The sequence below is a fragment of the Nocardiopsis nanhaiensis genome, from assembly GCF_054778635.1.
Genome location: NZ_BAAGZJ010000069.1, coordinates 1 through 41,632 on the forward strand (window position 1 = coordinate 1; position 41,632 = coordinate 41,632).

Here is a 41,632-nt window from a genome sequence, read left to right on the forward strand (position 1 = left end):
CCTCCCCTGGCCGACGGCGCGGACGCTCCCCGTCTTCGGGGCGCCGCCGCTGCCCGCCCTCGGCGCGACGGCGTCCGCCCTCGGGGCGCGGACGCCCTTCGGAGCGCGCCGCCTCACCTTCGGGACGGGCTCTGCGGGATCGCGGAGGAGGCTGGTCATCGCCCCAGAAACCGCCCTCGGAATCAGGTCGGCGCCGTCCGCCCGCACGCTCTTCCCGGGGAGGGCCAGAGGCCCTACGCCCTCCGCCGTCGCCGCGCGGACCGTCGTCCGGGCCCTCAGCCCGGCGACGGCCGCCTTCGGCACTCCGTCGTCGTTCGGTACTCACGTGGTCCTCGATTGCCTCTCACGGCCGGTCGGCCTGACGATTCCTTGGTGGAAACGGGGGACGGTCCCCCTGGGGGATCGGTGATTCGCGACCTGTGGCGGGGGCACCGGCTCGATGCCGGGCCGGGCTGGCGTGTTTCCACCGCTGTTGCCTGTCGTTCAAGGCTTGATAAAGGGACGCCCAGCTGCGGGGGAAGGTTTTCAACAGGTCGCGAAGACGTTAGCCGCTACTTCCTCCTGATCGTTGGCCTGCGGGAGCACTGCCCCGTGCCGTCGGTGCTCTGTTCCGACGTGAACGCCGCCGCGGCGGTGGCTTCGTTCGGGGTCTCTACCGGCTGCGCACGCAAATCAAGGGTCACGTTAGAGCGAGCAAACGGTATAGCACAACCCACGCGCGAGGGTATCGCGCACTTCCGAACTTCTCGTCACCCTGTGCCAGGAGCTGCTTGTCCGCGCAGTTCAGGACACCCGTGTCCGGCGATTCGCGACTGTGTGAGCACGGTCACCGGCAAGGGGCCGGGGGCGTTTGCCCAGTTGGTGGACGCCCATGTGACATTGCGCGCCAGCGGGCCCGCGGAAGCCGCCGCATCACCCTCACACGCGGTCACTCTGCCCTCCCGCCTGACACCTGTGACATGCAGCCCCACGGCAGAGCAAGGATAGAGTCATAGCCGAACAAACCAGCCAGACATGCACAGTTCTCCCTCGTAGTCGACGGCCGTGAAGGGGAACAGAACCGTCGTGCGCGCTGCTGACCACATACGGGATACGAACGCAGGATGACGAGCCCCGGACCGCCGTCGGCGCGGGCCCGTCGCCGTGCGCTGTGGAATCCATGTTCGCGAAAAAGAAGGAGCAAGGACCAATGGGTTCGGTACGTGTAGCCGTCGTGGGTGTCGGCAACTGTGCGGCGTCGCTCGTCCAGGGTGTGCACTACTACAAGGACGCCAACCCGGAGTCCCGGGTCCCCGGCCTGATGCATGTCCAGTTCGGCCCGTACCACGTGAGCGACATCGAGTTCGTCGCCGCCTTCGACGTGGACGACAAGAAGGTCGGTCACGACCTGGCCGAGGCCATCGTCGCGAGTGAGAACAACACCGTCAAGATCTGCGACGTCCCGCCGACCGGCGTGACCGTCATGCGCGGCCCGACCTACGACGGCCTCGGCATGTACTACCGCGAGATGATCCAGGAGTCCCCCGAGGACGCGGTGGACGTCGTGGCGGCGCTGAAGGCCAGCAAGGCCGACGTCCTCGTCTCCTATCTCCCGGTGGGCTCCGAGGAGGCCGACAAGTTCTACGCGCAGTGCGCGATCGACGCGGGTGTGGCCTTCGTCAACGCCCTCCCCGTGTTCATCGCCTCCGACCCCGAGTGGGCCGAGAAGTTCACCAAGGCGGGCGTGCCGATCATCGGCGACGACATCAAGTCTCAGATCGGCGCCACCATCACCCACCGGGTGATGTCCAAGCTGTTCGAGGACCGGGGTGTGGTCGTGGACCGCACCTACCAGCTGAACTTCGGCGGCAACATGGACTTCAAGAACATGTTGGAGCGCGAACGCCTGGAGTCCAAGAAGGTCTCCAAGACCCAGTCGGTCACCTCGCAGATCCCGCACGAGCTCAACGCCGGTGCGGTGCACATCGGCCCCTCGGACCACGTGCCGTGGTTGGACGACCGCAAGTGGGCCTACATCCGACTCGAGGGCCGTGCCTTCGGCGACGTCCCGCTGAACCTGGAGTACAAGCTCGAGGTCTGGGACTCCCCGAACTCCGCGGGCATCATCATCGACGCGGTCCGCGCCGCGAAGATCGCCAAGGACCGCGGCATCGGCGGCCCGATCCTGGAGCCCTCCTCCTACTTCATGAAGTCGCCGCCCGAGCAGTACAGCGACGTCGACGCGCACGAGCGGGTCGAGCAGTTCATTACTGGCTAGCACAGGATTACCGGCTAGCACAGGATCTGCGGCCGACGCGACAGCCGCGTCGGCCCACCGGGTCACTCCGGGTCGCCCGGGGCCCTCGCGGCCCCGGGCACGTTCTACTCTGAGGGCGTGTCCTTCTTCGGTGATCTGCGCGTGGTCCTCAAGGGACCCCGGTTCCGTCGGCTGTTCGGCACCCGGTTGGTCTCGCAGTTCTCCGATGGGATCTACCAGGCCGGGCTGGCCGGTTTCGTCTTCTTCAACCCCGAACAGCACACGGGTGCCGGGGAGGTGGCCGCGGCCTTCGCGGTCCTGCTCCTCCCCTTCTCCCTGGTCGCTCCGTTCGCGGGTGTGCTCATCGACCGCTGGCCCCGTCGCCAGGTGCTCCTGCTGTCATCGCTGTTCAAGGCGGCACTCGCCACGGTGACGGCCCTCCTCGTCGCCAACGGCGAAGGGCCCGCGTTCTTCGTCGCTGCACTCCTCGTGCTGAGCGTCAACCGCTTCTTCCTGTCCGGGCTCTCCGCAGGCCTGCCCTACGTGGTGCCCAGGGACAAGCTGATGATGGCAAACGCGGTCACCCCGACCTGTGGAACGGTCGCGAGCTCGCTCGGGACCGGTGTGGGGCTCGGGATCGGCATGGTCGGCGGTGAGGAGGCTCTGGGCACCGGCATGATCCTCTTCGTGGCCGCGCTCGGTTTCGCGGGCGCCGCCCTGGTCTCCCTCACCCTGAGGTACCGCGAGCTCGGTCCGCACCTGGAGCAGGAGCCGGAGGAGGTTCGGGCGGCACTGCGCAACGTCGTCTGGGGCATGGTCACCGGGGTCCGGCACATCTGGGAGCGGGTGCCCGCGCGGGACGGGCTGCTGACCATCGGGGGCCACCGTGTCCTCTTCGGCATCTCCACGCTCCTGACGCTCTTGCTGTACAACAACACGTTCACGGGCGGCGGGGTCGCCGGGATCGCCGGCTTCTCGGTGGCGGCGGGGCTGCTCGCCCTCGGGTTCTTCCTCGGGGCCGTGGCCACCCCGTGGGCCACCGCCCGGATGAGTGCGAGCGCGTGGATCGCGGGCCTGCTCGCCGGCGCCGCCGTCGCCCTGGTGCTGTTCGGCCTGCCCTTCTCACCCGCGCTCTTCCCGGTGGCCGCCTTCGTCCTGGGCTTCGTGTCCCAGGCGGTGAAGGTCACTGTCGACACGTTGGTTCAGCGACATGTCGACGACGCGTTCCGGGGTCGGGTGTTCTCGGTCTACGACGTGCTCTTCAACGCCACGTTCGTGTTGGGCGCCGCGCTTACCGCAGGCCTGGTTCCGCAGTCCGGGGTGAGCGTGCCGGTGGTCTCCGCGATGGTTCTCGCCTTCTTGCTGATGAGCGCGGCCTGGACGATCCGCGCCCGGCGCCTCGCCCGCGAGGGTGTGGCGCACGAGACGGTCTGAGCGGCGGATCATCCGGGGTGTCGACATGTCGCTCCATCAATCAGTAACTAAAGCGTCACTTAATGTAGTCTCCCGGAAAGGATTCGTCACGAGCAGGGGATGGTGCCATGAGCGGCGGTTTCGGACTCGGTAACCCTTCGAGTGCCGTCAAGGCGACCGGGGTGGCAAGGCGGGTCGGGGCGGTGCGCCGCCAGCTTCCGACCCGCGGCGACCGGCTACTCGACCTCGGGTGCGGCAACGGCAGCCACACCGTCGAGCTGGCCGAAGGATACGTACGGGTGGACGCGGTCGACGTCGAACCCGCGCCGCTCGAGGCCCTGAGCGAGCGCGTCGCCGGGACCGCCTTGGAGAACCGCATCAGTGTGCACAAGATGGCCGCGGACTCGCTTGCCTTCGAAGGCAACACCTTCGACAGGGTCACCGCATTCGGGGTGGTCGAACACCTCGACGACCTGGAGGGTTCCCTCTCCGAGGTCCACCGGGTACTCAAGCCAGGCGGCGCGGTCTCGCTGACCACGTCCAACCGCTGGTTCCCCCTCGAGCCGCACGGTGTGCTCTGGGGGGAACGGCGCCGCTCAGCGCTGACCGCTCCGTTCCTGCCGTGGGTGCGGCCCCTGCACGACAGGCTCTCGGACGCCCGGTCCTTCACCAGCCAGGAGATGGGGCGGCTGCTCCGCGGATCCGGGCTGCGGGTGCGCGCGATCGACTACCTCATGCCCGCCTTCGGCGGGTGTCCATCGGCGCTGCGGGACGCCTCGGAGAGCCTGGAGGGCACACCCCTGCGGGTGTTCGGTGCGGCGATGGCCGTGACCGCGGTCAAACCGGGGCTCTGAGGCCCCGTGTCCGACTGGCTCCGGTAGCTCCCGCCCGCCCCGGCCAACTCCTGCCCTAGGCCTGCCTGCCGTCCTGTTCCAGGTGGTCGGCGGCCCAGGACTTCAGTTCCTCCGTGACCGCGTCCCTTTCCATGGGCCCGTTCTCCAGGCGCAGCTCCAGCAGGTACCGGTAGGCCTTGCCCACCAAGGGGCCGGGCTTGACACCCAGGATCTCCTGGATCTCGTTGCCGTTCAGGTCCGGGCGGATCCGGTCCAGTTCCTCCTGCTCGGCGAGCTTGCCGATGCGGCGCTCGATGTCGTCGTAGGAACGCGCGAGAGCGGCGGCCTTCCGCCGGTTCCGGGTGGTGCAGTCGGCCCTGGTCAGAATGTGCAGGCGCTCCAGCTGGTCCCCTGCGTCACGGGCGTACCGGCGCACCGCCGAGTCCGTCCACTCACCCTTGCCGTAGCCGTGGAAGCGCAGGTGCAGCGCGACCAAGAGGCTGACGTCGGAGATGACGTCCTTGGGGAAGCGCAGCGCGGTGAGCCTCTTACGGCTCATAGAGGCACCGACGACCTCGTGGTGGTGGAACGTCACCCGGTTGCCGCCCTCGAAGGCACGGGTCTTGGGTTTGCCGACGTCGTGCAGCAGTGCGGACAGGCGCAACACCAGATCGGGCTCGTGACCGCGTTCGCGCTCCAGGTCCATGGCCTGGTCGAGGACGGTGAGCGAGTGCTCGTAGACGTCCTTGTGCCGGTGGTGCTCGTCGATCTCCAACTGCATCTTGGGGATCTCGGGCAGGACGTGCTGGGCGATCCCCAGGTCCACCATCAGCTCGACGCCCCGGCGCGGGTCCGGGCTGAGCATGAGCTTGGTCAGCTCGTCGCGGACGCGCTCGGCGGAGACGATGGTGAGCCGGTCGGCCATGTCCCGGGCGGCCTCGGCCACCTCAGGGGCCAGGTCGAAGCCGAGTTGGGCGGCGAAGCGAACCGCGCGCATGATGCGCAGCGGGTCGTCGCTGAAGGAATCCTCGGGACGGCCCGGGGTCCGCAGCACTTTGTCCCGCAGGTCGGCAAGACCGCCGAAGGGGTCCACGAACTCCTGGCTGGGCAGGCGTACCGCCATCGCGTTGACGGTGAAGTCCCGGCGCAGCAGGTCGTCGTGGATGTCGGTGCCGTAGGCGACCTCGGGTTTACGCGACCTGGGCGAGTAGGCCTCGCTCCGGTAGGTGGTGATCTCCAGCTGCAGGCCGCGCTTGCGCAGGCCCACGGTGCCGAACTCGATACCGACGGTCCACACAGAGTCCGCCCAGCCGTCGACCAGCTCGAGGATCCGCTGGGGAACCGCGTCGGTCGTGAGGTCCACGTCGTTGGAAACGCGCCCGAGGAGCGCGTCGCGGACCGGTCCGCCCACGAGGGCGAGCTGCTGGTCGTGCGCGGAGAACCGGTCACCGAGCTCACCGGAAACCAGCTGGACGGTATCGAGCAACGCGGTGATCGCCGCCCGCTGCTCACCGGTCAGCGTGCCCTCGCGCGGGCCCGCCTCGGCGGACCGGGCCTGGGCGGTGTCGTTCTGACTCGGAAACTCTGTGTTCGGCACACCACGCAGGTTAGGCGGACGCACGGGGTAACCGCGAATCGTTTGTGCCCGCGGAGCACCTGTGGCGGCTCTGGCGCGCGGCCCCCGGCGGATGAAAGGCTGGGACCGCCACGCCGCCGAACTACGGTCCGCTCCATAACCGGGATTCGGGAAACGCGGTATCTTCGGGTTGAGTGGTGGCCTGCAACGGTCGAACCGGGGCCGCCAACCCCGCTTCCGCCGAACGCCGTGCGGGCATCCCGACCGTTCCCGCCCCACCTTCCACATCGCTGGCGGGACGGACACCTGGACCCGAATCAGGAAACCAAGCGTTGCGTCGAACTGCTTCCGCGGCCGCGGTCATGGCCATGACCGCCGCGCTGCTCCCGATACCGGCCACGCTCTCGCCCGCGTCGGCGGAACCCGAGAACGATGAGTCGGTGGAGCCGATCATCGTGGATCGGATCACTCCGGACTCCGCAGACGAGGACAGTACTCTGCGGGTCTCCGGCGAAGTGACCAACACCACCGAGTCCGCCGTCGAGGACGTGACCGTCCAGCTGCGGTACTCACGGCACCCGTTCACCTCGCGCGAGGAGCTCGACGAGTTCTCGTCCGGTGACGGCTGGCAGCCGGACGCTTCGGGGCCGGACGAGGAGTTCGAGGGCGAGCTGGATCCGGAAGGCACCCTCGAATACTCCTTGAGCACCCCGGTCGACGACCTGGGGCTGGACTCCCCCGGCGTGTACCCCATGGTTGTCGAGGCGCTCCACGGTGACGGCAACAGCCTCGGTGCGCAGTACACCTTCCTTCCCTACACGGAAGACGACGACATTCCCTCCCTGGACGTCGCCTGGGTGTGGCCGCTGATGGACGACCCCCAGCGCGCGGACGACGACACCTTCCTCAGCGACGAGCTGCACGACTCCGTCGGCGCCGAGGGCCGCCTGGGCCGCCTCCTCCAGGCCGGCGCGCAGGTCCCTCTTTCCTTCGAGGCGGGCGACGACGACCTCGTCGAACTGCTGGGACTGGAGGACGAAGAGGAAGCGGACCCGTTGTCGCCGACCGCCGGCGAGGACGTCACCGCGGAGGACACCGCCGACACGCTTCCCGCGGACGAGACCGCCGAAGCGGAGGACGAGGACGCCGATTCGGAGAGCGGCTCCGACGATCCTGAGGCCGATGACGAGGCCGACGAGGAGGCCGACGAGGAGGCCGAGGCGGAGGACGAGGACGTGGAGCTCCCGGTGCGCACCGAGGGCATCCCCGTGACCTGGTCCGTCGATCCCGGAACCCTCGACGATGTCCTCCGGATCGCCGCCACCGACCACGAGATCCTCGAGGAGGTGCTGGCTGACCCGGCCGAGAACCCGGTCCGGCACGACCGCGCCGCGGACGAGGCGGCCCAGGTCTGGCTGCGTGAGGCCCGGGAGGTCCTGGCCGCCGACAACGTGGTGGCCTCCCCCTACGCCAACTCCGACCTGGTCTCGCTGCTCCGCAACGGCATGGACGCGGACGCCGAGGCTTCCCTGCGGATCGGCGAGGAGGCGGTGCTGGAGTCCCTCGACCTCGAGGCCGACGAGACCTTCGCGGTGCCGCCCGAAGGCCTGATGGAGGAGAACGTCCAGGAACTGTTCGCCGAGCAGGGCGCCCACCGCTTCCTCCTCGACGAGGAGGCCGTACCGCCCGCCTCCTGGATCTCCACGACACCCACGGCCCAGGCCCCGCTCGCCCCCGGCGACGCGGAGGGGGACGAGGAGCCGTACGCGTTGGTCGCCGACTCCGGTCTGGCCGACGTGTTGTCGATGCCTTCCCACGGCCCCGGGGAGTCCGCCCTCGCCCTGCAGCGCTTCGCCGCGGAGACGGCCATGATCGCCGGGGAGAACGTCGGCGGTGACCGGACGGTCGTCGCTTACCCCGAGCCGGGGTGGGATCCGAGCCCCGAGTTCGCCGAGGGGGTTCTGGAAGCCACCGACGAGCTTCCCTGGCTGTCCGCCGAGCGCCTGGAGTCGGTGGAGCTGTCCGACTCCGACGAGCGGGAGGACACCCGCCAGGACCTGAACTACCCGGACCACGCCTACGGCGAGGAGCTCAGTTCCATCTACCTCGGCCAGATCGAGGACGTGAGCCGGGACGTGCGCCTCTTCAACAGCATCCTGGTCGGGGACAGCGACCCCTTCCGGCCCTCGATGGTGCGCCTCGAGTCCGTGTACTGGCGGGAGCGCGAAGCCATGGCCGGCGCCACCAGGGTCCTCGTGGGGCAGGCGGTCCAGGACCGCATGGAGGACGTGCGCGTCATCCCCGGCGAGCCGGTCACCATGGCGAGCAGCACGGGTATCACGGGTGTGCTCGTCGCCAACGACCTGGAAGACGAGGCGGTCTTCGTCCACCTGTCGGTGTTCTCCGAGAACGCCGAGCGGCTGGCCATCGGCAACTACACCTCCTCCTTCGAGATCGCCCCCGGCGCGAGGACCACGGTGTACGTACCGCTCTCCGCCCGGATCAACGGAAGCACCACCGTCCACGTCAGCCTGCAGAACGCCGACGGTGAGCCGATCAGCGCCCAAGACACCCGGATCCAAGTGAACGCCACAGGCCTGGGCACCCAGGCGCTGCTCATCAGCGGTATCGGACTGCTCATCCTCATCGCCGCGCTCGCGCCCCGCGCCTTCCGCAAGTGGGCCCGGCGCCAGTCCGCCAAGGCCAACGCCGCGGCGGCGGGCAAGGGGCCCGGGAAGCCCGGCACCGAGGAGGGCGAAGGCGGGGCGCCCCAGGAGACGGAAGGGACCGAGAACCGGTCCGAGGCCGAAGAGCCCGCCGAAGCCGGAAAGTCCGAGACCGGGCCGACCGAAACCGGTGAGCCCGTCGAGACCGAAGAGCCCGCCCCAGGCGGATCGGCTGAGGCTGAGGCCGAAGTATCCGCTGAGGCCGGGGGCTCAGCCGAGCACGACGCCTCCGCCGGGGACGAAGCTCCCGCCGAGGACGGTGCGGCCTCCGAGGTCGACACGCAGGACACCCCCGACACCGACCTTCCGGACGGCGAGAGCCGCCCCGGCGACAGCGGCACCGGGAAGTGACCCCCACCGCTTGACCCGGGCGCCGTCCTGCGGCGCCCGGCACGAACCTCCCAGTCGGACGAAAGGAACCCTGATCCACGGTGGTCACCGACTCCCCGAACGGCGATGAGCGCTCCCCCCGCCACACGCCCAGGCACCGCAAGCAGTCACCCGAGGGGCCGCTGCCAGGTGAGGGCACGAGCCGCCCCTACGGTGGCCCGACCCCTTCCTTCGAGGAAGGCGAACTGCCCGACACCGGGGCAGCCCCCGGAGGCCCCGGCCTCGGCGGGATCGACGGCCCCGGGCACTCGGGAGGCTCACCCGACCTAGGAGGCGGGGAAGCCGATCCGGAACCCGCGAAGGAGGGTTCGGAAGGCATGTCGGGCGGCATGATGCGGTCCAGCATGGTCATGGCCGTAGGCACCATGGCCTCCCGCATCACCGGTTTCGCCCGCACCATGGTGCTGGCCGCCGCCATCGGCACCCACCTGCTCGGTGACGCCTATCACACGGCGCACACGATCCCCTTCATCCTGAACGACCTGCTGATCGGCGGCCTCATGGCCTCCGTGGTCATTCCGTTCTTGGTCAAGCGGCGCAAGCGAGACGCGGACGGCGGCAAGGCCACCGAGGACCGCCTGTTCACCTCTATGGTGCTGGCGCTGCTGCTGGTGACCGCGGCCGCGATCGCGGCCGCGGAAGTCCTGATCTGGCTGTACGGATCACGGTTCACACCGATCCAGTTCGAGACGTCGGTCTACCTGGCGCGCTTCCTGCTGTCGCAGATCTTCTTCGTCGGCCTGAGCGGACTGCTCAGCGCCATGCTCAACACGCGCGGCAAGTTCGGCGCCGCCGTCTGGGCCCCGGTGCTCAACAACTTCGTCATCATGGGCGTGGCCGCGATGTTCCTGGTCGTGGCGGGCCCGGGTCGCACCCCGGAGAACGTCACCACCGCCGAACTCACGCTCCTCGGCGCGGGCACCGCCGCGGGTATGGCGCTCCAGGCGTTCGTTCTGTTCATCGCCCTGACCCGGACCGGCTACCGCTGGCGGCCCCGCCTGGACCTGCGCGGGTCCGGCCTCGGCGTGGCCCTGCGCTCCGCGGGGTGGATGATGCTCTACACCCTGCTCACGCAGGCGGGCCTGTGGATCACCACCAACATCGCCAACGCCGCGAACGTCGCCAGTATCGAGCAGGGTCTGGATATCGGCGCCGGGATCAGCGCCTACAACCTGGCGTACCAGCTCTTCCAGCTTCCCTACGCGATCATCGCGGTCTCCCTGATCACCGTGCTGCTCCCGCGCATGAGCGCCCATGCGGAAGACCGCAACTGGGAGGCGGTCCGCTCCGACTTCTCCCGCACCATGCGCATCTCCGCGTTCGTGCTGGTCCCGACGGCCTTCGCGGTGGCGCTGTTCGCCGAGCCGCTGTCGATCCTGGCCTTCGCACGCGGATCGGTCTCCGTCGCCGACGCGGCCGCCATCGGCCAGATTCTCGCCGTGATGTCCCTCGGCCTGGTGCCGTTCACCGTGTTCCAGCTGATGCTGCGCGTGTTCTTCGCCCTCGGGGACACCAAGACCCCCGCGCTGATCGGCGTGGCCAACCTCGCTGTACACAGCGCTCTGGCCCTTGCCGCCTACCTGGTCCTGCCCCCGAACGTGGTGGTCGTCGGCGTCGCCGCCGGCTTCATGGTCTCTTTCCTCTCGGGTCTGACCATCGCCGGCCAGGTGCTCAGCCGACGAATCGGTGGACTTGACGGAAAGCACATCATTGGCACATTGTTGCGCCTGCACCTCGCGGCTGTTCCCAGCATCGCGGCCGGCTTCGGGGTGCTCTGGTTCTTCGACACCCAGGTCGGCCCCGGTCTGATGACCTATGTCGGTGCCCCCGTCGTCGGCTGCACCGTCGGCGCGCTGCTCTTCTTGGTGTCCGCCCGTGTTCTGCGCGTACCCGAGCTGACCGCGGCCGTGGAACTCATCCGCGGCCGTCTGCGTCGGTAGACGCAGTGAACCACTCCGGCCCAGCCCCGCCGGTGCCCAGTAGTCGTCCGACCGAGAAAAGGACCACCCGACGGTGTCCAGCGATCACCCCCGTCAACACACCGACGGTCCAGAACCGGGACCGCGGGACCCCCACGAGAGCAGGTCCGGTCGCCACTTGGTGACGCCGGAGGACGTGCTCGACACCTACGAGCTCTCCGAGCCCAAGGCCGAGCCCGAGACCGGGCTCAAGACGGACCGGGACCCCAGCGACATCGGTGACCTGGGCACCGCGGACCGCGCCGGTCTGGAGGACGGCGACGAGATCGGCGGTAGCTCGCACACCACGACGGGCAACCTCGCCAAGTCGACCGCGATCATGGCGGCCGGAACGATCGCCTCCCGAGTGACGGGCTTCGTCCGCACCATCGTGCTGGCGGCGGCGATCGGTACCCAGCTGCTGGGTGACGCCTACCAGACCGCCGGCATGGTGCCGTACATGATCTACGACCTGCTCATCGGCGGGTTGTTGGCCAGTGTGTTCGTGCCGTTCCTGGTCAAGAGGCGTAAGCTCGACCCCGACGGCGGGAACCGCACGGAGCAGCGGCTGGTCACGCTCCTGCTGCTGGCGCTGTTCGCCCTCACCGCGGTGTCCTGGCTGATCGCCGAGTGGTTCATCCGGATCTACGCGGGCGGGTTCACCGGGGCGCAGTACGACGTGTCGGTCACCCTGGCGCGCTACCTGGTACTGCAGATCTTCTTCATCGGCGCCAGTGGTCTGGCCGGCGCCATGCTGAACGCGCGCGGTAAGTTCGGTGCTCCGATGTGGGCACCGGTGCTGAACAACGTCGTCATCATCGGGATCTGCCTGTGGTTCCTGTCCATCGCCGGACCGGGCCGCACACCCGATACCGTGACTGAGGGCGAACTGGCCCTGCTGGGCCTGGGTACCGCGCTCGGCCAGGTCGTGCAGGCCGCCGTACTGGTCTGGGCCCTCGCCGCGGCGGGCTTCCGCTGGCGGCCCCGCTTGGACCTGCGCGGGTCCGGGCTGGGCGAGGCGGCCGGAGCGGCCTCGTGGATGATGCTCTACATCGTCGTCGCGCAGGTGGGCGCGCTCGTCTCCACCAACGTCGCCACCCGTGCCGGTGCGATGTCGGCGGAACTGGGATACGAGACCGGTTCGGGTATCGCGGCGTACAAGTTCGCCTCGATGCTCTTCCAGTTGCCGTACGCGATCATCGCGGTGTCGGTGATCACGGCCCTGCTGCCCCGGATGAGCGAGCACGTCGCGGCCGGGCGCAAGGACCAGGTACGGAGCGACTTCTCACGCGGCTTCCGGCTCTCCTCGGTGCTGATCGTGCCGATCTCGGTGGCGATGATCGTCTTCGCGATCCCCTTCTGCGTGATGATCTACGCGCAGGGCAGCACCAGTACCGAGGACGCCGCGGCCATCGGCCGCATCCTCATGGTCTTCTGCGTGATGTTGATCCCCTTCACGCTGTTCCAGTTGCAGATGCGGGTGTTCTACGCGCTCGGCGACACCCGGACCCCCGCGCTGGTGGCCATCCCCTCCGAGACCGCCCACGCGGTCACCGCGTTCAGCCTTCTGTACTTCATGGCGGACACGCCGCAGCACATCGTTCTGTGGCTGCCCGCTCCGTACGGCCTCTACTACATCGTCGGTTCCATCATCATGTGGTACCTCCTGAACAAGAGGCTCAACGGTCTGGACGGCCGCAGAACAGCGTCCACCCTCTTCAAGCTGCATGTGGCGACCATCCCTGCCGCGCTGTTCGGGCTACTGATGACCTTCGCCTTCAGCGGCCTTCCGGGTGAGCTGTGGCCTGGTGTTGCGTCGATGGTGGCCGGAGGACTGGTTGGTGCCGTACTGTTCGTGGTTGCCGCCAAGTTCCTCAATGTGACTGAAGTCACAGCATTCCTCGATTTGGTGAAATCCCGGTTGCGACGCCGCTGATCACCTGGAATGGATGACGTTGGGTAGTCACACGTGGATACGTCCCGGAAGGTCGATGAGTATCCGATGTCCTCCAAAGAGGCTGTTCACGCGTCCTAGCATGGACCGACACAGCTTTACCGCCAGAGCATCGTTTATCCGAGCTGCCCGAAGGGAGGCTGGGGACAGCAGACAGGGCCGACCCCCTCGCATGTGCACACAGCGGCACCACGCGACCCAGCGGCACTGGCGTCCGTCACTCCCATCATGAGCACCTTCCTGATCGAACCCGGGGCGAAGCTGGCCAACCGCTACCGACTCGACCACGCAGTGAGCGAGACCGGTGGCGCCACCCGGTGGAAGGCCACTGACGAGACGCTGGCGCGTCCCGTCGCGGTGTGGACCTTCGCCGAAGGCTTCCCGCGCACGTCCGAGGTCGTCCGGGCCGCACGGGCCACGAGCCGCATCCCGGACGCCCGAGTCACCCAGGTCTTCGACGCCGACGACAACTCACCGGTCCCGTACGTGGTCGAGGAGTGGGTGATCGGCTCCTCGCTCGCGGAACTCCTCGCTCAGGGCCCCATGGAGCCCGAGCGGGCGGCGGGCCTGGTCGCCGAAGCGGCCGAGGCCTTGACCGCCGCTCATGCGGGCGGCCTGTACCACCTGTGCCTGACCCCCGGAAAGCTCATGTGGAGCAGCGGCGGGGCGGTCAAGGTCGCCGGCATCGGCGTAGACGCGGCACTGCTGGGGAACAACGTCCCCCAGCCCGGCGCCGTCGACGCCCAAGGCCTGGGCAACCTGCTCTACGCGGCCCTCACCGGGTACTGGCCCGGCGGCCCGCAGAGCGGCCTGCCCGGTGCCCCGCAGGGCCCCATGGGCCCCTACCCGCCCGGTCAGATCCGCCAAGGGGTGAACGAACCCCTGGCCGCCATCACCACCCGCTCGGCCCTGCCGCAGCTGGTCGGCCAGATGGTGCCCGGACCGCCCATCACCAGTCCGGCCGAGTTCTGCGCCGCCATGGCCGAGGTCCCCAGGCTCATCCCGCTGCCGGTCTCACCCGCCGAGGCGCCGCCGCCCGAGCCCGGCACCTCCCGGCGCACGGGAGAGTTCGACGCCGCGGGCGACCCGCGGCGCTCCAGCCGGAACGGTGCGGCCCAGGCACGGAGCGGTGGCCGACCGGCACCCTCCCGCATGGACCAGCGGGCGGCCCGGAACAAGGGCGGTTCGGCCAAGCGGCTGCTGGTCGGTGTGCTCGCGGTGGCCCTGTTCTCCGCGGTTGTGGCCGGTGCGTGGATGTTCGGCTCCATGATGCGCCCCGGAGGGGACGAGGCCGCCGACCCGACGTCCAACGAGACCGAGGACGTCACGGATAGTGCCGATCCCGAGGTCCTGGCGATCACCGACTCCGACGGGTTCGACCCCCTCGGCGACCACTCCGAGCACGGACAGAACGCACCTCTGGCCCACGACGGCGATGTCGAGACCCGCTGGAACACCGAGGGCTACAAGGACCCGATGGGCACCGAGAAGTCCGGCGTCGGCCTGATCCTGGACCTCGGCGAGGCCCAGGAAGTGCACGAGGTCGACCTGGTCGTGCCTCAAAGGGACTACGGAATCCAGATCAGGGTCGGTGACAGCGACCAGGTCACCGACGACGCGAGTCTGGACGCCAACCTTCCCACTGCTTGGGAAGGCCAGGTCAACGGTACGGAGTCCATCTCCCTCGACGATGCGGCGACCGGCCAGTACGTCCTGGTCTGGTTCACCGACCTGCCCACGGACGACGGACGCTTTCGTGGGAGCATTAACGAGGTCGAGGTACGCGGGACCTAGTTCTAGTTGTGGGGTATGTGATCAGCGCTGATGGACACGGCCCAGGAGCTTCCTGACAAGGAGCTGTTGTCAAGGCACTCTCAGGGTGACGAACAGGCGTTCGCGGTACTGGTGCGCCGACACCGTGAGCGTATGTGGGCTGTCTCCATCCGGATGATGGGTGATCGCGAGGAGGCCTCCGACGCGCTCCAGGACGCCTTCATGTCCGCGTTCCGGGCGGCCGACCGGTTCCGCGGCGACTCCCAGGTGACCACCTGGCTGCACCGCATCGTCGTGAACGCCTGCCATGACCGGCTGAGACGTCGCAAGGTGCGCCCGGCCACCCCCACCGAGGACGAGACCCTCGACGTCATGTCCAACGAGCGCATGAGCCGCTCCGGCGGCGGGCCGGACCACGCCTCCCAGACCGCTGCCCGGCTGGACGTGCGGTCCGCGATGGAGACGCTGCCCCTGGACCAGCGCATGGCCCTGACCCTGGTGGATATGCTCGGCTACCGGGTGGAAGAGGCAGCTGAGATCCTCGATGTCGCCTCCGGCACGGTCAAGAGCAGATGCGCACGGGGACGCGCGAAACTTCTCCCCTCTCTGGCTCATCTAAGGAACCCTCAGCCTCCCCGGGACGTCACATCTGGGAGAGGAGGTGCCAACCCATCGTGACGTCCCATCCAGACGTGGAGGCACTCGCCTTCTTCGCCGAGGATCTTCTCGAGCCCGACGAGGAACGCTCAATCGCCGACCACATCGACACCTGCGCGACCTGCGCCGCCACCATCGACGAGCTCTCCGGTGTGACCCGTGTGCTCGCCGAGGCACCGGCCCCCGCGCTGCCGCAGGACGTCGCCGACCTCCTCGACGGCCACATCAGCGAGGCCGCGCGGGAGCGTTCCGCCGCTTCCGGGCCTACCGGTACCGAGAAAGCCGATGCCGGACCCGCGGACGCCGGCCCCGTCGGCACCCCTGCCACTGTCACCCCCATCACCGCCAAGAGGCGGAGCTTCGGTCTTCCCAAACTGATGGTTGCCGCCGCCGCGGCCGTCTTCGTGGTCGGTGGCGGTGCCGCCGTGTTCAACGGTCTGATGGCCGAGGAGGAGGACACTGGGGCCGCCTCACCCATGATCGAGGAGAACAGCGGACCGGAGTCCGAACCGGACACCGCCCAGTCCTACACGGCCGAAGCGGTGGAGAGCGAGACGGTCTACACCGCCGACCAGCTCGCTGAGCAGGCCTCGGCCGTGCAGACCGAGGCAGAGGCCGAGGGCGCCGAGGGGTCCGACCCTGGCGTCGAACTCCAGGCGCAGGACCAGCTCCCGGACGGAGCGCAGGAATGCGTCACCCGATTCGAGGAGGCCAACGGCACCAGGGTCACCCTGGTCGACGACGCGCTCTTCGACGACGGAACCGGCCCCGAACGTGCGTGGATCCTCTTCACCCAGGACACCAACGGAACCAGCGTGGCCGTGGTCGACCCCAGCTGCGCGCAGGGTGGCGACACCGATGACAACGTCATCGCTGAGGGCACGCTCTAGGCACGGCCTTTCGGCTCGGTCCGCGCCGACCGTTCCACTGTGGGGCAGGTCCACGGTCGGACGAGTCCACTGCCAGACGGTTCAGCCCTGGCCGGGGCGGACCAGCCCGCTCTCGTAGGCGACCACCACGAGCCCACCCGTCACCCGCCACCGCCCTCAACGGACGCCTCCGGCGCAGTACTTCCCGCTGGTCCCGCACGCCCAGCTTGGTGAGCAGGCGGTGCACGTGTGTACGGGCCGTGGCGGGGCTCAGGTGCAATCGTGCCCCGACCTCCTGGTTGGACATTCCCCGCCCCACGAGTTCGAGGACCTCACGCTCCCTAGGGGTGAGTCCGTCCAAGCGCTCCGCGGCCTCCGGTGCGAGGTCGGTGCGGGCCAGCCGCTCGATCACGCGGCGGGTCACCCCGGGCGACAGCAGGGCCTCACACGCCGCGACGGTACGGACCGCCTCCCGGAGTTCACCGGGTGCGGCGTCCTTGAGCAGGAAGCCCGCGGCACCCAACCGCAGCGCGGTGAACACGTTGTCGTCCTCTCCGAAGGTGGTGAGGACGACAACCCGGGTGTCGACATGTCGTCGCCCCGACGTGTCGACACGTCGACGTTCCAGTTCCCGCAACACGCCGAGCCCGTCCATGGTCGGCATCTGCAGGTCCAGCAGGACCACGTCCGGGCGGAAGCGGTCGGTTTCGACGAGTGCCCGGCGACCGTCGGCTGCCTCGGCCACCACCTCGATATCGCCGTCGCGTTCCAGGAGCGACCGCACCCCCGCACGCACCAGTGGTTGGTCGTCCACGAGCAGGACCCTCACCACTCGGCGCCCCCGATCGGCAGCCGTGCGCACACACGGAACCCGCCGCCCTCGGCCGCACCGACCTCCAGCGTCCCCTCCAGCATCCGCACCCTCTCCCGCATACCCGAGACCCCGCTCCCTTCTTCCCCGTCCGGCGCGGCACCCCGACCGTCATCGGTGACCGTCACGTCGAGCCCACCGTCTCCGCGTTCCAGAACGACCATCGCTCCCCGTGCCCGCGCGTGGCGCAGCGTGTTCGTGAGCGCTTCCTGGACCACACGGAAGGCGGCCGCGTCGACCATCCCGGGAAGGTCCTCCCCGCCTCCGCCCACAACGTCGACCCGCAGCCCCGCTGCTCGGACGGAGGCAATCAGGTCCGCCAAGTGGGCGAGCCCGGCGACCCGGTCGACCTCAGGCCCGGGCTCGCGCAGCGCACGCACCGTGGACCGCATATCCCGCAGGCCCTCCTTGGAGGCCAGGGTCACGTGCTCCAGCTCCGACCGGGCCGCCGTGAGATCCACCGCCCCTTCCTCCAGTGCCTCGGTCGCCACCGCGGCGTGCAGCGACACCACGGACAGGTGGTGCCCGACGGCGTCGTGCAGGTCTCGGGAGATCCTCCCCCGTTCCCGGGTCACGCGCTCGGCGGCCTCCGCCTCCCGCGCCTGGGCGTCCAGCGCGGCGATGCGCTCGCGCTGCCGGGCAGCTTCCCGTCGCTGGCGCGTACCGTCCCCGAGAGCGATCGCGGCCCCCATGATCGCCCCCGTGGACGCAAGTTCGTATCCCAGGAGGAAGCCCAAGTCCTGCCCTTCGAGGGCTCGCGCGACGGTGGAGACCGCCAGCAGCACCACCGCTGTCCCGGCAGCCCAGCCAGCGCGGCCCCGTTCGGCCGACGAGTACAGGGCGGCGGCGACGGGGACCGCCAGCCCGATAACAGGCAGATCCGCGGCGTGGTAAACGACGACGAGGGCGCCGCTGGCCAGCAGCACTGCCAAGGGCCACCGGCGCCGGGCCAGCATGAGCAGGCCGAGGGCGGCCGCGAACCCGTAGGCCACGACAGACGGCAGGTCTCCTCCCCCGCCTAGATCCGCCGCGATCGCGATGGCGACCACGGCGAAGACGGCGAAGCCCAACAGAGCGTCGACAATGACCGCTTGGCGGGCGGAGTGATCCGGCATGCGGCGATTCTACGGAGCGCGGCCTCGGGGGACCCCGTACCGAAGGCGCGCTCCACTACGCGTTTCGCCGTACACGGAAGGAACCCGGTACGGACGCCCTGGAAGCACCGGTGTCCGTACCGTCCGGAGGATCCGTGCGGCGACCGCCGTACCGAGCCAACGGAGCAGACTCATGGACCAGAACCGCTCAGAGCGTCCGGGCCGCCCCGGTGACCCGGCCTCCACACCTCCGGCCTCCGGTGCCTTGACAGGCGTCCCCTGGGCGCTGGTACTGGGGCTCGGGGCCCCCTGGCCTTGATCCGGCCGCTGATGAGTGCCACCGGCATCTCAGCGGCGATCGGGGCACCTTGGGCACAGCTGGGAGTGACCCTGACCGTCACGGTCGTCTGGATCGCGTCCGTCGTCGCCACGAGAGCTCCGCGGCCGGTCCTCACGCTCGTCCTCGCAGGCGTGGCCTACGGGCTCTTCGTGATCGTGCTGAGCGCCGTGCTGTCTCCGTTCTTTACCGGAGAGCTCCAGGGCCCGGTCACCAACCCCTTCGGCCTGGCGTCCGTACTCGCCACCAACGCCCTCTGGGGGCTCGTCGCCGGGGGTGTGGCCCTAGCCATCAGCACCGGTCGCCGCGGGGGGGGCCGTCCTCGAACTGAGGGCTATACCCCTCCCCCGTACGCTGGGGGGATGTCAGAGCGGGAATGCCTGGCGCCTACCATCGGTTGTGCTAACCATCTTTCCCTCAGGTCACACACCGTGGCCAGGGCAGCGACTGTGTGAAGGGCCTAGAGCGTGAGTGACGTCCGCAATGTCATCATCATCGGTTCCGGACCGGCGGGTTACACCGCTGCTGTGTACGCCGCGCGTGCGGAACTGCGCCCTCTCGTGTTCGAGGGGTCCATCACCGCGGGTGGTGCCCTCATGAACACCACCGACGTGGAGAACTTCCCGGGCTTCCCCGACGGCATCATGGGTCCGGACCTCATGGACCACATGCGCAAGCAGGCCGAGCGCTTCGGCGCAGAGCTGGTCCCCGAGGACGTCACCGACGTGGACCTGACCAAGCCGGTCAAGGAAGTCACCGCCGGCGGTGAGACCTTCCTCGCGCACACCATCATCCTGGCGACCGGCTCCGGCTACCGCGAGCTGGGCATCCCCGGTGAGAAGGAACTGTCCGGCCGCGGCACCTCTTGGTGCGCCACGTGCGACGGGTTCTTCTTCCGCGACCAGGACATCGCCGTGGCCGGCGGCGGCGACACCGCGATGGAGGAAGCCCTGTTCCTCACGCGCTTCGCCAAGTCCGTGACGGTCGTCCACCGCAGGGACCAGCTCCGCGCGAGCCGCATCATGGCCGACCGCGCCCTGGCCAACGACAAGATCAAGTTCCTCTGGGACACCGAGATCACCGAGGTTCTGGGCGAGGACCGGGTCAGCGGCCTCAAGCTGATCAACAACAAGACCAACGAGACCAGCACCCTGGACGTGACGGGCCTGTTCGTCGCGATCGGCCACGACCCGCGCGTGGAGCTGTTCCAGAAGCAGATCGAGCTCGACGAGGAAGGTTACGTGAAGGTGGACGCGCCGTCCACGCGGACCAACCTCGAGGGTGTCTTCGCCTCCGGCGACGTGGTGGACCACCAGTACCGTCAGGCGGTCACCGCCGCCGGCACCGGTTGCGCCGCCGCCTTGGACGCGGAGCGCTACCTGGCCGACATCGGCCACTGAGCCACTCCCCGCTTTCCCGCCCGGTTTCGTCGAACCAAGGAGAACCAAGCAGTGTCCACCGTGAAGACCGCCACCGACGCCTCCTTCAAGGAGACCGTTCTCGCCAGTGACAAGCCCGTCCTGGTGGACTTCTGGGCCGACTGGTGCGGCCCCTGCAAGCAGATGGCCCCGGTCCTGGACAAGCTGGCCGAGGAGTACGCCGACAAGATCGATGTCGTCAAGCTCAACACCGACCAGAACCCCGAGACCCCCCGCGCCTACAACGTCATGTCCCTGCCGACGATGAACGTCTACAAGGACGGCGAGGTCGTCAAGCAGATCATCGGCGCCAAGCCGAAGAGGGTCCTGGAGAAGGACCTCGCCGAGTTCCTGTAACCAGGAGCCAGCAGGAAGCAGCCAAAGGCCCTCAGGTCCAACCTGGGGGCCTTTCTGTGCCTCCGCGGACTCGGACCCGCATTAACCCCGCCGCGCACCCCCAGGGGCACTGTGCCACCACGGAAACGTGAGGACGCGAGGGCGCGGCGGCCAGACCGATGCTGATGCAGATCCCCGCGGCCCGCGTCGGACTGTTTCACGTGAAACAGCGGGGGCCGATCCGATTGGAACAGCGCCCGCGCACCAGCCGGCAGCTGACATGAGGATGGCGGTGTTTCACGTGAAACACCGCCATCATGAGCGAGAGGTCAGTTCTCCTGGTCCATCTGACTGATGATCCGCTCCAGGTCCTCCATCGTCGCGAACTCCACGACGATCTTGCCCTTCTTCCGGCCGATGTCCACCTTCACAGTGGTGTCGAGCCGGTCCCCCATGCGGGTAGCCCACTCCTCGACCTGAGGGGGGTTGCTGATCCGTCCCGCCGACGAGCGACGAGGCTTCTCCTCCTCCGGGATCTCCTTGAGGGCGACGAGCTCCTCCAGAGAGCGCACTGACAACCCTTCGTCGTTGACCCGCTTGGCGAGGCGCTCCTGCGCATCCTGGTCGTCGATCGCCAGGAGCGCACGCGCGTGCCCCGCGCTCAGCACACCGGCCGCCACGCGGGTCTGCACCCGCCCGGGAAGGTTGAGCAGACGCAGGGTGTTGGCGATGTGCGAACGCGACTTGCCGACCTGCTGGGCGAGCTCGGCCTGAGTCGTACCGAAGTCGTCCAGCATCTGCTGGTACGCCGCCGCCTCCTCCAGCGGGTTGAGCTCCTGACGGTGCAGGTTCTCCAGAAGGGCTTCCCGGAGCAGCTCGTCGTCACTCGTCTTGCGGACGATCGCCGGGATGCTGTCGAGCCCCGCGAGCTTGCTCGCCCGGAAACGCCGCTCACCCATGATCAGCTCGTACCGCGGGGCTCCCCCCGCCTCGAGCTTGCGGACCACGACCGGCTGGAGCAGGCCGACCTCGACGATCGACTCCCTCAACTCTTCCAGGGCCTCGTCGTCGAAATGCGTCCTGGGCTGACGGGGGTTGGGGGTGATCGAGGAGAGCTCGACCTCCTCCATATAGGTCCCGTCCGGCAGCTCCGTCGACTCCTGAACCTCGGAGGGCTCAGGGGCGGGCACCGCGGATTCCAGAACACTCTCCGACGGCGCGGGGGCCGTCGGCCCCTGCGGGATGAGCGCCCCCAGCCCCTTGCCCAGTCCGCGCCGCTGCTGGCTCACCGGCAACTCCCTCCACACTCTTTGCCTACTTCCGCCCGACCGCACCGGCCGGGCGGAGTGTTTCACGTGAAACAACTGCCGTTAACCGGCGTTGAGCCCTTCGGCCCGGAAGGCGATCTCTCGGGCCGCCTCCAAGTACGCCACCGCACCGGTGGACGCCGGGTCGTACGTCATGACGGACTGCCCATAGCTCGGTGCCTCGGAGACACGAACACTCCGCGGCACCAGTGACTCCAGGACGATCTCGCCGAAGTGCGACCGGACTTCGTCCGCCACCTGCTGGGCGAGTCTGGTCCTGCCGTCGTACATCGTCAGCACGATCGTGCTGATCGACAGTCCGGTGTTGAGGTGCGACTTGACCAGATCCACGTTGCGCAGCAACTGGCCGAGCCCCTCCAGCGCGTAGTACTCGCACTGGATCGGAATCATGACCTCGTCACACGCCACCATCGCGTTGACCGTCAACAGGCCGAGCGAGGGAGGGCAGTCGATGAGGATGTAGTCGAGGTCCGACGTGTCGTAGGCATCGAAGGCCCGCTTGAGCCGTGCCTCACGGGCGACCAAGGAAACCAGTTCGATTTCGGCGCCGGCCAGGTCGATGGTGGCCGGTGCGCACCACAGGTTCGGGATGTCCGGCACCGGCTGGGCCAGCTTCCGGATCTCCTCGTCCTCAACCAAGCAGTGGTAGATGGAACGGGTCTGTGTGTCTCGCTCCATACCGAGCGCGGTGGATGCGTTCCCCTGGGGGTCGAGATCGACCACGAGGACACGCTGTCCGTTCATGGCCAGGGCGGCGGCGATGTTCACCGTCGTGGTGGTCTTGCCGACCCCGCCCTTCTGGTTGGCCACACTGATCACCCGGCAGGACTTGGGGCGAGGCCAGGGGTCCTCGTGCCCGCGAACCGCCATCGCGGCATGGGCCGCTCGGGCGATGGGGGTGTCTGGGGGGCCGTCTTGGGCCGCATCGCCGCCCCCTGCTTCTGGGGGGTGGGCCACTGTGGATTCCTCCGCTGTTTCACGTGAAACATCGAGCAGGTCTCCGTAGCCACCCATCGGTGTTTCACGTGAAACACCGAAGTTGTCGTCTGGATTCTGGGGCACGAATGAGTTCACCTCTTCCGTCCGCGCTTCTTTTTGCCGCCGCGCGCCTTCTTCTGGGAACCTCCCGACGCGAGCGGACCACCGTCGGATGTCACCGTGACGCGAACGACCGTGGTAGCGGGATCGACTTTACCGCGCCCAGCCCTGATCAGATCGCAGACGCTAGGCCGCAGTTTCGAAACGTCTTTCTCCGCCTCCGCCAACTCGCTCTCAGCCTGCTCGCCCTTGAGCGCAAGCAAACTCCCGTTCCTGCGCAGGAGCGGCAAGGACCACCCCGCGAGCCGGGACAGTGGAGCGACCGCGCGGGCGGTGACGAAATCCGTCTGTAGTTCGCCGTGCACCTCCTCAGCGCGCCCACGCCGAACTTCCACGTTGGGCAGATCAAGCTTCTCCACGGCCTCCTCGAGAAAGACCGTCCTCCTCAGCAGCGGCTCCAGGAGGGTCACCCTGATGTCGGGGCGGAGCAGGCCGAGCACCAGGCCGGGCAGCCCCGCACCAGACCCGACGTCGACCACATCGGCGCCTTCGGGGATCAATTCCTCGACGACAGCACAGTTGATGAGATGCCGCTCCCACAGACGGGGCACCTCACGCGGGCCGATCAGCCCCCGGCGCACCCCGTCATCCGCGAGGAGTTCAGCGTAGCGCCGCGCCACGGGAAGAGCCTCCCCGAACACCGCCTCCGCCGGTGGGGGCGGGCTGGAGAGCGTAGCGGCGGGTTCCTCAGCGCCCGAGGTCATCGGTCACCACCTGTCGGAACTGGTCCATCGTCACTTCCATCAACCGTTGGGTCGCCATGTCGACCTGTCCACATTGCGGGGGCCGACCGACGCGGAAAGCGCGCGGCGACTGACGGCCATCCGCGCGCACGAAGCAACCCCGCTCCCGCGCCCATACTCGACGCGGGGTTCCACACTCACCCGCCCGGAAGCACCGGGGCGGAACGATACGTGGACAGGGAAACACTCAGGGACGATCCTATGCGGGAGCCGCACCCGGGTTTCACGTGAAACACCGTCAGAACCCACTCGCGCGGGCCACTCCAGACGGGTACGCAAACAACCGGCACCCCGGGGAACCCAGGCGAAGCCCTCAAGCACAACGAAGGGGGCGGTGTTTCACGTGAAACACCGCCCCCTTGGCTTCCGCTCTTCCGCTAGTCGGCCGGGTGGACCACCACGTACCGATTGGGCTCCTCACCCTCGGACTCGCTCCGGAGTCCGGCAGCGGCGACCGCGTCGTGCACGACCTTGCGCTCGAAGGGGGTCATCGGCTCCAGCGGATGGATCTCCCCAGACTTCTTGACCTTGTCGGCGGCCTCGGTGCCAGTCTGGAACAGCACCTTCCGACGACCCTCGCGGTATCCGCCGATGTCCAACATCAGTCGACTGCGCTCTCCAGTGGCCCGGTGCACGGCCAGACGGGTCAGCTCCTGAAGGGCCTCCAGGACCTCGCCGTCCTCACCGATCAGCTCGTCGAGGGTAGTGCCGACGACAGAGACCATAGCGCGGTCACCTTCGACATCCATGTCGATGTCGCCGTCGAAGTCCGCGATGTCGAGGAGTCCCTCGACGTAGTCCGCGGCGATATCGCCCTCGTTCTCCAGGGCACCAATGTCGATTCCGGCTTCAGGCGACTCAGCCACAGCCACGCCACCGCTCTCTTCCTCGCTACTTCCCACGGCGATCCCGTCTCCTCAATCCGTCAGGCCCTGGTCGTCGTACGCCTCAGGGGCATTGTCGCCTGCGTACTCGAAAGTCGTGGCCGCCGACACGAAACAGGGAGTCCCTACTTGGACCCACCGGTGCGCTTGGAGCGCGACTGCTTCTTCGGCTGCTTGCGTTCGATCTTAGGCTCTTCCTTCGGCTCCGGAGCGGGTTCCGGGGCCTTCTTCCGGCCGAGCATTCCCTTGGCTGAGCCCTTGGACGCGGTGCCCTTGCCCGATTCGTCCTCCTGGCCGGGCAGCGGCTGGTTCTTGTACAGGAAGTGCTGCTGCACCATCGTCCACACGTTGGACGTGACCCAGTAGACGAGCACACCGATGGGCATCATGAGGCCGAAGAGCCCGAAAGCGGGCGCCATGTACATCATGATCTTCTGGGTCTGCATCATCGGGTTGTCAGGCTGCTGCGCGATGCTGCGCTTGATGCTCTGACGCATGGTCAGGAAGGTCGTCAGACCCATGACCACACAGGCGATGGCGATGACGACCTTCGCCATGGTGGGGTTGGTGGCACCCAGAGCCTGCAGGTCCTCGGGGGACGTGTTGAACTGGGCGGCGATGGGGGCGGTGAAGATCAGCGCCTCGCGTGCGCTGTTGACCAGCTCTTCCGTGAAGCCGAACCGGACGTTGCCCTCGGCCACGTTGCGCAGCACATTGAACAGGGCGAAGAAGACCGGCATCTGGAGCAGGAGCGGGAGGCAGCCCATGATGGGGTTGGTGCCGCTCTCCTGGTACAGCTTCATCGACTCCTTCTGGAGCCGCTCCTTGTCGTGCTTGTAGCGCTCCCGAAGCTTCGCGATCTTCGGTTGCACCTCCTGCATCTTGCGCTGCGTGTTCATCTGCTTGACGAACAGCGGCACCATCAGGAGGCGCATCACACAGGTAAGCAGCACGATGGACAGGCCCCAGGCCCACCCGCTGTCAGGGTTCAGGCCGATGAAGGTCAGACCCGAGTGGATCCAGACCAACACGTGGCCGATGATGTTGTAAAGCCAGTCCAGCACCGGCCAACTCCTCGTTCAGTGAAACTACTGGTCCCCGGTGGCGGTGCCGGTATCCCCGGTTCCGCCCCTGGATTCCTCGGACTCCTCGTTCCGGTCCCCCTTGGGCAGCGGAACCGGATCAAGACCCCCCGGGTTGAAGGGGTGACAGCGGGCGATGCGCCTAACGGCCAACCACAACCCGCGCAGCCCCCCGTGAACGCGGAGCGCCTCGACGGCGTACGCACTGCACGACGGGTAGAAACGACAGACCGGGGGGAAGAGCGGGCTGATGAAACGCTGGTAACCGCGAATGGGCAGGATCAACAACCGCGCCAACGACGTCGGTCTGTGCTCGATCATGGCTTCGCCCACCGTTCTCCGCCCTCAGGGGGGCGACGGTCATCGTCCGCTTCGCTCTTCGCCGCCTCGACCGCTTCCGGGCGTGGTCCTCCACGGCCTCGTCGGCGTCGCGAAGCGCCACGCGGTCGCTGTGCCGCGGCGATCGCACTGTCGAGTTGCACCGCCAAGTCCTCCTGCCGTTTGGTGGCGGCGGAGGGCTTGGCTCGTACTACCAGCAGGCTACCGTTTGGCAGTCCGGGCAACCGAGCCCGTACGGCGTGCCTCAGCCTGCGCTGCACGCGCTTGCGCACCACCGCTCCCCCGACCGCCTTACTCACGACAAAACCGACGCGCGGCGGTACCGTCGCGTCGGTGTCGGATGATGCTCCGGGAGCAAGGTAGACGACGCCCAGGGCGTCGCGCGATGCGCGCCGTCCCGAACGCATGACCGTTCCGAACTCGGCGCTGCGGCGCATCCGGTTCTCCGGCGACAACATCGGCGTTCCTCCGGGAGAGGGGTGCGGCACGACCCTCGGCTACCGGATCCGTGCCCCACGACAAAGGGACCGGCCGGCGAGTAGGCCGGACCGGTCCCAGTGAAGACTTGAGGCTTGACGCAGCCTAGTGGCTCACGGTCAGCGCGGCGCGTCCCTTACGACGACGCGAGGCGATGGTGGCGCGACCGGCGCGCGTACGCATGCGCAGCCGGAAGCCGTGGACCTTCGCGCGACGCCGGTTGTTCGGCTGAAACGTACGCTTGCTCACTACTGGCTCCAGGGGCGTGTCAGGAAAGTACTACGACAGACCCCCAGGATATGCGGGGTCTCACTGTGCTGGTGCCGCGACCGCGCTGTCGTGCGAACACGAGCGCAGGCAGAATCCACGGCATAAGCATATAGAAGATACGACCTGACCCCGTCGGGGTCAAATCAGACCTGCTCATGGTGGCCCCGGCCGCGTGCTCGGGAGCCTGCGGATCCGGTGGCGACCGCCACTGCGCATAGTCTACCCCCGCCCCTGTGGAAAACGGGTTGTCCACAGGGGGCGGAGCCTCCACGGGGCACACATCCTGTGGATAACCTCGCCCTGTGGATAACTTTCACCCGGCGCCCTCTGTTGCCGCACCGAAGCCGGACCCAGGCGCTTTACACATGCGATGACCTGCAAATTGTGGATAACCCTGCACAACGCACAGCCAGCTGCCATCCTGTGGATAAACCTGTGCACAACGTGTGGACAACCTCCCCGAGCTGTGGATACCCAGGGGTAGTCAGAACTTTGGTCACTCTCCGGCCGCCGCGTTGTCCACAGGGCCCGGACGACCGAACCGACCGACCACGCCGCCACCCTCCTGCCCCGGCACACCGCAGAGGGGAGGACAATGGGATGGGTGGGCCCAGGGGTGCCCACGCGCACGAGTGACTCCGTACCCGCCTCCCCGTCCCCTCACCGCCTCCAATCCGCACCGAACAGATCCGCACTGAAGGGACAGCAACCATGGCAGGTCACCTTGGCTGAAGCACAGGTCAACCTCGCAATGGTCTGGTCGAGCGTGTTGGACGGGATCGACAACGACTCCCTGCCCGCGCACCAGCGCGCCTGGCTACCGCAGACCCGTCCGCTGGGCCTGATCGAGGACACCGCGCTGATCGCGGCACCCAACGAGTTCACCAAGAAGGTCCTGGAGACGCGCCTCTACCCGGCGATCAGCAAGGCCCTCTCCGTTCACCTCGGGCGGGACATCCGGGTCGCGGTGACCGTGGACCCCACCGCGGTACCGACACCGCCCCCGACCCCAGCTTCCTACAGCGCGGGCAGGGACCACAGCCCCCAAGGTGCACCCAGCCCCCTCAACCCGCCCCAGGAGCAGGCGCCGGGCCCGCAGCGTCCCGAACAGCCTTCCCCCGCCGAACCGGCCCCTCCGGAGTCCCCGGCGCAGGAGCCGCGCGGACAGCACGCCCGCCCGGCCGCACCGCACCCCGCGGAAGCACTGGGCGCCCACCCGGGCGCGGCAGAGCCCCAGCCGCAGCACCCTCAGCAGCACGACCCATCGCAGCTACAGCAAGCGCCGGTGCAGCCTGCGCAGGCACAGCAGCCTCCGGTGCAGCAGCAGGCCGACCTGCTCGATTCCACACCCCCTGCTGGAGGGCCACAGCCCGCGGAAGCGCAGCCTCCCCGCGCCCACCAGCCGCAGCGGCCCGATGAGCCGCACGCGGCCCCGGACCCGAGTGGTTGGGCGCCAGCACCCGCGCCGACACCCGCACCGGCCCCGGCACCCCAGAGCGGCCCCGAAGGCGCCGCCCAGGCACCGGAGCAGGAAGCGCCTTCCCCGTGGTCGAGTCCGGTCGGCTGGGAGCAGCCGGCCCAGGAACAGCTGTGGCAGCAGCAGAGCTGGGGCGAGGCCGCGTGGGACGAGCCCAACCGCTGGGAGACCCCGGCGGCCACTCCCCCGCCACCGCCCGCGTCCCAGCCGGCCGCCCCCTCAGTGCCGGACGGCGACGACGTGTCCGAACGGCTGCCCGTCGAACCGATCGACGAGCCCGGACCCCCTGAGCCCGGACCCCCTGAGCCCGGACCCCCCAAGCCCAGCTCCCCTGGGCCCGGGCTTCCCGCGCCCGGCGCCCCCGGACCCGCTCCCTCCGAACCAGAGGTGGAGAGGAGGAGAGCCTCGGCCTCGCCGACATCTCCTCCCGGCCGTTCACCGGAGATTCCGCCGGGTGAGCACGCAAGGCTGAACCCGAAGTACACCTTCGACACCTTCGTCATCGGTTCCAGCAACCGGTTCGCGCACGCCGCCTCGGTCGCCGCCGCCGAAGCTCCGGCCAAGGCGTACAACCCGCTGTTCATCCACGGCGGTTCCGGGCTCGGCAAGACCCACCTCCTGCACGCCATCGGCCACTACACGCACCGGCTCTACGAAGGCTCCCGAGTGCGGTACGTGAGCTCGGAGGAGTTCACCAACGAGTTCATCAACTCGATCCGGGACGGGAAGGCGGACGGATTCCGCCGCCGTTACCGCGACATCGACGTGCTCCTCGTGGACGACATCCAGTTCCTGGAGAACAAGGAGCAGACGCAGGAGGAGTTCTTCCACACCTTCAACACCCTCCACAACTCCGACAAGCAGATCGTCATCTCCAGTGACCGGCCGCCCAAGCAGCTGACCACACTGGAGGACAGGATGCGGAGCCGCTTCGAGTGGGGTCTGCTCACCGACGTGCAGCCACCCGAGTTGGAGACCCGGATCGCCATCCTGCGCAAGAAGGCGGCTCAGGAGGGGCTGGCAGCCCCACCGGAGGTGCTGGAGTTCATCGCCAGCAAGATCTCGACCAACATCCGGGAGCTCGAGGGCGCGCTCATCCGCGTGACCGCCTTCGCCAGCCTCAACCGGCAGTCGGTGGACCTGGACCTGACCGGACAGGTGCTCCGCGACCTCGTGCCGAGCACGGAGGTGCCGGAAATCACCGCCGGGGCGATCATGTCCCAGACCGCGGCGTACTTCGGGCTGACCGTGGAGGACCTCTGCGGAACCTCCCGTTCTCGTGTGCTGGTGACGGCCAGACAGATCGCCATGTACCTGTGCCGGGAGCTCACCGAGCTCTCCCTGCCGAAGATCGGCCAACAGTTCGGCGGCCGCGACCACACCACGGTCATGCACGCCGACCGCAAGGTGCGGGCCCTGATGGCGGAGCGGCGCTCCATCTACAACCAGGTCCACGAACTCACCAGCCGGATCAAGGACCAGCCCTCGCTGACCTGAGCCCGTCGGCCGGAGCGGAATAGGCCACAAGGAAGGGGGCCGGCCCGATCGGGCCGGCCCCCTTCCTTGTGGTGTGCCCGGGCTTCGGACGAGGTTCCGGTTCCTGTGCACGGCATCGGCCCGCTGGTCGGCCCGTCCTTCGCGGTCGCCCCGAGCCAGAACCGCCGAGAGTGAGTTATCCACAGGCCTGTGTGGCCGTTGCTCCCATGGAGGGAGGTACGCCCGTGTCATGGCTCAACGGCACCTTCTGTGCCGGACACGCACGATTTTCCCTGTCTCCCAGGGCTTCCAGCCCCTGTTGTCCGTCACACACCCACCGGCGGACAGGCTGTCGGGGCACGATGACAACGGTCGATGCGCACAACTCGCGGGAGGCCTGTGGAAAACCCTGTGCACAGACTGTTTGTCCAGGTTCGAGAGGTATGCGTTGAGGCCCGGAAAAAAATTTTGAGCTTTCTCGAGAAAGTTATCCACAGGAGAGGCGCCAAAACTGTGGACAACCCTGTGGATAATCTGTGGACAACTGCGCTTGGGCTGTGGGTAACCGGGGGTACTCCTGTGGACGCACTCACCCGTCATCGGATCACCAAACCACAGGCCGCTGTGGACAACCTGGGGAAAACCTGTGGATGGACCTGTGGACGCGGTGTGGACAACATGTGGGCCTCTCTTTCCGTCCACAAGACGATCGAGTTACCCACAGGCTCATCCACAAAGCCTGTGGACAAAAATTCGCTGTCTGACCTGCGGATTTAATGGTTATCCACACTATCCACAGGCCCTACTACTACTGCGCACCTTGAGTAACCCAGATGTGGCTTCAAAACCGCTCCGCGCAAAATCTGTGGACAAAGCCCCGAGATCGGAGTGACGGCGGTCAGGTTCTGAGCTGGCAGCAGCAACCAGTGAATCCGGGTAACGTGTGGTCTCGCCCCTGTCCACCGCCGCCGCCAAGACCTGAGCGGTGACCCCTACGGGTACCGAGGCGGCTCCCAGTGGCTGGACCCCGTTCGGCGCGGTCCTGTCCACACCCTGTTGACGGAGCCCTCGGTAGGCCCACGAGACACCCACGACCTGCAACGTTGAGGCTGCGACCGGTCCACCGGTCGTGCGGAAAGTGAGTCGGAAAGTGAAGTTCCGGGTCGAACGCGACGTACTGGCTGACGCTGTCGCCTGGACAGCGCGCACACTGCCGACGCGCCCCTCTGTGCCGGTGCTCGCCGGAATCCTGCTGGACGCCGGCGAGACCGACGACCGCCAGCGGCTGCGCCTGTCCGGCTTCGACTACGAGGTCTCCGCCCAGGTCTCGGTGGACATCGAGATCGAAGAGGCCGGCAAGACCCTGGTCTCCGGCCGCCTCCTCGCCGAGATCACCCGCAACCTTCCTCCACAGACCGTGGAAATCTCCACGGACGGCCCCAAGGTCGTCGTCACCTGTGGAAGCGCGAAGTTCACCCTGAACACCATGCCGGTCGAGGACTATCCGTCGCTCCCGGAGATGCCCGGGGTGAGCGGGACCATCGGCAGCGACGTGTTCGCCTCCGCGGTCAGCCAGGTCGCCGTGGCTGCCGGCCGGGACGACACGCTCCCCATGCTCACCGGCATCCGGGTCGAGATCGAGGGCGAGACCATCACCCTCGCCTCCACCGACCGCTACCGCCTCGCCGTCCGCGAGCTGAAGTGGAAGCCGGAGAACCCCGAGCTCTCCGCCGTCGCACTCGTCCCCGCCAAGACCCTCCACGACACCGCCAAGTCGCTGACTTCCGGAGCCGAGGTCTCGGTCGCCCTCTCGGGCAGCGACACCGGCGAGGGCATGATGGGCTTCGAGGGCGGCGGACGCCGGACCACCACCCGTCTGCTGGACGGCGAGTTCCCCAAGTACCGGGCCCTGCTCCCGGACAGCTTCAATACCGTTGCCGAGATCAGCCGCTCCGATTTCGTCGAGGCGGTCAAGCGCGTCTCGCTGGTCGCCGAGCGCAACACCCCGCTGAGGCTCGCCTTCTCACAGGGTTCGCTGGTCCTCGAGGCCGGCACCGGTGAAGACGCACAGGCTGTGGAGACCCTCGAGGCCGACCTCGACGGCGACGACATCCAGATCGCATTCAACTCCGGGTTCCTGCTGGACGGCCTCGGCGCCATCGGCACCGACGTGGCCCGCCTGCACTTCACCACTTCGACCAAGCCCGCGATCCTCACCGGCAAGCCGGCCGAGGAGGGTTCGTCCCCCGAGTACCGCTACCTGATCATGCCGGTACGCCTGTCCGGCTGACCGGAAGGCCCGCTCACACATCCGGCGTCCGCCTTCCGGCCCAGGGACTTCCTCCGGGGCCGGTCGGCTTCCACGTGTCCACAGGTGCCCTAGGGAGAGCCCAAGCATGCAACTCGGAATGATCGGCCTCGGCAAGATGGGCGGCAACATGGCCGCCCGCCTCCGCGAGAAGGGCCACGAGGTCGTCGGTTACGACGTCTCCCCCGGCGAACGCGACGTCGAAACGCTCACCGAGCTCGTCGACCGCCTCGAGGCGCCCCGGGTCGTGTGGGTGATGGTCCCGGCCGGTGACCCGACCGCGGCGATCATCCGCGAGCTGGGCGACCTCCTCGCCGAGGGCGACGTCATCGTCGAGGGCGGCAACTCCCATTACGCCGACGATCGAACCCGCGCTGAAACGCTCACAGCCAAGGGGATCGGCTACCTCGACGCCGGGGTCAGCGGCGGTGTCTGGGGTCGCCAGAACGGCTACGGGATCATGGTCGGCGGCGGCGCCGAGGACGTGGAGCGCCTGCGCCCCGTCTTCGAGTCCCTGACCCCCGACGACGGTGGCGGCTTCGTGCACGCGGGGGCGGTCGGTGCCGGGCACTTCGTCAAGATGGTCCACAACGGCATCGAGTACGGCATGATGCAGTCCTTCGCGGAGGGCTACGAGCTCATGGTCGCTTCCGGCATCGTGGACGACGTCCCCGGCACCTTCGAGAGTTGGCGTGAGGGCACCGTCGTGCGCTCCTGGCTGCTGGACCTGCTCTCCCGGGCACTGGAGGAGGACCCGGACCTGTCCGGTCTGCGGGGCTACGCCCAGGACTCCGGCGAGGGCCGGTGGACAGTACAGGCCGCAGTGGACCTCGCGGTCCCGGCCCCGGCGATCACCGCCTCGCTGTTCGCGCGCTTCGCCTCCCGCCAGGACGACAGCCAGTCGATGAAGGTCGTCGCGGCCCTGCGCAACCAGTTCGGCGGACACGCCGTCACCAAGGCCGCCGACAAGGACCAAGGCGACAAGGACTAGTCGGCCCCTCTTCTCTGGGGCGGCTCGGTGTAGGCCGGGCCGCCCCAGATCCGTTTCCCCACCCGTTCCACCACTCCCCGTTTCCGCTCCCCCAGCTCCAGGAGGAAGGCCGGATGTACGTTTCCCACCTGCAACTGGCCGACTTCCGGTCCTATGAGTCGGCCCTGCTGGAACTCCAACCGGGTGTGAGCGTGTTCGTCGGCGCCAACGGCCAAGGCAAGACCAACCTGGTCGAGGCGATCGGCTACGTCGCCACACTCGGCAGCCACCGCGTCTCGTCCGACACACCGCTGGTCCGGCAGGGCGCGCCCCGCGCGATCGTCAGCGCGAAGGTCGTCCGCGACGGACGGGACATGATGGTGGACCTCGAGATCAACCCGGGGCGGGCCAACCGCGCGCGGGTCAACCGGGGGGCCGCTGGGCGCCCCCGCGAGGTACTCGGCATCCTCCGGAACGTGCTCTTCGCCCCCGAGGACCTGGCCCTGGTCAAGGGCGATCCGGGCGAGCGGCGCCGGTTCCTCGACGACCTCCTTGTAGCGCGGGCCCCTCGGATGGCGGGGGTGCGCTCCGACTACGACCGGGTGCTCAAGCAGCGCAACGCCCTACTGAAGTCGGCATCGGCCCGCCTGCGCCAGCGCGCCGCCCCGGATTTGAGCACGCTGGAGGTGTGGGACGCCCACCTCGCCGAGACCGGGGCGGAGCTGCTGGCCGCCCGGTTGGGCCTGGTGGAGGAGCTCCGTCCGCTCATCGCCACTTCCTACTCGGGGCTGACGGATTCCGGTGGACCGGCGGTACCCACCTACCGGAGTTCGGCTGTTCCGGAGGGGCGGGAGATCCCGCGCGACCGTCCACAGCTTGTGGACATCCTGCGCGAGGCGATGACCGCCGCGCGGGACCGTGAACTCCAGCGCGGGGTCAGCCTGGTCGGACCCCACCGGGACGACCTCCACCTCCAACTCGGTGACCTGCCCGCCAAGGGGTACGCCAGCCAGGGCGAGTCGTGGTCGTTCGCGCTGTCCTTCAAGCTGGCTGCATTCGAGCTGTTGCGGGCCGAGGGGGACGACCCGGTCCTGATCCTGGACGACGTGTTCGCCGAACTGGACGCGGAACGGCGCCGCAGGCTGGCCGAGCGGGTGCTCGGAGCCGAACAGGTCCTGGTGACCGCCGCGGTGAGCGACGACATTCCCAAGGAGCTGGACGGTGCCCGGTTCGGGGTTCACCAGGGGGTGGTCGAGGGTGAGTGAGGGCCGTCCACAGCATGTGGATCCCCGGGGTGGCCGCGGAAACCCGGGGGGTCCGTCCCGCTCGGGCCGTCCACAGCCTGTGGATCGCCCCCTCTCCTCCGCCGAAGCCTCCCCGGCCACACCGGTGGTGCCCTCCGCCACGGGTGCGGACCTGGCCCGCCAGGCGCTGGCCCGAGCCAAGGCGGAGGCCCGTGAGCGCGGAGCCGTCCCCCGAGGACCCCACCGGGCTAAGAGGCGTGGCCGGTTGCGGTCACGGAACGAGCCCCAACTCTTCGGCGACGCGGTACGGACCTGGCTGATCGAACACGGTTGGCAGGAGCAGGTGGCTATCGGCGGCGTTTTCGGTCGATGGGCGGACATCGTCGGCGAATTCAACGCGGAACACCTGCGACCTGAGAGTTATTCGGAGGGTGAACTCGTAGTGGTGGCTGATTCTCCGACAATGGCGGCCCACGCGCGAGCGATGGTGCGGGATCTGATGCGCCGCCTGAACGAGGAGTTGGGTGACGGCACCGTCGTTGCCATCAAGGTCAAAGGGCCCGGTTTCCGGCGCCGCTGACCCGGCCGGGGCTCCGGCGCCGGGACAGCCCCAATCCCGCTGATACCTATTTTGACCTGCGGTTTTCGAGTCTCTTCCCGGGGCGGGGGGTGGGAGTGTGGTGCGAGGGCGCCTCTGTGGCCCGAGGCGGGTGGCCCTTGGTGACCGGAAGGTGAACCCTCTTCCAGGGCACTGAACCGCGCCGGGACTTGCGCAAGGGGTCTCCCGCGTGTAGGGGCTCGGGTCCCTCCCTAAGCGTTCGTTCTGATGCGGCACAGGGCCGCCAATGCCACTTTGTCGCCCCGCGCGGGGTATCATGGAGGCGGTTCTTAAGACGCCTGTAGCCGGTGCCACGCCCCCGTGTAGAGGGTGGGCGGACGGCCCATACGGCGAACGGTGATCCCCCAGGTGTCGCGGTACGTCGGCCCTCCGATCACTCTGCCGTGGGTTGACCGTCGTCCGTTCGGCCGCCGCCGGCAGGCGTCCCCAGCAGGAGGGTGTTCCCACTTGGCCTACGACGACTACGACGCAGGATCAATCACGGTTCTCGAGGGGCTTGAAGCAGTACGCAAGCGCCCGGGAATGTATATCGGTTCCACCGGTGAGCGAGGGCTGCACCACCTGGTCTCAGAGGTGGTCGACAACTCGGTCGACGAAGCGATGGCGGGCTACGCGGACGCCATCGAGGTGACGCTGCTCGCCGACGGCGGGGTCAGGGTGGCCGACAACGGCCGAGGTATTCCGATCGGCCTCCACCCGGTGGAGAAGCGTCCGGCGGTCGAGGTCGTGCTCACCACGCTGCACGCGGGCGGCAAGTTCGACAGCAAGTCGTACGCGGTCTCCGGTGGTCTGCACGGTGTCGGCGTCTCCGTCGTCAACGCGCTGTCCACGGCACTGGACGTGGAGATCCGACGAAACGGCCACGTGTGGCGCCAGCACTACGAGATGACCGCCCCGACCGGCGACCTCATCGAGGGCGAGGCGACCGACGAGACCGGTACCCAGATCACGTTCTGGGCCGACGGCGGCATCTTCGAGACCACCACGTACTCGTTCGAGACGCTCTCCCGCAGGATGCAGGAGATGGCCTTCCTCAACAAGGGGCTGTCCATCACCATCCGCGACGAGCGGCCCGAGCACACCGACGGCGGGCCGACCGTCAACACCTTCCACTACGAGGAGGGCCTGTCGGACTACGTCCGGCACATCAACGCCAAGAAGGAGCCGGCGCACGCGTCGATCGTCTCCTTCGAGGAAGAGGGCGACGGCATCGCCGTCGAGGTCGCCATGCAGTGGAACCAGTCGTACACCTCCTCGGTCCACACCTTCGCCAACACGATCAACACGGCGGAGGGCGGCACCCACGAGGAGGGCTTCCGCTCCGCGCTCACCACCTTGGTCAACCGGTACGCCCGGGACCAGCGGCTGCTGCGCGACAAGGAGGACAACCTCACCGGTGACGACATCCGCGAGGGCCTGACCGCCATCATCTCGGTCAAGCTCGCGGACCCGCAGTTCGAGGGGCAGACCAAGACGAAGCTCGGTAACACCGAGGCCAAGTCCTTCGTCCAGAAGGTCACCAACGAACATCTGCGCGACTGGTTCGAGCGCAACCCCGGCGAGGCCAAGGACATCGTGTCCAAGGCCAGCCAGGCCGCCCGAGCCCGTGTCGCCGCCCGCCAGGCCCGCGACCTGACCCGTCGCAAGACCCTTCTCGAGACCACCTCCCTCCCGGGCAAGCTGTCGGACTGCCAGTCCACGGACCCGGAGGAGAGCGAGGTCTACATCGTCGAGGGTGACTCGGCCGGCGGTTCCGCGAAGGGCGGCCGCAACCCGCACAACCAGGCCATCCTGCCCATCCGCGGCAAGATCCTGAACGTGGAGAAGTCCAGGATCGACCGGATCCTCAAGAACAACGAGGTCCAGGCCATCATCACCGCCCTGGGCACCGGTATCCACGAGGACTTCGACGCCGACAAGCTGCGCTACCACAAGATCATCCTGATGGCCGACGCCGACGTCGACGGCCAGCACATCCGGACGCTGCTGCTCACGCTGCTGTTCCGCTTCATGAAGCCGCTGGTCGAGGCCGGACGCGTGTACCTGGCCGCACCGCCGCTGTACAAGATCAAGTGGGACCAGAAGGGCAGCGACGCGAGCTACGCCTTCTCCGACCCCCAGCGCGACCAGCTCATCGAGGAGGGGGTCGCACGAGGGAAGAGGGACCCGCGCCCCCGAGACATGGTGCAGCGCTTCAAGGGTCTGGGCGAGATGAACGCCAACGAGCTGTGGGACACCACGATGGACCCGGACAACCGCGTCCTGCACCAGGTCAACCTGGAGGACGCGGCCCAGGCCGACGAGATGTTCAGCGTGCTCATGGGTGAGGACGTCGAGTCGCGGCGCGCCTTCATCCAGCGCAACGCGAAGGACGTCCGCTTCCTGGACATCTAGGCGCGATCCCACCCCTGCTCAAGCAAGCTTCGTAGAAGGGACCGACATCCGTGACGGATGCGAACAACCCCGGCACCCCTGAGGGAGGGGACCTCCCCGTCGAGTCAGCGGAGCGCGTGACCGACCGGATCGAGCCCGTCGACATCCAGGTCGAGATGCAGCGCAGCTATCTCGACTACGCGATGTCGGTCATCGTGGGCCGCGCCCTCCCCGATGTCCGGGACGGCCTCAAACCGGTCCACCAGCGCGTGCTCTACGCGATGTACGACGGCGGTTACCGTCCCGACCGCGGGTACTTCAAGTGCGCCCGCGTGGTCGGCGACGTGATGGGTAACTACCACCCGCACGGTGACAGCGCCATCTACGACACCCTGGTCCGCCTGGCCCAGTGGTGGTCGATGCGGATGCCGCTGGTCGACCCGAACGGCAACTTCGGCTCACCGGGCAACGACCCGGCTGCCGCCATGCGCTACACCGAGTCCAAGCTCGCGCCGCTGGCCATGGAGATGCTCCGGGACATCGACAAGGAGACCGTCGACTTCCGGCCGAACTACGACGGCCGGTCCACCGAGCCCGTAGTGCTGCCCGCACGCTTCCCGAACCTGCTCGTCAACGGCTCCTCGGGTATCGCGGTCGGGATGGCGACCAATATCCCGCCGCACAACCTGCGCGAGGTCGCCGACGGCGTCAACTGGTACCTCGACAACCCCGACACCGAGGACGAGGAGCTGCTCGACCAGCTCATCGCCCGCGTCAAGGGCCCCGACTTCCCGACCCGCGGACTCATCGTGGGTAGGCGCGGGATCGAGGAGGCCTACCGGACCGGGCGCGGTTCCATCACCATGCGCGCCGTGGTCGAGGTCGAGGAGGACAGCCGGGGCCGCCAGACGCTGGTCATCACCGAGCTGCCGTACCAGGTCAACCCGGATAATCTCGCACTGAAGATCGCCGATCTTGTCAAGGAAGGCAAGATGAGCGGCATCGCCGATGTGCGCGACGAGAGCAGCGGCCGTACCGGTCAGCGCCTGGTCATCGTGCTCAAGCGCGACGCGGTGGCCAAGGTCGTACTGAACAACCTGTACAAGCACACCCAGCTGCAGGACACCTTCGGCGCGAACATGCTGGCCTTGGTCGACGGGGTGCCGCGCACTCTGCGCCTGGACCAGATCATCCGCCACTGGGTCAAGCACCAGATCGAAGTCATTGTCCGGCGGACACAGTACCTGCTGCGCAAGGCCGAGGAGCGGGCGCACATCCTGCGTGCCCTCCTGCGGGCCATGGACCGCATCGACGAGGTCATCAAGCTCATCCGGGGCAGCGCCTCCGCGGACGCGGCGCGCACCGGCCTGATGGACCTGCTGGAGATCGACGACATCCAGGCCCGTGCCATCCTGGACATGCAGCTGCGCAAGCTCGCCGCGTTGGAGCGCAACGCTCTGACCGCCGAGTACGACGAGCTCATGGCGCTCATCGAGGACTACAACGACATCCTCTCCTCGGACGTCCGCCAACGGAGCATCATCCGCGAAGAGCTGGGCGAGATCGTCGAGAAGTACGCCGACGAGCGGCGCACGCACATCATCCCGTTCGAGGGTGACATGCGCATGGAGGACTTCATCGCCGAGGAGGACGTGGTCGTCACGATCTCCCGCGGGGGGTACGCCAAGCGCACCCGGATCGACAGCTACCGGGCGCAGAAGCGCGGTGGCAAGGGCGTGCGGGGCGCCCAGCTCAAGCAGGACGACATCGTCCAGCACTTCTTCGTCACCACCACCCACCACTGGATCCTGTGCTTCACGAACCAGGGCCGGGTGTACCGGACGAAGGCCTACGAGCTGCCGGAGGCCGCGCGTGACGCGCGCGGCCAGCACGTCGCCAACCTGCTGCCCTTCCAACCGGGTGAGGAGATCGCGCAGATCATGGCGCTGCGCGACTACGAGGCCGCGCCCTACCTGGTGCTGGCCACCCGCGAAGGGCTGGTCAAGAAGTCGCGCCTGGAGGACTTCGACTCCGCGCGCGCTGCGGGCATCATCGCGATCAACCTCCGCGAGGAGGACGAGCTGATCGCCGCTCGCCTGGTGTTCCCCGGCGACGACCTGCTGTTGATCTCCAGTGACGCCCAGGCGATCCGCTTCCCGGCCTCCGACGAGTCGTTGCGTCCCATGGGCCGGGCGACCAGCGGCGTGATCGGTATGCGCTTCCTGGAGGGCGACTACCTGCTCTCCATGGACGTCATCCGCCCGGACGACGGTTCCACCGACGTGCTGGTCACCACCGAGAACGGGTACGCCAAGCGGACCCCCTCGGAGCAGTACCCGTTGCAGAACCGCGGCGGCAAGGGCGTGCTGACGGCCAAGGTCGTGGAGGCACGCGGCAAGCTCGTCGGCGCCATGATGGTGGACCCGGAGGTCGACGAGATCTTCGCGATCACCTCGTCCGGCGGGGTCATCCGTACCGGTGCCGCTGAGGTGAAGCAGTCCGGCCGCACCACCATGGGTGTCCGGCTGATGAACCTCGACAAGGGGAACAAGATCGTGGCCGTCGCCGCCAACGCCGAGGCTGCTGAGGCCGAGGAGGTCGAAGAGGTCGCCGACGCGGTCGAGGAGGTCGCCGACACGGGCGACGACTCGGTCGCCGACGATGGCAACCCTGAGGCCTAGACTGCGCGTTAAGCCCAGTACGTCCCGTGGGGTTCCTTTCTGGGGTCCCGCGGGACACACGCACCGACCCGTCTCAACGAAAGTCCAGCGGTAGCGCTTCTATGTCTGAGAACCAGCGGAACACCACCAGCAACGATTCCGACGCGGCTTCGGCCGCCGGTGACACGGACGTGGAAACGGCGGGGTCGGCGGAGTCGGATGCCCAGGACTCCTCGAGATCGACCGAGGAGGAAGCGGGGGGAACGACAGTGACGACCGAGAAGAAGCCCGAGCCCGAAGAGGGCCCCGAGTCCGGTGGGCCTTCCTCCGCTGAGGAGGGGACCAAGCCCGCCGCCCCCAGCGCCGTCAAGGCGACGCTGACGAGCCGCAAGGCGCACCTGACCGTCTCCCGGGTGGAGCCCTGGTCGGTCATGAAGTTCAGCTTCGTGGTCTCGCTGGTCTGCTTCATCATCCTGTTCGTCGCGGTCGCGGTCATCTACGCGGTCCTGTCGATGCTGGGTGTCTTCGACGAGCTGACCAGCATGATCAACGCCCTCCTGGAAGGTGACGGCGGAGAGGACGAGTTGGGCCTGAACCCGGCCGCGTGGTTCTCCCCCGGTCGTGTGCTGGGCTACACGGGTGTCATCGGCGCACTGAACATCGTGCTGCTCACCGCGCTCTCCACGGTGGGCGCGATGCTGTACAACCTGGTCGCAGACCTGGTCGGCGGAGTGGACGTCACCCTCTCCGAGGCCGAGTAGGACCCGCGTGCCCGACGGGCCCGGCTCACCCTGTGGGCCGGGCCCGAGGCTTGCCCGGGGCTGTCCCGAGCACTCTCGAAACCCGCTAAAATGGGAGGTGAAGAGGGGCCCGGTCGGCCGGTCCTCTCTCTCCGTGCCCCAGGGCAACCGGTTCGCCCCGGACCCGGGGATACGGTAGAGTTCCTGTCGGAACGAGGGCGTATAGCTCAGTCGGTTAGAGCGCATCCCTGATAAGGATGAGGCCCCAGGTTCAAGTCCTGGTACGCCCACCCAGTTTCACTGGTCAGAGCCTTGCTTCTCCACTCGGAGAGCAGGGCTCTCCCTGTTTTGACCGTCATCTGACCGCGGGACCCCTCGGCATCCCCTGTCAGGGCCTATACTCCCCCGGCACTGAGCGGTACCGACAGGACGCCAAGCCGACAGCGGATCGAATCGCTATGTCGACTCGATTCTAACTGACGCTCCCCGCTCGGTCAGGGGCACGCACAGAAGCTCCAGGAGCTCTGCGGCCAGGGTTGCCGACGTGAAGCACGGGTCCGGGACGGAGTCCCGTGCAGGATGTGCTGGGGCAACCGGAGGAGCGCCGCCCACTCAGCTGGGGATGCTATGAGGTGGCCAACTCCCGGTTCTGCCTGTCACGGATATCCGTGCCTCCTGCGCTTGAACTGCCAGCCGTCGCATTCGGCTCGGTACCAGAGTGAAGGCATCGCCTCATGCAGGTCGATCCGGCTAGTCATGCGCGAATTACTCCGTGGGGACAGAGCTTGGGAGAGGGCCTGCTCCGTGCGGAGGCAGAGCCAGGTGGGGAGCAGCGTAACCAGCACGCCCGAACGGGTATCTGGAAGGAACGGGATTCCGAAGCAGGGCAAGCAGGAACGTTTGTCGCGTTCGGTTTTTCCGTGGATGTCTATGCGAGCGGATGATTCCATTCGTCCCGGGCCCTTGTTTGGTCTGGGGTGTCCTCCTTTCCCGCCGCGTGATTGTGGCCGTCTCCGCTGCGCGCCTCAAGGTCGTCGCCATCGAGCGCTTCGCGCGTCAACGGCGCTCCACCTTGACCCGCTCCGCTACGACGGCGGGTTGGC

At 68.0% G+C, this 41,632-nt stretch carries 29 protein-coding genes, 1 tRNA gene and 1 pseudogene; 20 read left to right on the plus strand and 11 right to left on the minus strand.

Annotation, left to right across the window (positions count from 1 at the left end; translation table 11 throughout):
* The first annotated feature begins 1,189 nt into the window (after nucleotides 1-1,189).
* The 3 genes from ACYVD1_RS25990 (at nucleotide 1,190) to ACYVD1_RS26000 (ending at nucleotide 4,503) form a co-directional block, all read left to right on the plus strand.
* Complete coding sequence (locus ACYVD1_RS25990) at nucleotides 1,190-2,257, plus strand: inositol-3-phosphate synthase (protein WP_460757328.1); 1,068 nt, start codon at nucleotides 1,190-1,192, stop codon at nucleotides 2,255-2,257.
* A 117-nt stretch (nucleotides 2,258-2,374) separates the two neighbouring features.
* Nucleotides 2,375-3,670 (plus strand): MFS transporter, encoded by a 1,296-nt coding sequence (locus ACYVD1_RS25995; protein ID WP_460757332.1) that lies wholly within the window; start codon nucleotides 2,375-2,377, stop codon nucleotides 3,668-3,670.
* Between the two features lie 107 nt (nucleotides 3,671-3,777).
* The gene (locus tag ACYVD1_RS26000; protein ID WP_460777111.1) at nucleotides 3,778-4,503 is read left to right on the plus strand and encodes a class I SAM-dependent methyltransferase; all 726 of its coding nucleotides are present in this window, start codon (nucleotides 3,778-3,780) and stop codon (nucleotides 4,501-4,503) included.
* A 55-nt stretch (nucleotides 4,504-4,558) separates the two neighbouring features.
* Here ACYVD1_RS26000 and ACYVD1_RS26005 read toward each other — a convergent pair whose 3' ends face one another.
* Nucleotides 4,559-6,079 (minus strand): CCA tRNA nucleotidyltransferase, encoded by a 1,521-nt coding sequence (locus ACYVD1_RS26005; RefSeq protein WP_460777112.1) that lies wholly within the window; start codon nucleotides 6,077-6,079, stop codon nucleotides 4,559-4,561.
* Nucleotides 6,080-6,390: 311 nt separating this feature from the next.
* Here ACYVD1_RS26005 and ACYVD1_RS26010 point away from each other — a divergent pair, with 311 nt between their 5' ends.
* The 6 genes from ACYVD1_RS26010 to ACYVD1_RS26035 all read left to right on the plus strand — a co-directional run bounded on the left by ACYVD1_RS26010 (nucleotide 6,391) and on the right by ACYVD1_RS26035 (nucleotide 16,406).
* The gene (locus ACYVD1_RS26010) at nucleotides 6,391-9,135 is read left to right on the plus strand and encodes a DUF6049 family protein (RefSeq protein WP_460777113.1); all 2,745 of its coding nucleotides are present in this window, start codon (nucleotides 6,391-6,393) and stop codon (nucleotides 9,133-9,135) included.
* Nucleotides 9,136-9,215: 80 nt separating this feature from the next.
* Complete coding sequence (gene murJ, locus ACYVD1_RS26015) at nucleotides 9,216-11,114, plus strand: murein biosynthesis integral membrane protein MurJ (RefSeq protein WP_460777114.1); 1,899 nt, start codon at nucleotides 9,216-9,218, stop codon at nucleotides 11,112-11,114.
* Between the two features lie 157 nt (nucleotides 11,115-11,271).
* On the plus strand, nucleotides 11,272-13,068 hold the full coding sequence (murJ, locus tag ACYVD1_RS26020) for a murein biosynthesis integral membrane protein MurJ (protein WP_460757350.1): 1,797 nt from the start codon (nucleotides 11,272-11,274) through the stop codon (nucleotides 13,066-13,068).
* A gap of 246 nt (nucleotides 13,069-13,314) precedes the next feature.
* Nucleotides 13,315-14,880 carry a protein kinase family protein gene (locus ACYVD1_RS26025; protein ID WP_460757353.1) on the plus strand — a complete coding sequence of 522 codons (1,566 nt, stop codon included), beginning with the start codon at nucleotides 13,315-13,317 and terminating at the stop codon, nucleotides 14,878-14,880.
* Nucleotides 14,881-14,910: 30 nt separating this feature from the next.
* Complete coding sequence (gene sigM, locus ACYVD1_RS26030) at nucleotides 14,911-15,537, plus strand: RNA polymerase sigma factor SigM (RefSeq protein ID WP_460757358.1); 627 nt, start codon at nucleotides 14,911-14,913, stop codon at nucleotides 15,535-15,537.
* Entirely contained in the window at nucleotides 15,534-16,406 is an 873-nt protein-coding gene (locus ACYVD1_RS26035) for an anti-sigma factor family protein (protein ID WP_460777115.1), read from the plus strand. The genes sigM and ACYVD1_RS26035 overlap by 4 nt, the downstream gene beginning before the upstream one ends.
* Nucleotides 16,407-16,487: 81 nt before the next feature.
* Here ACYVD1_RS26035 and ACYVD1_RS26040 read toward each other — a convergent pair.
* Together ACYVD1_RS26040 and ACYVD1_RS26045 are read right to left on the minus strand one after the other, a co-directional pair.
* Nucleotides 16,488-17,217, minus strand: a pseudogene (locus ACYVD1_RS26040) (response regulator).
* Nucleotides 17,211-18,371: a sensor histidine kinase gene (locus ACYVD1_RS26045; protein ID WP_460777116.1), complete on the minus strand. Its 1,161-nt coding sequence runs from the start codon at nucleotides 18,369-18,371 to the stop codon at nucleotides 17,211-17,213. Before ACYVD1_RS26045 ends, ACYVD1_RS26040 begins: the two are co-directional and overlap by 7 nt.
* Nucleotides 18,372-19,154: 783 nt before the next feature.
* Here ACYVD1_RS26045 and trxB point away from each other — a divergent pair.
* Nucleotides 19,155-20,087, plus strand: a complete 933-nt coding sequence (trxB, locus tag ACYVD1_RS26050) for a thioredoxin-disulfide reductase (protein WP_460777117.1) — start codon at nucleotides 19,155-19,157, stop codon at nucleotides 20,085-20,087.
* Nucleotides 20,088-20,138: 51 nt separating this feature from the next.
* Complete coding sequence (gene trxA, locus ACYVD1_RS26055) at nucleotides 20,139-20,462, plus strand: thioredoxin (RefSeq protein ID WP_460777118.1); 324 nt, start codon at nucleotides 20,139-20,141, stop codon at nucleotides 20,460-20,462.
* A 308-nt stretch (nucleotides 20,463-20,770) separates the two neighbouring features.
* Here the strand turns inward: trxA and ACYVD1_RS26060 are convergent, their stop codons facing one another.
* The 8 genes from ACYVD1_RS26060 to rpmH form a co-directional block, all read right to left on the minus strand.
* Complete coding sequence (locus ACYVD1_RS26060) at nucleotides 20,771-21,730, minus strand: ParB/RepB/Spo0J family partition protein (protein ID WP_460777119.1); 960 nt, start codon at nucleotides 21,728-21,730, stop codon at nucleotides 20,771-20,773.
* 81 nt (nucleotides 21,731-21,811) lie between these two features.
* A complete protein-coding gene (locus ACYVD1_RS26065; protein ID WP_460757483.1) occupies nucleotides 21,812-22,639 on the minus strand; it encodes a ParA family protein in 828 nt (275 codons plus the stop codon).
* A gap of 200 nt (nucleotides 22,640-22,839) precedes the next feature.
* Complete coding sequence (gene rsmG / locus ACYVD1_RS26070) at nucleotides 22,840-23,571, minus strand: 16S rRNA (guanine(527)-N(7))-methyltransferase RsmG (protein WP_460777120.1); 732 nt, start codon at nucleotides 23,569-23,571, stop codon at nucleotides 22,840-22,842.
* Nucleotides 23,572-23,987: 416 nt separating this feature from the next.
* A complete protein-coding gene (locus tag ACYVD1_RS26075) occupies nucleotides 23,988-24,476 on the minus strand; it encodes a Jag family protein (RefSeq protein ID WP_460777130.1) in 489 nt (162 codons plus the stop codon).
* Nucleotides 24,477-24,619: 143 nt separating this feature from the next.
* A complete protein-coding gene (yidC, locus tag ACYVD1_RS26080; RefSeq protein WP_460777121.1) occupies nucleotides 24,620-25,558 on the minus strand; it encodes a membrane protein insertase YidC in 939 nt (312 codons plus the stop codon).
* Nucleotides 25,559-25,582: 24 nt separating this feature from the next.
* Entirely contained in the window at nucleotides 25,583-25,897 is a 315-nt protein-coding gene (yidD, locus tag ACYVD1_RS26085) for a membrane protein insertion efficiency factor YidD (RefSeq protein WP_460777122.1), read from the minus strand.
* Nucleotides 25,894-26,373 (minus strand): ribonuclease P protein component, encoded by a 480-nt coding sequence (rnpA, locus tag ACYVD1_RS26090; protein ID WP_460777123.1) that lies wholly within the window; start codon nucleotides 26,371-26,373, stop codon nucleotides 25,894-25,896. The genes yidD and rnpA overlap by 4 nt, the downstream gene beginning before the upstream one ends.
* Nucleotides 26,374-26,497: 124 nt before the next feature.
* Nucleotides 26,498-26,641 carry a 50S ribosomal protein L34 gene (gene rpmH / locus ACYVD1_RS26095; RefSeq protein ID WP_460757399.1) on the minus strand — a complete coding sequence of 48 codons (144 nt, stop codon included), beginning with the start codon at nucleotides 26,639-26,641 and terminating at the stop codon, nucleotides 26,498-26,500.
* A 772-nt stretch (nucleotides 26,642-27,413) separates the two neighbouring features.
* Here rpmH and dnaA point away from each other — a divergent pair.
* From dnaA to ACYVD1_RS26140, 9 genes are all read left to right on the plus strand, one after another.
* Nucleotides 27,414-29,636, plus strand: a complete 2,223-nt coding sequence (dnaA, locus tag ACYVD1_RS26100) for a chromosomal replication initiator protein DnaA (RefSeq protein WP_460777131.1) — start codon at nucleotides 27,414-27,416, stop codon at nucleotides 29,634-29,636.
* Nucleotides 29,637-30,765: 1,129 nt separating this feature from the next.
* Nucleotides 30,766-31,905, plus strand: a complete 1,140-nt coding sequence (gene dnaN, locus ACYVD1_RS26105; RefSeq protein WP_460777124.1) for a DNA polymerase III subunit beta — start codon at nucleotides 30,766-30,768, stop codon at nucleotides 31,903-31,905.
* Nucleotides 31,906-31,924: 19 nt separating this feature from the next.
* The gene (gene gnd / locus ACYVD1_RS26110; RefSeq protein WP_460777132.1) at nucleotides 31,925-32,914 is read left to right on the plus strand and encodes a phosphogluconate dehydrogenase (NAD(+)-dependent, decarboxylating); all 990 of its coding nucleotides are present in this window, start codon (nucleotides 31,925-31,927) and stop codon (nucleotides 32,912-32,914) included.
* Between the two features lie 113 nt (nucleotides 32,915-33,027).
* On the plus strand, nucleotides 33,028-34,158 hold the full coding sequence (recF, locus tag ACYVD1_RS26115) for a DNA replication/repair protein RecF (RefSeq protein WP_460777125.1): 1,131 nt from the start codon (nucleotides 33,028-33,030) through the stop codon (nucleotides 34,156-34,158).
* A 79-nt stretch (nucleotides 34,159-34,237) separates the two neighbouring features.
* A complete protein-coding gene (locus ACYVD1_RS26120) occupies nucleotides 34,238-34,717 on the plus strand; it encodes a DciA family protein (RefSeq protein ID WP_460777126.1) in 480 nt (159 codons plus the stop codon).
* Between the two features lie 486 nt (nucleotides 34,718-35,203).
* Nucleotides 35,204-37,150, plus strand: a complete 1,947-nt coding sequence (gene gyrB / locus ACYVD1_RS26125; protein WP_460777127.1) for a DNA topoisomerase (ATP-hydrolyzing) subunit B — start codon at nucleotides 35,204-35,206, stop codon at nucleotides 37,148-37,150.
* 50 nt (nucleotides 37,151-37,200) lie between these two features.
* Nucleotides 37,201-39,810, plus strand: coding sequence for a DNA gyrase subunit A (gene gyrA, locus ACYVD1_RS26130; protein WP_460777128.1), 2,610 nt, complete (start codon nucleotides 37,201-37,203; stop codon nucleotides 39,808-39,810).
* Between the two features lie 101 nt (nucleotides 39,811-39,911).
* Nucleotides 39,912-40,550 (plus strand): DUF3566 domain-containing protein, encoded by a 639-nt coding sequence (locus tag ACYVD1_RS26135; RefSeq protein WP_460777129.1) that lies wholly within the window; start codon nucleotides 39,912-39,914, stop codon nucleotides 40,548-40,550.
* Nucleotides 40,551-40,745: 195 nt separating this feature from the next.
* Nucleotides 40,746-40,819: transfer RNA gene (locus tag ACYVD1_RS26140), tRNA-Ile, on the plus strand.
* The last annotated feature ends 813 nt before the right edge of the window (nucleotides 40,820-41,632 follow it).

Excerpts from the sequence above, each read along its gene's own strand:
- ACYVD1_RS25990 (WP_460757328.1), top strand. The coding sequence starts at position 1,190 with ATGGGTTCGGTACGTGTAGCCGTCGTGGGTGTCGGCAACTGTGCGGCG.
- ACYVD1_RS26000 (WP_460777111.1), top strand. The coding sequence starts at position 3,778 with ATGAGCGGCGGTTTCGGACTCGGTAACCCTTCGAGTGCCGTCAAGGCG.
- ACYVD1_RS26025 (WP_460757353.1), top strand. The coding sequence starts at position 13,315 with ATGAGCACCTTCCTGATCGAACCCGGGGCGAAGCTGGCCAACCGCTAC.
- sigM (WP_460757358.1), top strand. The coding sequence starts at position 14,911 with ATGGACACGGCCCAGGAGCTTCCTGACAAGGAGCTGTTGTCAAGGCAC.
- ACYVD1_RS26045 (WP_460777116.1), bottom strand. The coding sequence starts at position 18,371 with ATGCCGGATCACTCCGCCCGCCAAGCGGTCATTGTCGACGCTCTGTTG.
- ACYVD1_RS26065 (WP_460757483.1), bottom strand. The coding sequence starts at position 22,639 with ATGGCGGTTCGCGGGCACGAGGACCCCTGGCCTCGCCCCAAGTCCTGC.
- rsmG (WP_460777120.1), bottom strand. The coding sequence starts at position 23,571 with ATGACCTCGGGCGCTGAGGAACCCGCCGCTACGCTCTCCAGCCCGCCC.
- yidD (WP_460777122.1), bottom strand. The coding sequence starts at position 25,897 with ATGATCGAGCACAGACCGACGTCGTTGGCGCGGTTGTTGATCCTGCCC.
- rnpA (WP_460777123.1), bottom strand. The coding sequence starts at position 26,373 with ATGTTGTCGCCGGAGAACCGGATGCGCCGCAGCGCCGAGTTCGGAACG.
- dnaA (WP_460777131.1), top strand. The coding sequence starts at position 27,414 with ATGGTCTGGTCGAGCGTGTTGGACGGGATCGACAACGACTCCCTGCCC.
- recF (WP_460777125.1), top strand. The coding sequence starts at position 33,028 with ATGTACGTTTCCCACCTGCAACTGGCCGACTTCCGGTCCTATGAGTCG.
- ACYVD1_RS26135 (WP_460777129.1), top strand. The coding sequence starts at position 39,912 with ATGTCTGAGAACCAGCGGAACACCACCAGCAACGATTCCGACGCGGCT.